At 40.6% G+C, this 57,671-nt stretch carries 50 protein-coding genes (2 of these 50 cut by a window edge); 42 read left to right on the top strand and 8 right to left on the bottom strand.

Annotated elements, in window-relative coordinates; genetic code table 11:
* The 5 genes from M2135_RS06695 to M2135_RS06675 all read left to right on the top strand — a co-directional run.
* Positions 1-71, top strand: the 3' portion of a protein-coding gene (locus tag M2135_RS06695) for a HAMP domain-containing sensor histidine kinase (protein WP_280747756.1). Its footprint begins 922 nt before the window's first position; the window shows 71 of its 993 coding nt (coding positions 923-993); the start codon falls outside the window, past its left edge; the stop codon is at positions 69-71.
* 103 nt (positions 72-174) lie between these two features.
* Positions 175-597, top strand: coding sequence for a VOC family protein (locus M2135_RS06690; protein WP_280747755.1), 423 nt, complete (start codon positions 175-177; stop codon positions 595-597).
* A 10-nt stretch (positions 598-607) separates the two neighbouring features.
* Complete coding sequence (locus tag M2135_RS06685; protein ID WP_280747754.1) at positions 608-1,537, top strand: YafY family protein; 930 nt, start codon at positions 608-610, stop codon at positions 1,535-1,537.
* 3 nt (positions 1,538-1,540) lie between these two features.
* Complete coding sequence (locus M2135_RS06680) at positions 1,541-2,014, top strand: GyrI-like domain-containing protein (RefSeq protein ID WP_280747753.1); 474 nt, start codon at positions 1,541-1,543, stop codon at positions 2,012-2,014.
* 214 nt (positions 2,015-2,228) lie between these two features.
* Positions 2,229-3,275, top strand: coding sequence for a methylated-DNA--[protein]-cysteine S-methyltransferase (locus M2135_RS06675; protein WP_280747752.1), 1,047 nt, complete (start codon positions 2,229-2,231; stop codon positions 3,273-3,275).
* A 599-nt stretch (positions 3,276-3,874) separates the two neighbouring features.
* On the opposite strand, the gene M2135_RS06670 is transcribed toward M2135_RS06675, so the two are convergent.
* The gene (locus M2135_RS06670; RefSeq protein WP_280747751.1) at positions 3,875-5,695 is read right to left on the bottom strand and encodes a MutS2/Smr-associated SH3 domain-containing protein; all 1,821 of its coding nucleotides are present in this window, start codon (positions 5,693-5,695) and stop codon (positions 3,875-3,877) included.
* A gap of 706 nt (positions 5,696-6,401) precedes the next feature.
* On the opposite strand from M2135_RS06670, the gene M2135_RS06665 reads away from it, so the two are divergent.
* The 26 genes from M2135_RS06665 (at position 6,402) to M2135_RS06540 (ending at position 33,917) form a co-directional block, all read left to right on the top strand.
* Positions 6,402-7,055: a flavodoxin family protein gene (locus M2135_RS06665; protein ID WP_280747750.1), complete on the top strand. Its 654-nt coding sequence runs from the start codon at positions 6,402-6,404 to the stop codon at positions 7,053-7,055.
* 17 nt (positions 7,056-7,072) lie between these two features.
* Positions 7,073-7,909, top strand: a complete 837-nt coding sequence (locus M2135_RS06660) for a formylglycine-generating enzyme family protein (RefSeq protein WP_280747749.1) — start codon at positions 7,073-7,075, stop codon at positions 7,907-7,909.
* A gap of 124 nt (positions 7,910-8,033) precedes the next feature.
* On the top strand, positions 8,034-9,266 hold the full coding sequence (locus M2135_RS06655; RefSeq protein ID WP_280747748.1) for a PQQ-binding-like beta-propeller repeat protein: 1,233 nt from the start codon (positions 8,034-8,036) through the stop codon (positions 9,264-9,266).
* Positions 9,267-9,996: 730 nt separating this feature from the next.
* Complete coding sequence (locus M2135_RS06650) at positions 9,997-10,527, top strand: dihydrofolate reductase family protein (protein WP_129733360.1); 531 nt, start codon at positions 9,997-9,999, stop codon at positions 10,525-10,527.
* 55 nt (positions 10,528-10,582) lie between these two features.
* Positions 10,583-11,071, top strand: a complete 489-nt coding sequence (locus tag M2135_RS06645) for an RNA polymerase sigma-70 factor (RefSeq protein WP_129733359.1) — start codon at positions 10,583-10,585, stop codon at positions 11,069-11,071.
* Positions 11,072-11,082: 11 nt separating this feature from the next.
* Positions 11,083-11,868: a FecR family protein gene (locus M2135_RS06640; RefSeq protein WP_129733358.1), complete on the top strand. Its 786-nt coding sequence runs from the start codon at positions 11,083-11,085 to the stop codon at positions 11,866-11,868.
* Positions 11,869-14,298: a carboxypeptidase-like regulatory domain-containing protein gene (locus tag M2135_RS06635; protein ID WP_129733357.1), complete on the top strand. Its 2,430-nt coding sequence runs from the start codon at positions 11,869-11,871 to the stop codon at positions 14,296-14,298.
* 92 nt (positions 14,299-14,390) lie between these two features.
* On the top strand, positions 14,391-14,741 hold the full coding sequence (locus M2135_RS06630; RefSeq protein ID WP_129733356.1) for a hypothetical protein: 351 nt from the start codon (positions 14,391-14,393) through the stop codon (positions 14,739-14,741).
* Between the two features lie 114 nt (positions 14,742-14,855).
* A complete protein-coding gene (locus M2135_RS06625) occupies positions 14,856-15,287 on the top strand; it encodes a DUF6769 family protein (RefSeq protein ID WP_129733355.1) in 432 nt (143 codons plus the stop codon).
* A 116-nt stretch (positions 15,288-15,403) separates the two neighbouring features.
* Positions 15,404-16,198, top strand: a complete 795-nt coding sequence (locus M2135_RS06620) for a phosphatase PAP2 family protein (protein WP_129733354.1) — start codon at positions 15,404-15,406, stop codon at positions 16,196-16,198.
* A 12-nt stretch (positions 16,199-16,210) separates the two neighbouring features.
* Positions 16,211-16,942, top strand: a complete 732-nt coding sequence (locus tag M2135_RS06615) for a glycosyltransferase family 2 protein (RefSeq protein ID WP_129733353.1) — start codon at positions 16,211-16,213, stop codon at positions 16,940-16,942.
* Between the two features lie 13 nt (positions 16,943-16,955).
* On the top strand, positions 16,956-17,603 hold the full coding sequence (locus M2135_RS06610; protein ID WP_129733352.1) for a lipid-A-disaccharide synthase N-terminal domain-containing protein: 648 nt from the start codon (positions 16,956-16,958) through the stop codon (positions 17,601-17,603).
* Positions 17,600-18,622: an NAD-dependent epimerase/dehydratase family protein gene (locus tag M2135_RS06605; protein WP_129733351.1), complete on the top strand. Its 1,023-nt coding sequence runs from the start codon at positions 17,600-17,602 to the stop codon at positions 18,620-18,622. Before M2135_RS06610 ends, M2135_RS06605 begins: the two co-directional genes overlap by 4 nt.
* A gap of 23 nt (positions 18,623-18,645) precedes the next feature.
* Positions 18,646-20,214 (top strand): glycosyltransferase family 39 protein, encoded by a 1,569-nt coding sequence (locus tag M2135_RS06600; RefSeq protein WP_129733350.1) that lies wholly within the window; start codon positions 18,646-18,648, stop codon positions 20,212-20,214.
* Between the two features lie 104 nt (positions 20,215-20,318).
* On the top strand, positions 20,319-20,930 hold the full coding sequence (locus tag M2135_RS06595) for a hypothetical protein (RefSeq protein WP_129733349.1): 612 nt from the start codon (positions 20,319-20,321) through the stop codon (positions 20,928-20,930).
* 101 nt (positions 20,931-21,031) lie between these two features.
* A complete protein-coding gene (locus tag M2135_RS06590) occupies positions 21,032-21,454 on the top strand; it encodes a transcriptional repressor (protein ID WP_129733348.1) in 423 nt (140 codons plus the stop codon).
* A 46-nt stretch (positions 21,455-21,500) separates the two neighbouring features.
* Positions 21,501-21,938, top strand: a complete 438-nt coding sequence (locus M2135_RS06585; protein WP_129733347.1) for a DUF6769 family protein — start codon at positions 21,501-21,503, stop codon at positions 21,936-21,938.
* A 165-nt stretch (positions 21,939-22,103) separates the two neighbouring features.
* Entirely contained in the window at positions 22,104-23,429 is a 1,326-nt protein-coding gene (locus M2135_RS06580; protein ID WP_129733346.1) for an efflux RND transporter periplasmic adaptor subunit, read from the top strand.
* A 20-nt stretch (positions 23,430-23,449) separates the two neighbouring features.
* Positions 23,450-26,593, top strand: coding sequence for an efflux RND transporter permease subunit (locus M2135_RS06575; protein ID WP_129733345.1), 3,144 nt, complete (start codon positions 23,450-23,452; stop codon positions 26,591-26,593).
* On the top strand, positions 26,590-27,768 hold the full coding sequence (locus M2135_RS06570) for a TolC family protein (protein ID WP_129733344.1): 1,179 nt from the start codon (positions 26,590-26,592) through the stop codon (positions 27,766-27,768). The genes M2135_RS06575 and M2135_RS06570 overlap by 4 nt, the downstream gene beginning before the upstream one ends.
* A gap of 11 nt (positions 27,769-27,779) precedes the next feature.
* On the top strand, positions 27,780-28,052 hold the full coding sequence (locus M2135_RS06565; RefSeq protein WP_129733343.1) for a hypothetical protein: 273 nt from the start codon (positions 27,780-27,782) through the stop codon (positions 28,050-28,052).
* Between the two features lie 63 nt (positions 28,053-28,115).
* Positions 28,116-30,008, top strand: coding sequence for a heavy metal translocating P-type ATPase (locus M2135_RS06560; RefSeq protein WP_229058570.1), 1,893 nt, complete (start codon positions 28,116-28,118; stop codon positions 30,006-30,008).
* A gap of 38 nt (positions 30,009-30,046) precedes the next feature.
* Positions 30,047-30,895: an RteC domain-containing protein gene (locus M2135_RS06555; protein ID WP_280747747.1), complete on the top strand. Its 849-nt coding sequence runs from the start codon at positions 30,047-30,049 to the stop codon at positions 30,893-30,895.
* A gap of 339 nt (positions 30,896-31,234) precedes the next feature.
* Positions 31,235-31,594 carry a helix-turn-helix domain-containing protein gene (locus M2135_RS06550; RefSeq protein ID WP_129733340.1) on the top strand — a complete coding sequence of 120 codons (360 nt, stop codon included), beginning with the start codon at positions 31,235-31,237 and terminating at the stop codon, positions 31,592-31,594.
* A complete protein-coding gene (locus M2135_RS06545) occupies positions 31,557-33,596 on the top strand; it encodes an AAA family ATPase (RefSeq protein WP_163176179.1) in 2,040 nt (679 codons plus the stop codon). The genes M2135_RS06550 and M2135_RS06545 overlap by 38 nt, the downstream gene beginning before the upstream one ends.
* Before the next feature lie 12 nt (positions 33,597-33,608).
* Positions 33,609-33,917, top strand: coding sequence for a helix-turn-helix domain-containing protein (locus M2135_RS06540; RefSeq protein ID WP_129733338.1), 309 nt, complete (start codon positions 33,609-33,611; stop codon positions 33,915-33,917).
* Between the two features lie 86 nt (positions 33,918-34,003).
* On the opposite strand, the gene M2135_RS06535 is transcribed toward M2135_RS06540, so the two are convergent.
* The 5 genes from M2135_RS06535 to mobC form a co-directional block, all read right to left on the bottom strand.
* Positions 34,004-39,721, bottom strand: coding sequence for an N-6 DNA methylase (locus tag M2135_RS06535; RefSeq protein WP_129733337.1), 5,718 nt, complete (start codon positions 39,719-39,721; stop codon positions 34,004-34,006).
* The gene (locus M2135_RS06530; RefSeq protein ID WP_129733336.1) at positions 39,708-40,154 is read right to left on the bottom strand and encodes a DUF1896 family protein; all 447 of its coding nucleotides are present in this window, start codon (positions 40,152-40,154) and stop codon (positions 39,708-39,710) included. Before M2135_RS06530 ends, M2135_RS06535 begins: the two co-directional genes overlap by 14 nt.
* Positions 40,155-40,640: 486 nt before the next feature.
* Positions 40,641-42,731, bottom strand: coding sequence for a type IA DNA topoisomerase (locus M2135_RS06525; RefSeq protein ID WP_129733334.1), 2,091 nt, complete (start codon positions 42,729-42,731; stop codon positions 40,641-40,643).
* A gap of 28 nt (positions 42,732-42,759) precedes the next feature.
* A complete protein-coding gene (locus M2135_RS06520) occupies positions 42,760-44,244 on the bottom strand; it encodes a DUF3945 domain-containing protein (RefSeq protein WP_129733333.1) in 1,485 nt (494 codons plus the stop codon).
* 182 nt (positions 44,245-44,426) lie between these two features.
* The gene (mobC, locus tag M2135_RS06515; RefSeq protein ID WP_185154804.1) at positions 44,427-46,436 is read right to left on the bottom strand and encodes a conjugal transfer protein MobC; all 2,010 of its coding nucleotides are present in this window, start codon (positions 46,434-46,436) and stop codon (positions 44,427-44,429) included.
* Between the two features lie 649 nt (positions 46,437-47,085).
* On the opposite strand from mobC, the gene M2135_RS06510 reads away from it, so the two are divergent.
* Entirely contained in the window at positions 47,086-47,781 is a 696-nt protein-coding gene (locus tag M2135_RS06510) for a cation diffusion facilitator family transporter (protein WP_129733331.1), read from the top strand.
* 136 nt (positions 47,782-47,917) lie between these two features.
* Here M2135_RS06510 and mobB read toward each other — a convergent pair whose 3' ends face one another.
* A complete protein-coding gene (mobB, locus tag M2135_RS06505) occupies positions 47,918-49,177 on the bottom strand; it encodes a conjugal transfer protein MobB (protein WP_129733330.1) in 1,260 nt (419 codons plus the stop codon).
* Entirely contained in the window at positions 49,162-49,599 is a 438-nt protein-coding gene (gene mobA / locus M2135_RS06500; RefSeq protein ID WP_129733329.1) for a conjugal transfer protein MobA, read from the bottom strand. Before mobA ends, mobB begins: the two co-directional genes overlap by 16 nt.
* A gap of 711 nt (positions 49,600-50,310) precedes the next feature.
* On the opposite strand from mobA, the gene M2135_RS06495 reads away from it, so the two are divergent.
* The 10 genes from M2135_RS06495 to traJ form a co-directional block, all read left to right on the top strand.
* Positions 50,311-51,063 carry a ParA family protein gene (locus tag M2135_RS06495; protein ID WP_129733328.1) on the top strand — a complete coding sequence of 251 codons (753 nt, stop codon included), beginning with the start codon at positions 50,311-50,313 and terminating at the stop codon, positions 51,061-51,063.
* A 6-nt stretch (positions 51,064-51,069) separates the two neighbouring features.
* Positions 51,070-51,531, top strand: a complete 462-nt coding sequence (locus M2135_RS06490; protein ID WP_129733327.1) for a DUF3408 domain-containing protein — start codon at positions 51,070-51,072, stop codon at positions 51,529-51,531.
* Positions 51,532-51,549: 18 nt separating this feature from the next.
* Positions 51,550-51,996, top strand: coding sequence for a DUF3408 domain-containing protein (locus M2135_RS06485; RefSeq protein ID WP_129733326.1), 447 nt, complete (start codon positions 51,550-51,552; stop codon positions 51,994-51,996).
* 2 nt (positions 51,997-51,998) lie between these two features.
* Positions 51,999-52,754, top strand: a complete 756-nt coding sequence (locus M2135_RS06480) for a hypothetical protein (RefSeq protein WP_129733325.1) — start codon at positions 51,999-52,001, stop codon at positions 52,752-52,754.
* Positions 52,755-52,917: 163 nt separating this feature from the next.
* Complete coding sequence (locus M2135_RS06475; RefSeq protein ID WP_018075063.1) at positions 52,918-53,220, top strand: DUF4134 domain-containing protein; 303 nt, start codon at positions 52,918-52,920, stop codon at positions 53,218-53,220.
* A gap of 23 nt (positions 53,221-53,243) precedes the next feature.
* The gene (locus tag M2135_RS06470) at positions 53,244-53,576 is read left to right on the top strand and encodes a DUF4133 domain-containing protein (protein WP_129733324.1); all 333 of its coding nucleotides are present in this window, start codon (positions 53,244-53,246) and stop codon (positions 53,574-53,576) included.
* A complete protein-coding gene (locus M2135_RS06465; RefSeq protein WP_163218418.1) occupies positions 53,569-56,073 on the top strand; it encodes a TraG family conjugative transposon ATPase in 2,505 nt (834 codons plus the stop codon). The genes M2135_RS06470 and M2135_RS06465 overlap by 8 nt, the downstream gene beginning before the upstream one ends.
* A 5-nt stretch (positions 56,074-56,078) precedes the next feature.
* Positions 56,079-56,381, top strand: a complete 303-nt coding sequence (locus tag M2135_RS06460) for a DUF3876 domain-containing protein (protein WP_129733322.1) — start codon at positions 56,079-56,081, stop codon at positions 56,379-56,381.
* 37 nt (positions 56,382-56,418) lie between these two features.
* Positions 56,419-57,039, top strand: a complete 621-nt coding sequence (locus M2135_RS06455; RefSeq protein WP_129733321.1) for a DUF4141 domain-containing protein — start codon at positions 56,419-56,421, stop codon at positions 57,037-57,039.
* A gap of 20 nt (positions 57,040-57,059) precedes the next feature.
* On the top strand, positions 57,060-57,671 hold the 5' portion of the coding sequence (gene traJ / locus M2135_RS06450; protein WP_129733320.1) for a conjugative transposon protein TraJ. The gene runs 375 nt beyond the window's last position; the window shows 612 of its 987 coding nt (coding positions 1-612); it begins with the start codon at positions 57,060-57,062; its stop codon lies beyond the right edge, outside the window.

Below are 57,671 nucleotides of genomic sequence, written 5' to 3'. Positions count from 1 at the left end.
TTCATGGCGGAGAACTTACTGTACACGTAGAACCGGGAAAACAAACCGTATTTCGCATGACATTTCCATAAAAACTAAACGATTGGAGCATTAAAAAAAACTTGCTGACATACTGTTGTCAAACAGGACGGGTACATTTGCGTCGTAATTAATTAATTAATAAATAACATTATTATGAATCTAACATCCTATCTTATTTTTAATGGAGAAGCGGAAAAAGCCGCCAACTTTTATGCCGATGTGTTAAACGGCAAAATAGAAAATTTATATCGTTACGACTCCATGCCCCCTACTCCGGAGATGCCGGTTCCCGAAGCGTGTAAACAGATGATCCTGCACTGTTGTATCACCTTCCCGGGAGGTTCTATAAGTGTAGCCGATACGTTGCCACATGACAAACGTGACTTCGGCAACCGGGGACATATGCTGACTCTTCATTGCGATTCGATTACCCAAGCAGAAGAGATGTATATCAAACTATCCGAAGGAGCGCAAAAGATAGATTGCAAACTCGGTGAAGCCTTTTTTGCCAAACGATATGGTGAAGTGGTTGACCGTTATGGCATACTTTGGGCAATTATGTTTGACGCAAAATAAATAAATCACTTTGAACCGGATCGATCGTATATCAGCATTACTGGTGCAACTGCAATCACGCCCATTGGTAAAATCTTCCGAAATGGCAGAACGTTTTGGGGTCAGCCTGCGTACAATTTACCGTGACATACACACCTTGTTGGAAGCCGGAGTGCCGATATGTGGTAATCCGGGAATCGGTTATTCGTTGGTTGAAGGGTACCGACTTCCTTCACTGATGTTTACCAAGGAGGAAGCGATCGCCTTCCTTACGGCCGAAAAGATGATCGAACAACTCACCGACACACAGAACAGCAACTACTTCCGTCAGGGAATGGATAAAATACGTGCTGCGTTGCGGACTGTAGACAAAGGTTATCTGCACAATATGGACGATACAATCGCAGTATATAAAAGTCGGAATGCAGGAGAGGGTTTGCCTAATTCGATGCATCTAATACTAAGCAGTATAAACGATAAATTAATACTGGAGGTCGACTACACCAATGCGGAAGGGGATAAAAGTCAAAGAGCGTTGGAAGCTGTCGGTATCAGTTATTCACACCCCCGCTGGTATCTTTCTGCCTGGTGCCATCTGCGGGAAGAGTACCGGATGTTCAGACTTGATCGTATCAGCAATATAAAAACAACAGGTCACAAACATACGAAAGAGCATCCCCCATTGGATGCACTTCTTGGGTACGATGATCCGCAATGTTTGACAGAAGTCGTTTTGCACACCAGTAAAGAAGTCTCCAGACATTTTGCCGACAGATGTTTTTTTATGGGGCTGACAGCAGAAAAAGAACTGACAAACGGTCGGATAGAACAAACCTATATGGCGTATTCACTCGATCTTCTGGCCAGGTGGGTATTGGCCAATGCCGATACAACAACGGTCGTAAAACCGGTTGAAGTAAAAGAGATTATAAAACAAATTATTCAAAAATTAGAATTATGACGTATGAAAATAAACAGTACAACAATTAAAAATCTCGAACCGATTAATACAATTGCAATTTCTCATATAGGAGACTATTCAGGTATTGGTGACGCTTTTGCAAAATTGGCCGCCTGGGCAGAAGTTAACAATCTTTGGGCAGCTATTCCTAAAATGGCCGGCGTTTACCACGATGATCCGATGAGCACTCCTGCGGAGCAATTACGTTCGAAAGCGTGTCTGGAAGATCTTTCAGGTGTTGAACCCGGTGAAGGTATGCAACACTACACGATAAGCGGAGGCAAATATTTTGTGATGCAGGTAGAAGTCGTCATGTCCGAATATGGCGAAGCCTGGCAAAAAGCCTATATCGCTTTCAACGAAAAAGGATATGAATGCGATTTGCGCGATCATTTCGAATTGTACATCAGCTGTGCCGGTGATACCCAGGATGCCGATACCCCCTGGATCGTAGAGTTGTGTATCCCGATAAAATAAGTTGATTCTATCGTATCAATCAATTATACATATATAAATAGCTGTGTCAGGTAAAATGATACAGCTATTTTATGTTTAAACTATAAAAATTAAATAACCGGCGAGTTTGTCAATTTTTCGGTTGCATGAGAATAAATAGAACTTTAACTTTGCTCAACGATTTATAAAAATTATACACCCAAAGATTCGAGCGACAATTTAAAACAACGTTAAAATGGAAACAGAAAGGGATATCTTTTACAAAGCATTCCTTGAAAGGGATTCTTCTTTCGAGGGCGTATTTGTTGTCGGAGTAAAAACGACAGGGATATTCTGTCGCCCTACCTGTCCGGCAAAGCCCAAATTAGAAAACTGCGAATTTTTCTCCTCTGCTGGTGAAGCAATGCAAAATGGCTACCGACCATGCAAAGTCTGTAAACCTTTGGAGAGAGTCGGAAATCCGCCCGATGGAATTAAGCTATTACTGAAACATCTGGAAGAAAACCCAACGGTTAAAATAAAAGATTCCGATTTACAGCAAATGGGGTTAGAGCCGAATCAAGTACGCCGGTGGTTTTTAAAAAATTACAAACAAACCTTTCACGCCTATCAACGAATGTTTCGGGCAAACAATGCCTTTCAACGTATTCAATCCGAACAAAACATAACCGATATCGCCTACGATTCGGGATACGACTCATTGAGTGGATTCGGTAATATGTTCAAAAACGTGATCGGAACTTCTCCACAGAATAGTAAAGACAAACACATTGTCAATGTTGCTTATATCGAAACCGATTTAGGATTGATGGTCGCGGCCGCAACAGATAAAGGCATTTGTATGTTCGAATTTGCAGACTATAAACTGATTGACCTTGAACTCCGACAATTAAGCGAACAATTCAAAGCCCCACTTGTACAAGGCGACAACCCACACTTCGACACACTCAAAAAGCAATTAGACGAGTATTTTAAAGGAGAACGCAAAACGTTCGACATCCCGTTAGATTTAGTTGGTACAGAGTTTCAAAAAAAGGTCTGGCTTGGTTTGTTGCAGATCCCATATGGCAGTACAACAACCTATGGAAAACAAGCCGAACTGTTAGGTAAACCCTCTTCTGTCAGAGCTGTTGCCAATGCCAACGGGAAAAACAAAATATCCATCATCTTACCCTGTCACAGAGTTATCGGAGCAGATGGTTCTCTTACAGGCTATGGCGGAGGTATGTGGAGAAAAAAGAGATTATTGGAATTTGAGAAGGGACAGATTGCGGCAAAATAAAAACACTCTTTTAAGATTATAAAAAAGCAAAAAAAATAGCCACCCGAAAGTAACTATTAATGAATTTCATTTCATATTTTCAACTGCCTCTATTAAATCAAGTTTTATATTATCCCAATCCTTTTCTAAAAGGCATATAGGGTCAGCGGCAAAAGTTAGTTAATTGCTCTGAAGATGTTGAAGCACCCGTGATAGTTCCTTTGAACTATGGAACCATTCTACTACAAAAACACGAAGTAAAGAGTATCAGGTCTTAGTACACAAAAAGAAAAAAGAGGGTGTATCATAAGGTACACCCTCTTTAACCTATTTTTGCCGCCTCTTATCGTAGGCTTTAAGCGGAACGGACGGATTACGAACCTAACCGCATATTGTAATTCATTATTAGCACTTTATCGTCAAATCATACCATATAGGTAATGATTTAGCAACGCTTGTAAAAGAACGATTTTTGTCGTCAAAATGGGCAGATATGTCCGCATATGACTTGGGTTCAAAGTTACAACTTCTTTTTAAACAAACAGCCATTTTAAATGGCAATTATTTGTATTTAAGGGAATTAAACCCGAAATTATGGAAAATACCATAAGTTTAACTCACTAATGAGGAAGAAATACAACTCTTTTCTTTACAAGTTCTAATCGCTCAAGCGATACGGTGCTTTTTATTTGCCCAAAAGCAACTGTAACTTGTTTACCCTGCATTTCTAAAACGTCGCCAACAGCAGTTTGCCCAGTCAATCTGACACTATCGCCTTTCTCGATTGGCATATCTTTCAAAGATAGTTCTTCAACTACAATCTCTGCTTTTGCTTTTGGCGATTGAGGCGTTTGATTTACAACGGCAGTATGAACATTGCTTTGAATCTCTTTCCGCTTATCTTCCCAAAAGATTTTATCACGGGCGATTGATTGCAGGAAGTTATCCATGTTGATAAAATCCTCGCCCAACTTGGCAGACGATTCAACAATGATATCTTTCGGAAGTCCGATACGTGTAGCTACTTCAACGGCAAATGAGCTGCCCGGACTGCCGATTGACAATCGGTATAGCGGTTGCATTTTTTCAGCGTCATATAGCATGGCTCCGTTAATAATCCCATCGGTTTCGTAAGCATAATGCTTCAGGTTCTGGAAGTGCGTTGTGATTACTCCAAAACTACGCTTTTTATTAAACCTATCGAGCAATGTTTCTGCAATAGCGCCCCCGATTTGCGGTTCTGTTCCGCTACCGAACTCGTCAATCAGAATTAGCGTTTTGCTGTTGTTGTGTTCTACAAAAAACTTCATGTTCGTTAAGTGCGAAGTATAGGTGCTTAAACTGTTTTCTATACTTTGTCCATCGCCAATGTCAATGAAAATATGCTCGAATATACCTGTCCTTGAACTTTCATGAACAGGAATAAGTAATCCACACTGCAACATATATTGTAATAGAGCAACCGTTTTCAAACAAAGCGATTTACCTCCGGCATTTGCTCCTGAAACGATAAGCAAGCGATTTTCCTGATTAAGAACAATGTCTAACGGATGTGCTTGTTTGCGTTCCTGAAATAGTTGAATATTCAACAAAGGATGTATGGCTTGCGACCATTCAATCTGTTGCTTGTCTTCAAAAACAGGTTTAATGCCGTTGATGCGAACTCCAAATGATGCTTTTGCACGAATGAAATCTATTTCGCCCATAAAGTCATACGAGCGGAAAAGGTCTGAAAGATGGGGACGAACAAGGTCGGCAAAATCAATAAGAATCTTTACGACTTCACGGCGTTCATCGGCTTCCAGTTCTCGAAGTCGGTTGTTTGCTTCTGCAACAGCTTCGGGTTCGATGAATACGGTTTTCCCACTTCCTGAACCGTCATGTACACGTCCTTTAATTTTTCGTTTGTTAGCTGCATCCACAGGAATAACCATGTGTCCGTCACGCATACTGATATTGGCATCTCTACCGATAAGTCCTGCTTTTTGGGCATCACGAATTGCATTCTGCATATTGCGTGTAACGGCTTTTGTCGCTTCTGCTTTGTCTCTGCGAATATCTGAAAGGCGGCGTGAAGCATTGTCTTTCACTTGGCAAGACGATTTGTCTAATATCGAATTTGCTTTTTCGATAATAGTAGGGAACAGTTTAATTTTATCTGCCATTGTTGTAAGGGCAGGATATTTTGTTTTCCCTGTATCTGTTTTCGCTTGATGCAGAAACGATACGATACGACTGATTGTTTGAAGTGAGTTTGCAAGATTTGAAATTTCTTCTTCGGCAAACCATGTAGTAATATCTTTCTCCACCTTTTGTAGAGCATCACGCAGATCTAAAAAGAAATCGGCAGGGAAATCTTCTTTATTACGTATGATTTGTGCAAACTCGCCGGTTTGTTCAAGCCATTTTGTAATGGTGGCAAAGTCTGTTGCAAAACTCATATTTGCCACTTTTTCTTCTCCGAGTGGGCATGAGCATTTTTCTATTATGTATTGGCGAACTGAATCTATTCCGATTCTCTGTTCAAAATTATCCGGGTAAATCATAATCTCAAATATTATTACGATATCAGCTACCAATCATCAGTAAACTGACAGACCAATATACGGTTGATAAAAAAGTAAATTAAAAAACTGAGATTTCCCATATCCGACAACGTGTACTGATTGCTGATAGACAAAGAAACTGCCTATTCAGTACCGTAGGCTCCTCAAGGGTTAGAGGGGCGAACTCGCAATATGGTATTTATACGGATGCACAACACATAAATCGTTGGACTTAAAAATTATTTCAGGTGCAAAGATACAAACTTTCTTCTATTCAAAAAATATCTCGATAAGAGATTAGAAAGTAATACCTGAAATAGCATTTGATTTATAGTTCTTTGCATAATTTTTTCCTATACTATTATTACCATATATTAATAGAAGATAAGAACGCTTTTATCTCTTTCACTTTTTGTAGCTAAACAACAAAGGAAGTTCGTATGGAAATCGCTTTTCGTCCAATTTATCTCAAAATTCGTTTTCACACTGCTATCTTTCGTGATATTCAGAAAAGAAGATAGGGGATGGTTATTTGCTTTATTTTTGCGTTATTCTATTCAATTTAGGTACTATCAAAATGGGCACACCAGTAAGTAAAAAAATGAATCGCCGTAAAGCGTTAAGTCATATCAGTGCTTTTGCCTTAGGCAGTATTGTGGGCGTTAGCAGTATGAAAGTAATTGGAAATACAAATCAATTTAATCAAGAAAAAAATATGGGAAAGAAAATATTAGTGCTTGCTTCAAGTGCGAGGAAAGGGGGCAATTCGGATGTGCTGAGCGGCGAATTTATGCGTGGTGCGGAAGCAGCCGGACATACGACTGAAAAAATCTACCTGGCAGATAATAATATAAAAGGCTGTATCGGTTGTGGCGCTTGTCGGAATAATGGAGGAAATTGTATTCAGCGCGACGATATGACGCATATCTATGAAAAGGTGTTGAATGCCGATGTGATTGTCTTTGCCTCACCGGTCTATTACTACACTTTCAACGCACAGATGAAAACGGCAATGGATCGTCTATATGCGATTATCCAAACTTGGAAAGACCGAACAGCCTATATGATCGCCACCGGTGCCGGTCCCGATAGAGCATTAATATCTTCGATGATTGACTGCTTTCGTCACTACATCGGATGTTACACCAATATTCGGGAGGGCGGTATTGTCTACGGTGGGGGTGTATCCAATATCGGGGATGTAGCGAATACCTCAGCCATGTTAGAGGCTTATGAGATGGGAAGTAAGGTGTGACTTAATAAAAACACAATATGGGAAAGAGATTTATAGTTATTTTTTTGTTGATTTTATGGGTTAATAAACTCTCTGCTATTGAGTCGATTGAAATGACAACAGATGATTTCTATGTTAATAGCATCGGAATGGAATTTGTAGCGATTCCCGCAGGAAGTTTTCTTATGGGTGCTTCGGAGCATGATGCAGAGGCTTTGGATAATGAAAAACCACAGCATAGGGTGGAAATTAGCCAGCCCTTTTCTGTGAGCAAACACGAAGTGACGCAAGCGCAATGGGAAGAGGTTATGGGCAGTAATCCTTTCAGCATGTTTCCGGATAACCAGACATACAATAAGCCGGGGATGAAGGAACGAATAACACACCCTTCTCATCCTGCTACAGTCTCTTGGGAGGATGCGCAAGAGTTTATCCATAAACTAAATGAAAAAGAGGGACACAATCGGTATAGACTCCCGACAGAAGCCGAATGGGAATATATGGCGCGTGCAGGAACTACTACTGCCTATTCTTTTGGTGATAATGCCAACGATTTGGGACAATATGCCTGGTATGGCGAAGATTTTGCTACCGGCGGTACACATCCGGTAGGGCAGAAGAAACCGAATTCATGGGGATTGTATGATATTCATGGGAACGCATGGGAATGGGTGTCGGACTGGTATAATGACAATTATTATAAACAAAGTCCCTCTATTGATCCGCAAGGCCCTGCTGAAGGAACGCAAAAAGTAGTCCGTAGCGGTAGCTTTCATGAAACCTCGGGTAGTTGGCGAACCTCTTTCCGCAAATCCTATGCGCCAAATTACCGCGGAATCAGTGTTGGTTTTCGCCTTGTCATGATAGCAGAATGACATTGTCTTTATTATTCGCATTCCTTCCCCCCTTTTGCGAAGAATTCATTCTAATTTTAACATAGTTATATCTCAATTTTTAATAAAATATATGAAGCAAACAGAGAAAATGAAAAGATGCGGCATGGTACTATTGTTCGCATGCCTATTGATTGGAAATGTAGTAGCTCAGACTCCCTATGGTTGGAGAGGGCCTACGCGTGATGGAATTTATCCAGAGAACGGATTGTTGAAAAGCTGGTCTGCATCAGGGCCGGAGCAACTGTGGGAGACACTGGATGTTGGGAAGGGCTATTCCAGTCCGGTGATTGTAGGCGACCGCCTATATATTACTGGTATGAATGAAGCTGAGAATGGTGAGATTTTTTCCGCCTATACGTTGGATGGGAAGAAAATCTATTCGGTGGAGTATGGGAAACCTTGGACTGATTCCTATCCGGAGACACGCACTACGCCTGCCATTGATGGCGACAAGGCCTATGTAATTAGTGGTTCGGGCGAGATCGTCTGTCTGAATATCGCTGACGGTAGCATTGTTTGGAAGGTGGACGGCGGAACGACTTTTGGACGGAAAACTGGCAATTGGGGCACATCCGAATGTCCGCTGGTATTCGATAACAAGGTGATCTATACCCCGTCGGGCGATCAAACAACAATGGTTGCCTTGAATACACAGAACGGCCAGGTGGTATGGAAAACCGATCCATTGGGTGATACCGGAGCTTATGTTTCCCCACTACTCATCAGACATAATGGGAAACAGCAAATCGTGGGCTCTACCGCTTCCAATGTGTTTGGCGTGAATCCCGAAAGCGGAAAGATTGAATGGCAATTCAGCGAATGGGGAGGAAATGGTCCTTGGGCAAATATCGCTCCGAACACCCCGCTTTATAAAGATGGGAAAATCTTCTTCAGCCACGGCTATGATATTGGTGGCTATATGATACAATTGAACAATGACCTAACCAGTGCCAGCCTGTTATGGAAAACCGATGCGCTGGATACACATCACGGTGGGTATGTGTTAATGGATGGCGTGATTTACGGCTCCAACTGGTTGAACAACAATTCAGGCAACTGGGTAGGTATAGACTGGGACAGTGGTGCAACCAAGTTTGAAAATCCTTGGGACGCCAACGGAAAAGGTTCTATTGTGGCTGCCGACGGCATGATGATTGCATATGATGAACGCCGGGGTATGGTAGGGTTGATAAAACCGAGTGTCGAAAAGTTTGATGTGATTAGTCAATTCCGCATCACCAAAGGCGAAGGACCGCACTGGGCACATCCGGTGGTGGTGAACGGCACTCTCTTTATCCGTCACGGAAACGCATTGATGGCATATAAGGTCAAATAAGGAATAATTTGGTACGGGAATTTGTCTGACTTTGGTTTATCGTGTCCAAATCGGCTCCTGTTTTAGCAGGTTACCACAAAAGAAAAACCCTACAATATTAATTATTGTAGGGTTTAACCTATTTTGTCGCCTCTCGTCGTAGGCTTTAAGCGGAACGGACGGGACTCGAACCCGCGACCGCAAAACGCATATATTCAGTGATTAAAAATCTTTTTTTGTTTATGTGGTACGAATTGGAGCAATATCCTTTTCTGCCTTATTTTCTTGGCAGTTCTGGCTGCTATTGACGCCAATTTGTCTGCATAAAACTTGGGTTCAAAGTTACTACAATTTTTGAAATCACCAAAGGTTTTGAAAAATAATCTTTTAGACGTAGTGCAAGGTGCAAGTTTATCTATATATAGATACTTGCACCTTGCACCAACAATCTCAACTGGAAAGACTTTAATACCTTAAACTAATTTGGTATCTTTGCACCAGATAAATAGAATTTTAGCGGATTAATTCCGTTTATATATAACATAACGTTCGCTGAACGTCTCGATACGAAAACTGGTAATTTTCAACTGAAAGGGACAGATAGCGCAATGTTCATGCTATACGAGAGTATGGCGTGGGCTTGCCTGTTTCTTTCAAAGGTATACCAGTACCTCGTATCGGAGCAGTGTGAGTTCCACGCTTCTTTTTTGAGATACAGCGAGCAATGGTATAAACAATTAAATTCAGTAGCATGAAAAAAATTATCCTTTACATCGCTGCATCACTTGACCAACGGATTGCAGAGCCAGGCGGCGGATTGGAATGGCTTACCGGATGCCCAAATCGTGAAAAGACAGATTACGGTTGCAAAAATCTATCAGCTTCGGTTGATACGGTTATTATGGGCGGTCGTACTTACCGTGAAATTATGAACATGGATGTAATTTGGCCATATTCGGAACAGATGGCTTATGTTGTATCCCACCATGAATGGGATACAAAGGAGAATGTACGTTTTATCACGGAGAATATTATTGAAACGATTTCTGAACTTCGCAATCAGGAAGGTAAAGATATTTGGTTAGTTGGAGGCGGAGAATTAATTTCAATGTTGCTCGCCGCAGATTTGATTGACGAAATGCAAATTTGCTACTTCCCCATAATTTTGGGCAAAGGCATATCTTTATTTCCTGAACAAAACAAGGAATCTAAGTGGGAAATAATAAAGACAAAAGTATATGATTCGGGTGTGTTGAAAGTTGATTACCAAAAATCTTTATAATTTCATGTAGGGTATTTATATCTTCATGCGGTATAATAGTAAAATGTCCAACTGGATGATAAGCAAAGCAGAGTTCAAACAATTATTCGATAAGTATTTTGATACGATTCGAAGTTTTATCTTCTATCGCTGTGGCGATAGGGATGCAGCATCGGATATGGCACAGGATGTCTTTATGAAGATTTGGGAGAAACGGGAACAACTGGATAACCTTAATTTAAAACCATTGCTTTATAAGATAGCAAACGATATGGTTATAAGCAATTATCGAAAAAGTTCTACCCGTTTAGATTATGAGGTGAGTATGAGTATTCAGATTGATAGTCCCTTGTCGCCCGAAGATGAATTAAACTTTGAAGAATTGGCATCTACTTATGCTAAAGCATTAGAAAAGATGCCGGAATTACAAAGGGTTGTTTTCCTGATGAGCCGGAATGATGAACTAAAGTATAGTGAAATAGCCCAATGTTTGGATATAAGCGTAAAAGCTGTCGAAAAACGGATGAGCGCTGCTTTGCAATTTCTTAGGACAGAACTATTATAATTAAAGAAGATATGAAAACGGATGATATTAAAATAACCCCTAAATGGAGTAAAAGCAAAGAAGATATTTGGGATAGTGTCTTTGAAGGATTGGAAGAAACTCCCAAAGTTATTGAAATGGCTCCCCGAAAAAGATCATTGTGGTTTTATGCGGCTGCATCTATTGCTGCAATAGCTATAATTCTACCCTCCATAGCATTTTTCTATACAAAAAATGAAGTTGCTGAAAGAGGTACACATCTGGCGGTGGTTTTACCCGACGGCTCTAAAGTAGATTTGAATGCCGAAAGTAAAATCGGCTATAAACCTCTCTGGTGGTTTATTTCCCGTGATGTAGAACTGAAAGGCGAAGCATATTTTGAAGTTGAAAAAGGAAGCACATTTGATGTACGTTCCGGGCAATACACTGTAAGTGTACTGGGAACAAGTTTTAATGTGTTTTCCCGTGCCGAAAATTTTAAGGTAACCTGTCTTACCGGAAAGGTGAATGTTTCGGATAAATCGGAATCAGTAATACTTACCCCGAATATGCAGGCATTATTAAGTAATGGCAAACTTACCACTAATGATGTCGAAGATGCGAAAGAATCTATTAATTGGAAACATGGTAAATTTGTTTTTGTTAGCGTACCTTTGCAAGATGTAATTCAGGAGATTGAAAGACAGTATGATATTGAAGTATTGCCTAATTCAAATCTGAATTATTCATATTCAGGTAATTTTACGAAAGCTAAAGATCCGAATGATGTGCTTAAAATAGTAGGTAAACCGTTCGGAATAGAATTTAAGATAAAGTAATTGAAGAAATTTATAGTTATACTTATAATAACCCTTACAGGCACAATTGCAGCTTTTTCACAAGAGCTGCATTTGGTCGTTAATGACAAGCCCCTTAACGATGTTCTGCGGGGATTACCCGTAGAAATTTCTTTTGATGATAATGCCCTTTCCCAATATAAGGTAACGGTCAATCGAAAATTTAATAATCCTCAAAGCGCACTTGATTTTTTGCTGAAAGATAAACCGTTTCGCCACGAAAATATAAACGGAGTTTATGTTATCGCTTCCTATACTGAAAAGATAGAGCAACCGCCTGTTGTTGAAGTTAAGCGGTACTATACGTTTTCAGGGACAATAAGGGATGCAGATAGCGAAGAAGGTTTACCTTACGCTTATATCACTACTCCCGAAAAGACCGTTTCAACTGATGAAGCAGGTTATTTTTCTTTCAAAACCGAGAAAAAAGGAAATCAGCGTGTACAAGTGCAGTATTTGGGCTATCAGGCACAAGATACTATTCTTTCTCCCGGACTAAACGAAATCCGGCTACAATCTGCTGTTTTTACTATGGATGAAGTAATCGTCAGTCCTGCTCCCGCCACAATGCTTATCCAATCCGGCAATAGTCCCGGCGAAATCCGCATCAATCATCAAATTTCAAAATATATTCCCGGAAGCAATGATAATTCCGTATTTAACCTTATGCGGATGATGCCCGGAGTAAGAGCATCGGGCGAGCCATCGGAAGACCTGATTGTGTGGGGCAGTAATATGGGTGAAAGCAAGATAACATACGACGGATATACGCTATTCGGTATAAAGAACTATAACGACCATATAGGTTCGGTCAATCCCTATATGGTAAAAGACATACGCATCTTGAAAGGCGGGTACGGCTCCAATCAGGGCGGACGTATCGGTGCCATTACGGAGATAACAGGTATAGACGGTAATTTTAATGCTCCGTCTGTAAAAGCAACTGTCAGCAATTATACAATGAACCTTTTTGCTTCGGTACCCTTGACAAAGAAATTGAATATCTCTGCTGCTTACAGGCAGACTTTCTATAACCTGTATAACAATGAGAATGTGGATTTATCCAATAGTGAAAATAATCCACAAACGATTTATTCAAGCATATATATAAAGCCTGATTACCATTTCAATGATGCCAATTTAAAGCTATCAGGAAAAGCATTTAAGGATGATTCCTATTACATCAGCCTGTATGGAGCTAATGACCGCTTTAAATACTCGGTAAATCAACCAAACGAGTATGATGTCAATGCTTCTGAAAAGAACAGGCAATATGGTGGGGCGGCTTCTTATAAACGGGTATGGGAAAACGGCTCAACTACAAAAGTTGTGGCTACATTCTCACGGCTTACCTCTTTGTTGGATAATCTCACAATACTGGGAGATAAAAAGCCGACAACAGACGATGTTAGTCATCTGGATAATGAGGTACAGGAGTTTTCGGTAAGACTTAACCATGACTTTAATATCGGAAGCCGTAACAAAGTACAAGTTGGCGGGGAGTGGCAACAATACAGGGTAAGTCTGAACGAGCTATGCGGAGAACTGGATAAGCCGACAGTCTATATTACAGATAATATATTATTGGATAATTTGACTTTAAGTGCAGGTGTACGGGTGGATATGCCATTGAATAAAAAAGTCTATGTACAGCCCCGTTTATCCGGCACATATAAAATATCGGAAGAACTAACTGCAACTGCTTCGTGGGGACTATACAATCAGTTTCTTACCCGTACCGCATACCAATATGATGAATCGGGATTTCAAACCGTATGGACTATGGCAGACAGTACCTTTACAAAGGCAATGCACACTACCGCAGGTATTGCATACAGTAAAAACGGCTTCTTGGTCAGTATGGAAGGATATTATAAGACTACAAAAAACAGTCAGTATTTTTTGGATAATACAGTCTATAAAATAGATAATACGATTTTAGGAGCAGACTTGTTTGCCAAAAAGCTAATCAGAAATCATACTTTATATGGCTCGTATTCCATCAACCGCCTTAGTAAACCGCAAAACGAACTTTCGCATGAAATAAAAGTCGGAGGTATCGGGGCATTCGATCCTTTCTATTTTTCGTTGAGTTATGTTTATGGTACAGGCTTTTCTTATATTTCCACTGGAGGGCACGGACATGGACAAGGCAATGAGGAAGGACAGCATGGCTCCGAACACGAACATACGGATTATTCCGATGAGCCATACAGCCGCTTTGATATAGGTGCTACATACAGGGCACAAATAAAGAAAGTAAGGCTGCAAGCAGGCGTATCGCTATTGAATGTGTTTGGTACTAAGAATATAAAATACAACTATCAGATTTCCGGTCAAAATACTGCAACAAATATCTTCACAAAAGCAACTCCATTTACTCCAACGGTATTTCTTGAAATTATTTTTTGATTTATGGTAGGGTAAACCCTGCTTTATGCGGTTACTATTACGAAAGCGCTTCAGAAAAAAACAAAGTACAAATTCGTAAATTAGTAGATCAAATGAAAAAGTTATTTTATTCGTTGGCAGTAGTTTTATTTGCAGTAACATTCGTTGCTTGCAGTAATGACGACCATGAAGATTTTGGGACATCAGCAAAACAAGATATTGAAGCCAGAGCTGCGGCTTTAGGATTTGATGATGTTGCAGCTTACCAAGCAAGTGTAGCAGAGCAATGTTCAGCGGGAAATCATGAAAATTGTGATATTTATAACGATGGCACTCACGAAGCCTGCGCATATTCCGACCATTCAGGGAAAAACCATGACGGCACCCATCACAATGGAACCGATCATGGAACACATGACAAAGATGGTCATTCACACGGTTCGCATGATGGTAAACACCATTAATAACCTTTATGTACGATGGGATTCAATAAAGGGGAAACAATTTCTTTATTGAATCCCTTTTTTAAAACACATTGCCTATAATAAAATTATCTAACCACAGTTAAGATATTAAGTTTGAAAAATAAATGTTCCATATCCGCTATTGTACTCTCAACCATACTATTTTTGGTTTTTGCAGTTATTCCACATCATCATCATGGTGGGAAAGCCTGCATTGTTATCGAGTTGTGTGAGTTGGATAATGCAATAAACGATGAACATACACATCACAGCGATACGGATAGTGAGCAAAATCACGATGAAACCTGTATTGCTAAATCAAAATTCATCATTCCTACATCTGTTGATGAAACAAAACTAAAAGTATCAGATAATCAAAATGATACTGTTTTATTTCCTATCTTTTTCCTTGTTGGAAATTTATTTAATTATAGTTTAGATAGTTCATTTATCGAATCTGATTACGGTGAGTATATACTAAGCTATAAATCCGCAGCAGCAAATCAATTTCATGGTTTGCGGGCACCTCCTTTCACCTTTTCATAACAGAAAGACTAAATTATAGTCTTTATCCTTTGTGCTTGTAATCTATCTTCCGGTAGATACTAAGCCACCGCTATATCTAATTTTCCGAACAATCCCAAAAAAATAATATAAATAAGATGTTTTTAAAATTGACAAAAGCATTGTGTACCATTGTGTTATTACTTTCGGTTTCACTCCCAAATGCTTATACCCAAACAAATAATAACACGCTTTCTGAAAGCGATAGTATTCAGGTAAATGACTATAAATTCTCATATAAACAATTAATAATACCTGCATCCCTGATGTTGTACGGAACAATAGAAGCAACATTAGCGCCCAAAAATCGCCTATTAAACTATGCCATAGGGCATGAAGTAATAACACACAAACCTGAAAAGTTTCAGATTGATGATATAACGCAATATGTACCTGCGGCGAGTGTATATGCTTTAAACTTAGTCGGGATAAAAGGCAAACACAATTTCAAAGACAGGACGATTATTTTAGGAATGGCAAGCCTGTTCACGGCGGCTTCAGTGAATGGTTTAAAATATACGGCACGAGTTGAAAGACCAGATAAATCCGCAAAAAATTCTTTTCCGTCAGGGCATACGGCAATCGCTTTTATGGGTGCTGAATTTCTTTGGCAAGAATATAAAGATGTTTCAATCTGGTATGGAATAGCGGGATATACTATCGCTGCGGGAACCGGAGCATTCCGCATATACAATAATAAGCACTGGGTAGGCGACGTCGCATTCGGTGCCGGGCTTGGCATATTAAGTACAAAACTTGCCTATTGGCTCTATCCTACTGTTGAAAAGAAAATATTTAAAGGTGGTCAGGAGAAAAAGAACAAACGAAATCTTGCTTTTTACCCCTATTACACAGGTCAGCAGGGTGGTTTATCGCTTTCAATGCAATTTTAAAATATAAATGATATGAACTCTACAAAAGATTATGATTTAACCATAATAGTTCCTGTTTATAATGAAGAAGAAAATATAAACAAACTTGAAAAGGAACTATCTGAATATGTATGTTCTTCATCAGTAAAAACCTGCATACTATTCGTTGATGATGGATCGAAAGACCAAAGCAAAACATTGATACAGGAAGTGTGTCAGCGAAACCGTCATCTTTTTTATATAAGTTTTGCTCGAAATTGCGGATTAAGCGCAGCTATAAAAGCAGGGATAGATATAGCCCAGTCGTCATTTGTCGGATATATAGATGCTGATTTACAAACAGCGCCTAAAGATTTTGAACTTTTATTGCCATATAGAAATGAATATGAAATGGTAATGGGTATCCGTACAGGACGCAAAGATAGTTTAGGAAAAAAACTATCGTCGAAAATAGCCAATAGTTTTCGCCGCATGATGACTAATGACGGCATAGAAGATACGGGGTGTCCACTAAAAATTATTCATACCGAATACGCTAAACGCATTCCGATGTTTACGGGGATGCACCGTTTCCTACCTGCTCTCCTTCAGTTACAACATGGCAGGGTAAAGCAGGTTCCTGTTAGGCATTTTGAACGTACCGCAGGTCAATCAAAATTTCATTTATGGAACAGGTTGGTTAGTCCTTTTATGGATTGCTTTGCTTTCCGATGGATGAAGAAACGGTACATAAACTATACTATTGAAAAAGAAGGTATTAATTAAGCCATAGCAAAAAGTGAATAACGACATTTGGTATTTTGTTTTAGGTTTTTTAGCACAGGGGTTATTTTCTGCCAGAATGCTTATTCAGTGGATTTTATCGGAAAAGGCTAAAAAAGTTGTATCTCCGACTATCTATTGGCAGTTAAGTTTATTAGCTTCTATATTATTTTCTATATATGGGTGGCTAAGGGGAGATTTTGTAATAATTCTCGGACAACTATTCTCCTATTATATCTATATATGGAATTTGAATAGTAAAAACAACTGGAAAAAAATCCATTTAGCTATAAGAACAGTAATTCTCTTAATACCTGCTGCCGCACTTTGCTATGTGCTATATAACAATGAAGTAAGCATTGACAGGTTATTTTCAAATATATCGTTATGGTTACTTCTATTTGGTTCCGCAGGTCAGATAATTTTCACTTTCCGCTTTGTTTATCAATGGTGGCATTCAAGATTGAGAGGTGAATCTGTCCTTCCCTTAAACTTTTGGCTGTTGAGTATAATAGGTTCTCTGATAACTATTGCATACGCAATATTCAGAGAAGATCCGGTATTGCTTATTGGTCAAAGTTTTGGTTTTATCACATATTCCAGAAATGTGTGGTTGATTATAAAAAACTGTAATGAGGATGAATCTAAAAAAGAGATTAAATGAAAATATTAGTTACAGGCAGTGCAGGATTTATCGGATTTCACTTGGTAAAAGCATTGGTTGAAAATAAAGAGAATTTCGTTGTGGGAATAGATAATATAAATGACTATTACGATGTAAACCTAAAATATGGCAGGTTGTCTGAATGTGGAATAGGAAAAGAGGATATAACAGAAAATGAAGTAGTCCATAGTTCATTTTATTGCAATTATGATTTTGGAAAGATTGATCTTACGGACTTTATACAATTAGGTGTTCTTTTTAAGAAGTATCAATTTGATTATGTTATCAATCTGGCAGCACAAGCGGGGGTTCGGTATTCTTTAGAAAATCCCCATGCTTATATCAACTCTAACATTCTTGGCTTTGTAAATATCTTAGAGTGTTGCAGGCATAATAATATCAAGCATCTTATATATGCTTCCAGTTCTTCGGTTTATGGATTGAACAATAAAATTCCTTTTAAGGAATCTGCCACAGTTGATAATCCTGCCAGTTTTTATGCTGCAACAAAAAAAAGTAATGAACTGATGGCTCATTCTTATAGTCATTTGTTCAATTTGCCCTCCACAGGAATAAGACTTTTTACTGTATATGGAGCATGGGGAAGACCTGATATGGCTCCGATGATTTTCGCAAGATCTATTCGGGAGGGCAGAACAATCAAGGTTTTTAATAATGGGGATATGCTTAGAGATTTCACCTATATAGATGATGTTATAAAAAGCATCGTCTTACTCTTGGATAAAACTCCGGATAAAAATTCAGATTCCGCTTTCTATCAGATTTTTAATATCGGCAATTCAAAGCCAGTTAATTTACTCCAGTTTATAGAAGCGATTGAATATGAAATGCAAAAAGACGCTCATTTGGAAATGTACCCTTTTCAATCCGGTGATGTAAAGGAAACCTATGCTGATATAAGCAAATTGACCAGATACATTCATTATAAGCCCAAAACAGTATTACCGGAAGGAATAAAATCATTTATTGAGTGGTTTAACTCAATGGAAAATCAATAGGTGTTAATCCTTAATTATTAACTATGACATTAAAACGATTATTTACGATTGACCACATCTACTATATTCTTGTTTTTGCATTAATGTTCCCATTAATCCTACTCCGGGATTATACGCCTGCAAACGAACTTAGATATTTGAATATAGTTGATGATGCCTTAAAAACAGGGAATTTTTTCTCATTTTATAATCATGGTGAAATATATGCCGATAAACCGCCTTTATATTTCTGGATTATAATGCTCGGAAAAAAGATATTCGGAAGTCATCAAATATGGTTCTTGTCGCTATTCTCATTACTACCCGCTTTTGTCATTCAGTTTACGATGGACAGGTGGACACGAGCTGAACTTCCAAACGAATATCAATCCAGTGCAAAACTATTATTGTTCACAAGCGCTCTATTTATGGGTGGAGCCATTATTCTAAGAATGGATATGTTAATGTCTATGTTTATAACATTGGCATTATATGTTTTTTATAGAATGTATTCAGGCAGAGAGAGAAAATATGATAAGTATTTGCTTCCTCTTTGTATTTTCCTCGCAATATTCAGTAAAGGGCCAATCGGAATAATTATTCCGGTAGTCTCTATACTGACATTTCTAACTATAAAAGGGAAAATTAAGGATAGTGGAAAATATTTAGGGTTTAGAACTTGGGGAATACTCTTATTGCTTTGTTCTGTTTGGTTCAGCTTAGTGTGGGTTGAAGCGGGAAATAGTTATTTGAACGATTTACTCTTTAATCAGACATTCAACCGTGCTGTTAGCTCATTCCATCATAAGGAGCCGTTCTATTATTATTTTCAGGTATTTTGGTATTCCTTCGCTCCTTGGTCAATTTTATTCTTTGCCCTTATCCTGTTAGGGATTAAAAATAAGCTGATAAAAACAGATATAGATAAATTGTTTTTGACTGTTGTTTTAACGTCATTTCTTGTCTTATCTATTGTAAGTGCAAAGATTGAAATTTATATGTTGCCTGTATTTCCTTTTGTGGCTTATCTGTCAGTTATTATATTGATGAGATTAAAGAATAAGAAATGGATTGTATATTTTATGATAGCGTTATCTCTCATAGCAATAATGGCTTTGCCGTTGTTTTTATTGAGTAAAAATGATATTACATTTTCTTGGTTGAATGAAATTCACACTTCCATAATATGGGGATTAATTTCACTTGCTCTATTTGGATTCCTTTCTTTATATTTTCTGATTTTCCGAAAGAATATAATTCGTTCGATTAACAGCATATCAATAGGGATTTTAACCGTGATATTTATTGTATCCTTTGAAATGCCTTTTCTGAACAGCTATGTCGGTTATGAAAATATGTGTAAGAGTGGGATTGAGTTATCAGAAAATTCAAAACAATACATTGTTTATGGAATCCGCCGTCCAGAGAATATGAAAGTATATTTAGGAGAGAGTGTTATCATAGCTGAAAAGGATGATATTATGTCCGATATTTATGGCGGTTCAATACTTTTTATTTCTGATAGAGCATTGAGAAAAGATTTTTCATTACGGGAGTATATTGAGAAAAAGCCCTCTACAAAAATAGGAGATAATCTTGTGGTAAAATTATGAGAAGTGTCTTTCTCCGTTCAAGTTAAAAATTATTTTATTTTTTGGTAGGGTATAATTACTCTTATGCGGTATATTAACATATAACATTTTAACAATAAAGGAATATGAAAAGAGTATTTTATTCATTAGCGGTTCTCGCATCGGTTATCACATTCGTTTCTTGTAGCCAGGATGATGATAGCAACTTTGGAGATATAGATCAAAGTTTGGAGCTTCGTGCATCTACACTCGGTTTTTCAAATGGCGATATCTACAAAAGCAGCGTGCTGAATCAGTGTGCTGCCGGAAATCACGAAAACTGCGATATACTTGCAGACGGAACACATCAGGTTTGTACAAATTCCCAACATTCAGGAATTAAACATGACGGTACCCATCACAATGGCACAGGCACAGGACATGGAGGAAATAACCATGATTCCAATACCTGCATGGATGTAAGCCACAATCATAACAACACACAAAACCACGATGTGAATACTTGTACTGATGCAAACCATAATCACAATAACGGACAAAACCATGATGTGAATACTTGTACAGATACAAGCCATAATCACAATGGAGAACAAAACCATGATGTGAACACTTGCACTGATGCAAGTCATAATCACAATGGGGAACAAAATCATGATGTGAATACCTGTACTGATAAGAGCCACAATCACAATGGAAGTGCCGATGGCTCTCATAATAAGGGCAACCATCATAATTAAGATATTATATGCAAAAAGGATGTGCAGTGATTTTAAAATCAGCATCATTTGACACATCCTTTTTGTTATAGAATAAATAACATAAATAATCTTTGAAATACGTGGACGATTTTATCATAAAATTATTAGAAGGAAAAGGCATAAAGCCCACATCTACACGGATTTTAGTATGGGATACAATGCTAAAGTTCACCGAAGCATTCAGTTTAGGGGACTTAGAGAAAAAATTATTGAGCATTGATAAATCGACTATTTCTCGTATAATTCACCTCTTTAATGATAATGGGCTGATTCATAAATTTGACGACGGATCAGGTTCGGTTAAATATTCGGTTTGTCAGGAGGATTGCGGTTGTAGTGAAGGTGATTATCATTTACACTTTTACTGTAACTACTGTAAAAAGGCATTTTGTTTGGAAAACGTGCCTGTTCCTCAAATAGAACTACCGGGAAATATGGAATTGGAGAGCGTTAATTTCGTAATTAAAGGCTATTGCGGAAAATGTGATAAGATTGCAACTTAGTTGCATGACTTTTTATTTTATCTTTGCACAGGTAAAAAAAGATTTAGTGAAACGAATTATTTCCATATCGTTTGTTGCATTGTCAAGTTTAGTATTACTGATACTTGCAATAGTACCACATCATCATCATGAGGGATTGGTGTGTATTGTTATGGAGATATGCGAACAGGATAATCAGGTAAACGATGAACATACAGACCATCGTGAGTTACCTAATGACAGTGACCATGAACAATCTTGTATTGCTGAATCTAAATATACTTCACCCAAAACGACAAATGAAACTAAGTGCAAGGTTTCTTCTTGTCAAAACCATGATCTTACACATTTATTCCCGATATTCTTTTTAGCTGCGGATTTCTTAATCTACGATTCGGGAGAATCAACCTCCGACTTTGAGTACGGAGAATTTATTTCATTCTATAAATCCGCAGAAGCAAACCAATTTCACGGTTTACGCGCCCCTCCTTCCATAATTTCCTGATGTTTTGACTTACAGGCTGTAAGTCATGCTGCTTTGTGCATTTGGATATGTTCAAGGCATAGGGTATTGGTATATACATATCAACCCATAAAAATCAATATTTCTCACGAGAAGCAAAGCAAATATCAGGATATGCTTTACTTCCCCCAATAATTAAAAAATAAAATGAAAACGTACATAATAGGATTATTCGTTGTTATCGCAATATTATTAACCGGATGCAATTCCGGTCAGGGAAAAAACAATCAAAAATCAAGTGATAAACATGAGCATGTTGATGGTGATGGACATGACCATTCTAATGAGAAAGAGCATGAACACTCCGAAGGTGATGGACATGACCATTCAAACGATAAAGAACATAAACATACTGACGGCGATGGGCATGACCACGCTAACGAGAAAGATCATAAGCACTCCGAGGGCGACGGACATGACCACGGAGCAGAAGCAATGGAAGACAGCCATTCGGATGAAATACTTTTCACCAAACAGCAAGCGCAACTTGTTGGATTGAAGACAGAAACCGTTGCTCTTGGTAGTTTCTACAATTCCATTAAAACCAGTGGACAGATACAAGCCTCGCAGGGTGATGAAGCTGTTATTGCAGCTACTTCCAACGGTATTGTATCTTTCACCAATCCGTCCATAACAGACGGTACAGCCGTACAAGCCGGACAATCCATTGTAACTATTTCAGCAAAGAAACTGTTGGAAGGCGATCCGTCCGTAAAAGCGCGGATTGAATACGAAACTGCACAGAAAGAGTTCCAACGTGCCGAATCATTGGTAAAAGACCAGATTATTTCCGCTAAGGACTTTGAACAGGCTCGTTTGCGTTATGAAACAGCGAAAACAGTATATCAGGCACAGGCAGGCAATATGACAGCCACCGGGGTAAGCGTTACAGCTCCCATTGCCGGATATATTAAGAACAGGCTTGTTGCACAGGGGGAATACGTTTCAGTAGGTCAGCCCATTGCAACTGTATCGCAGAATAGGCGTTTGCAGCTACGAGCCGAAGTATCAGAGAACAATTTCAAGATACTTAAAAGCATCAGTAGTGCTAACTTTAAGCCTGCCTATGACAATCAGGTATATAAACTTTCGGAACTTAACGGCCGGCTTTTATCTTTCGGTAAAGCATCCACTGACCAATCTTTCTATATTCCTGTTACATTCGAGTTTGATAACGTGGGCGATATTATTCCCGGAGCATATACCGAAGTATATCTGCTTTCGACCTTACAGGATAATGTAATATCCGTTCCCGTTTCTGCTATTACCGAAGAACAGGGACTTAACTTCGTGTATCTGCAAATAGGCGACGAAGAATATAAGAAACAGGAAGTAACCCTCGGACAGAATAACGGCGAAAGAGTGCAGATCCTTTCAGGTCTTCAACGCGGAGCCAAAGTAGTTACCAAAGGAGTATATCAGGTGAAACTGGCAGCAACTTCTTCAGTAATGCCCGAAGGACATAGTCACTAACCATTAAAACACGAATCAGTATGTTGAACAAGATAATAAAATTCTCGCTGAACAACCGTGTCGTTGTTTTAGTGGCATCCCTGCTGCTTATGCTGGCAGGAACCTATACAGCCGTCAATATGGAAGTCGATGTATTTCCCGACCTCAATGCACCCACCGTTGTGGTGATGACAGAGGCACGAGGTATGGCTCCCGAAGAAGTCGAACGGCTCGTTACTTTCCCTGTCGAAACCGCCCTGAACGGTGCTACTGATGTACGCCGTGTGCGTTCATCCTCTACCACAGGCTTTTCTATCGTATGGGTAGAATTTAACTGGGGAACGGACATCTACCGTGCCCGTCAGATTGTATCCGAAAAGTTAGCCGTTGTCAATGACCAGTTGCCGTCTAACGTTGGTAATCCGACGTTGGGGCCGCAATCGTCCATACTGGGTGAGCTTATGATTATCGGAGTAACCGCCGATTCAACCTCATTACAGGATTTGCGGACATTATCTGACTGGACTATCCGCCCCCGTTTATTATCAACAGGTGGAGTGGCACAGGTAACCGTTCTCGGTGGTGAAATCAAGGAATACCAGATATTGCTCGATCCCGGAAAGATGAAACATTACAACATCGGACTCAATGAAGTAATCGACGTCGTTACCGAAATGAACCAGAACGCCGCAGGTGGTGTATTGTATGAATACGGAAACGAATTTATCATCCGTGGCGTGCTTTCAACAAATAAAATACCATCATTGGGAAAAGCTGTTATCAAAACAGTAAACAATGTTCCTATCCTGATAGAAAACATTGCTGAAGTAAAAATAGGAGATAAAGCACCTAAACTGGGTATGGCATCCAACGACGGCAAAGCTGCCGTATTGATAACTGTTACCAAGCAACCGGCTACAAGTACGCTCGAATTGACAGACAAACTTGACGCTTCGCTTGCCGATTTACAGAAACAGCTTCCGGCAGATGTGAAGATAACAACCGACATCTTTCGTCAGGCACGTTTTATAGACAACTCCATCAATAACGTACAGAAATCATTGTACGAAGGGGGTATCTTCGTGGTTATCGTTTTCGTTATCTTCCTGATGAACGCACGTACAACCATTATATCACTTGTAACGATACCGTTGTCATTAGTCTTTGCAATACTCTCCTTAAAATTCATGGGGCTTACTATTAATACCATGAGCCTCGGAGGTATGGCTATTGCTATTGGCTCGCTTGTGGATGATGCCATTGTCGATGTAGAAAATGTGTTCAAGCGATTGCGGGAGAACAGGCAGAAACCAAAGGAACTGCAAAAAACCGTACTCAACGTCGTGTTCGATGCTTCCAAAGAAGTGCGTATGCCAATTCTATACTCCACATTTATCATCATCGCCAGCTTCGTTCCCTTGTTCTTCCTTTCTGGAATGGAAGGTCGTATGCTTGCACCGTTAGGAGTAGCCTTTATTATGGCATTGATAGCTTCTACCGTAGTAGCCTTAACCCTTACTCCAGTATTGTGTAGCTACCTGTTGGGTAAACCACGAAAAGATGATAAACCGGAACGTGAACCGTATATAGTAAGGAAACTGAAAATCGTTTACGAGGTAGCCCTTAAATGGACACTCAAATACAAGAAATGGGTACTTGGCGGAACAGGTGTTGTTTTAGTGATTGCCGTTATCATTTTCTTCTCATTAGGTCGTAGCTTCCTGCCGCCATTCAATGAGGGTTCATTTACCGTAAGCATCAGTAGTATGCCCGGTATATCGCTTGAAGAATCCGACAAGATGGGGCGTATAGCAGAAGATATCTTGCTTTCCATACCCGAAGTTCAAACCGTAGGACGGAAAACAGGACGTGCCGAACTCGATGAACACGCACTCGGTGTAAACGTATCGGAAATCGAAGCACCGTTCATCCTCGATAAACGTTCCAAAGATGAAGTGCTTGCCGAAATACGCGAAAAGATAAAAGTGTTGCCGGGAGTGAATATAGAAATAGGCGCACCCATTTCGCACCGTATCGACGCTATGTTATCCGGTACACGTGCCAACATCGCTATCAAGTTGTTCGGAACAGACCTCAATAAAATGTTCTCCATCGGTAACCAAATAAAAGCAAACATTCAGGACATTGAAGGTATTGCCGATCTGAACGTAGAACAACAAGTGGAACGTCCGCAGTTGAAGATAGAACCCAAAAGGGAAGTAATGGCGAAATACGGCATAACCTTACCCGACTTTGCGAAGATTGTAAACGTCATGCTCGCAGGTGAAGTCGTTTCACAGGTGTACGAAGAAAACCGCTCGTTCGACCTTACCCTAAAAGTAAACGACGATAGCCGTGAAACAGCCGAAAGGATAAAGAACCTTATTGTTGATGCCAACGGACGTAAAATTCCATTGAGTAATATAGCCGAAATAACATCGTCCACAGGCCCCAACACCATCAATAGGGAAAACGTTGCCCGTAAGATTGTAATATCGGCTAACGTTGCCGGACGTGACCTGCGCGGAGTAGTAAATGACATTCAGGACATCGTAAACGAAAAGATAGAACTGCCCGAAGGTTATCATATTGAGTACGGCGGACAGTTTGAGAGCGAACAGGCAGCATCACGCACCCTGCTTATTACCTCAATCTTCTCCATTCTTGCTATTTTCATGCTTCTGTTTGCGCAGTTTAAGAGCATAAACCAGTCCGTTGTTATCCTGCTTAACCTGCCGCTTGCCCTTATCGGCGGAGTGTTTGCCATTTTCTTTACTAACGGCGTTCTGAGCATACCGGCTATTATCGGGTTTATCTCCCTGTTCGGTATCGCTACACGTAACGGTATGTTGCTTATCTCACGATACAACGACCTTGTGGCAGAGGGGTATAGCAAACTTGATGCGGTAATGACCGGCTCGTTAGACCGTCTAAACCCCATCTTGATGACCGCATTAACCTCCGGTCTTGCACTGATACCGCTTGCATTGGGTGGTGATTTGCCGGGTAACGAAATACAAAGTCCGATGGCAAAGGTTATCCTGGGCGGATTGCTCACATCGACTTTGCTCAACGGCTTTATTATTCCTATCATGTACTTAATTACAAACAGGAAAGTAGTTGAAACCGAAATTCTGGACAACGAGGAACCTGAAGTAAACAACACTAAATTAGAATTAGAATGAGAACAATCATAATAACCATGTTGGTACTCTTCGCAGGCATAACGCTCAATGCGCAGAATAATATCAACCCTGTATTGTCTTCGATAGAAGAGAACAATACAACCCTGAAAGCCCTCCGCGAACAAGTTGAAGCGGATAAGCTGCAAAACAAAACGGGCATCTTCCTTGATGATCCGGAAGTGGGCTTCAATTATCTCTGGGGTAACCCTTCAAATATAGGTAATCGTACCGATTTTAGCGTATCGCAGACATTCGACATTCCCACCATTACGGGAATGAAAAGTCGGTTAGCAAACGGTAGAAACAACCTTGTGGAATGGCAGTACAAAGCCGACCGTATGAATATATTGCTCGAAGCAAAACAATACTGCATTGAACTGATATATTACAATTCCCTGCTTAAAGAACTTTATTTGCGTCTGGAACATGCAGAAACCATTGCCAAAGGTTATAAAGACCGTATGGACAGGGGCGACGTAAGTATCTTGGAGTACAACAAAGTAAACCTGAACCTTTCTACCATACAAGGAGAAATATCGCGCATGGAAGTAGAACGTGATGCACTCCTTGCCCAGTTGAAAAGGCTGAACGGCGGTATCGACGTAGTCTTTAATGATGCAGACTACGGCAGCCGTGAGCTTCCGTTGAACTTTAACGACTGGTATGTACAAGCCGAAGATAAAAACCCGGTGTTGGCATACGTGCGTAACGAAATCGAAGTAAGCCAGAAACAGGTATCACTAAGCAAAGCGATGAACCTGCCTAAGTTTACCGCCGGATACATGAGTGAAAAAGTAGTCGGACAACGGTATCAGGGTGTGTCGCTTGGTATATCCATACCGCTATGGTCGAATAAAAATCAGGTGAAACAGGCAAAGGCATCTGTTGCTGCTGCCCAAAGCCGCGAAGCCGATACCAAGCAACAGTTTTTCAGCCAACTGCAAATACAGTATTCCAAAGCAATGGGACTGAAAACTACTGCCGACAAATATCGTAAATCGCTGGCAAACGTAAATAATACCATCCTGTTGAAAAAAGCACTTGATGCGGGTGAAATATCCTTGCTTGATTACATGGTTGAAATGGGATTGTACTACGACAACGTAAACCAGACGCTTGCAGCCGAAAGGGATTATCAACTGGCATTTGCCGAACTTGCAGCCGTAGAACTCTAAAAAATGATGTCATGAAAAGACAGCAAAAGAAAAAAAAGAGTAAGGTCATTGCAAAGAAAAAAATGATTAGTTCAAGAGCAAAAAAATGGATTGTAGCGTTAAGTATAACCATTGGGATTACATTAGGTTTTTTGTTATGGTATTATGTAACCAGATGTCCCCATCATCATTGTTTCTTTCATAGATGGCCGTTAAAGGAAGTCTTATTCTTTGGGACTTTGTTTACACTATTACCATTTGTGTTTTTGAATGAGGAATTGTATAAAAAGAAGTATAAACGATAAATTAAAATAATTATGGGAAATTGCAATGATGGGGCTTGTGTTATAGACAAGACCAAACAGGAAATGGATACCTCACAGAAAAGAGGTTACATCCGGGCGGCTATCTCCTTTGTGATGCTGATTGCAGGCATCATCTTTTCCGCTGTCGGGCTTTCGTTCTTTGCCGATAAGTGGGTACAACTCGCATGGTATATCATCGCTTATATTCCGGTAGGCTTACCGGTGATAAAAGAAGCATGGGAAGCCATTCGCCAGAAAGACGTATTCAGCGAGTTTACATTGATGAGTATAGCTACCATCGGGGCGTTCTTTATCGGAGAATACCCCGAAGGCGTTGCAGTAATGCTGTTCTATGCCGTAGGCGAACTCTTTCAGGATGCAGCGGTAAACCGTGCAAAAAGGAGCATTAGTGCATTACTTGATGTCCGACCAGAAACAGCGACAGTTATTAAGATGGATAAAACTGAAATAATGTCGCCGGAGAATGTAAATGTAGGTGATATTGTGGAAGTCAAGGTAGGCGAAAGAGTGCCTCTTGACGGAATTTTACTGAATGAATCGGCATCTTTTAATACTTCGGCATTAACTGGAGAGAGTGTTCCCAGAACGATACGGAAAAATGAGGACGTATTTGCAGGTATGATACTTACCGACAATGTTTCAAGAATTGAAGTAACGAAACCATTTGGTATGAGTGCTTTGGCTCGTATTCTTGACCTTGTTCAGAACGCCACAGAAAAAAAGGCACCCGCAGAACAGTTCATACGCAAATTTGCCCGCATCTATACTCCGATAGTGGTGGCACTGGCTGCGCTTATAGTGTTATTACCACTGGCATACTCTGCTATTAATCCGGCATTCAATTTTGTGTTGTACGACTGGGTTTATCGTGGATTGGTATTCCTCGTTATTTCCTGCCCGTGTGCTTTGGTTATCAGCATACCGTTGGGCTACTTTGGTGGTATCGGGGCGGCAAGCCGTAAAGGAATACTATTTAAAGGAAGCAACTATTTGGAAGCCATTACCAAAGTAAATACGGTGGTGATGGATAAAACCGGAACACTGACACAGGGAGTTTTCAAGGTACAAAAGATTGTTCCGGCAGATTTTCTGCTCGAAACAGACCTTGTGAATTTAGTGGCTTCGGTTGAAACGCAAAGTACGCATCCCATAGCGAAAGCTATTGTGGAATATGCAAAAGAGCAGAATATCGAAGTAATTAAGCCGGAGATTGTGAATGAAATCGCAGGGCACGGCTTACAGGCTTCTATCAATGGTAAAATAGTTCTTGTGGGTAATCCTAAATTATTGATAAAAAACAATGTAGAGTTCCCGCCGGAAATAGCGACTATACCCGAAACGATTGTTGTTTGCGCTATCAATGGCATCTATTCCGGATATATTCTGGTAGCCGATGCTCCGAAAGAGGATGCAGCTACAGCCGTGAACGCTTTGCGTGAGTTAGGAATTAAGAATATTGTAATGCTGTCAGGAGATAAACAGGCCATCGTTTCGCAGCTTGCCACAGAGTTGAACGTTACGCAAGCGCATGGCGATCTGCTGCCCGAAGGAAAGGTTGAGTATGTAGAGCAGTTGAAGTCCGATCCGGGTAATAACATTGCTTTTGTAGGCGATGGGATAAACGATGCGCCTGTTCTTGCCATGAGCGACGTAGGCATTGCAATGGGTGGACTGGGTAGCGACGTTGCCATAGAAACGGCAGACGTTATTATTCAGACAGACCAACCGAGCCGGATAGCAACGGCTATAACAATAGGCAAAGCTACACGCCGAATTGTTATACAGAATATAAGTCTGGCTTTTGGTGTAAAGCTCATTGTGTTGATTTTGGGTGCAGGAGGTGTTGCAACCTTATGGGAAGCGGTATTTGCTGATGTTGGGGTATCGTTATTGGCGATATTGAACGCTATTAGGATTTTGAAAATGAAATTTTAATTATGCCCTGTTGGGGTTTGTACCTAAAATATAGCCTTATGAATAAACACGTCAATACTATAATCGAAAAAGTGAATGATCAGCTTGAAGCTATTGAACTGGAAGAAGAAGCCTCTTTAAGAAAAGCTAAAAAAGCAGTTTTGTTGCTAAAAGGAATTATGCAACAGCTAAAGATGAAACTGAACGATTATAAGTTCAAAAGTGATGATGAAAAAATATGTTTTTTTAAAGAGTACAAACCCCAACTTTTCAGCAAATTAATCTATTACTCGGAGATTTATAAGATAGAAACTAATCGACCGACTGGAAGTGATACGGCACAGAAAAATTATATAATAAGGGAATTAGACAGGATAAAAGATTATTTTGATAAAAACTTAGATTTCTACCAGTATTACAGGACAGAGAAGACTCATCTTGACCGTTATTATTTTCTTCGGGTAGAGCCGAATATTGAACTTAATGTAGATTGCTTCTACTTTGAAAGGGATAATAATTTTTCTACCAGTTTTGATTACAAAGTTTCTAAAATATTAGCCAATGAGATGCTCCGTATTTATCTCAATGCTGAATTAAATAAACTGGAAAAACATCCTGAAAACGAAATGGATAACTCTAAATTTCCCCGTATAAAACATACTTGGACAGGAACTAAAACAGAACTTGTCGAACTGATTTATGCTATATATGCAAAAGGAAGCATAAATTATGGAAACATTGATATTAAAGAGTTGATAGATTATTTCTGTAATGTTTTCAATACCGATGCCGGAGAGTTTTACCGCATCTATTTGAATATCAGAAACCGGAAAGAAAGCCGGACTTTATATCTTGATTCATTGCGAGATAGCCTTAACAAAAAAATGGATGATGACGATAACAGGTAAAATGTCAGGTGGTCAATAAAAAAACAGCAGAAGTAATTATAAAAATCAATTCATTATCAATAAGTTATGAGAAAATCAATATAAAGATGATATAAAGTTTATCTTAACGGATTTTCCCTCTTTTAGCCCTGAAAAACTATCATTTTCAGGGCTTTTTTACGTCTTTTTCTTCCAAAAATACCCAATGTAAAGATTCTCACTTTACATTCCTAAAAAAACAAAACTAAAACATTCTGATTATTAGATATTTAGAATGAAATTTCAAAAATAGTTATAGCAACTTGTCATTCTACGTTTTTGCAACTTCCGAACTTTGCATCAATTCAATAAGTAGCAATTATGGATGTCATTACAATAGAATCACAGGCATACAAAGAATTAGTTTCCAAAATTAATGCCATAGCGAAATTCGTGATAGATCATCAGGATGATGATACTACCAACCCGGACGAAATGTGGGTGGACAGTTACGAAGTTTGCACCTTTCTCAAAATCAGCGAACGAACACTTCAACGTTTGCGAAGTAACCGGATGATTTCTTATTCCATTATCTCCGGCAAATCATATTATACCATTGCTGAAATAAAACGGATGCTTACTGAGAAAAGAATCCGCAGCACCGATGAATGTATGAATGACCTTATAAATAATCATAAACTCCATGCTCAACAAAGACGAATTATTAAGACGGACGAATAACGGTTTGGACGTATTCAAACACTATATCCCAGTCCAATGGAAAACAGGACGTAATTTCCTTAATCCTTTGTATGAAGACCGTAAAGCATCGTGCAATGTATATTTTGACCGTCGTAATGGCGTTTATAAAATTAAGGATTTCGGCAATGACGATTACAGTGGCGATTGCTTTTTCTTCGTTGGAAGATTGAACGGTTTGGATTGTAGCAATGGAGCTGATTTTGTCGAAATATTAAAGACAATAAACAGGGATATGGCATTAGGACTGGGTGATTCCGATTACTCTCATACTCCGCAGCCAATCACATCGAACAAACAACAGCCTACGCCTGAACTACCCAAAAACAAACCGTATAATATCATTCAACAAAAATTCACTCAAAAAGAACTGGATTTTTGGAAGCAATCAGGTATTACGCCCGAAATATTGAAATACTACAAAACAGTTTCCCTGAAAGAATTTAGAAGCGAAAATAAAGACAATAAACCATTCTACTATACTTCATCAGAAAATGAGCCTATTTTCGGATATATGAGTAAACGGTATGTGAAGATTTACCGTCCGTTTTCGGAAGTCCGTTTTTTATATGGTGGTAATATCGGGGAGAATTACTGTTTCGGACTGGAGCAATTACCCGCCAAAGGAGATACGCTGTTTATCACCGGCGGAGAAAAAGACGTGATGACACTTGCCGCTCATGGATTCCACGCTATCTGCTTTAATAGTGAAACCTCTATAATCCCGACAGGGATCATCTACAAACTGACATTCCGGTTTAAACATATTGTACTGCTCTATGATGCAGATAAAACAGGAACAGATAGTGCGGTGAAGCATGAAAAGGCATTGTCCGAATATGGTGTTAAACGTCTTGTACTCCCACTTTCGGGAGAAAAAAAGGACAAAGATATTACCGACTATTTCAGTAAGGGTAATAGCCGGAAAGAGTTCCGACAATTATTTCTCGATTTTCTTGATAACCTATATAATGAAACAATGACCATGCTGAAATCATGCGAAATTGATTTTAACAATCCTCCGGCAAAAGCAGAAGAAGTTATATCTGCCGGCGACGTACCACTGGGCACACAGGGTAACATACTTTGTATTACTGGCGGTGAAGGCACAGGAAAAAGCAACTATGTTGCTGCCCTGATTGCAGGTTCGATAAGAAACGACAATCGTCCCATTGATACGTTAGGCGTTGATGTACGGGATAATTCCGACCATAAAGCGGTTTTGCTCTATGATACGGAACAATCGGAAGTACAGCTTTTCAAAAATGTATCAAATCTTTTAAAGCGTGCTAAACTGGAAGAAAAACCGGAAGAACTACGGGCTTTTTCTCTTACGGGAATGTCCCGAAAAGAACGGTTACAAGCTATTGTTCAGAGTATGGATAAGTACCATTACGAATATGAGGGCATTCGCTTAGTTGTCATTGACGGGATAGCAGATTTAGTGTCATCGGCAAATGACGAAGTTGAAAGCATCAGGATTATGGATGAACTATACAGGTTGGCAGGAATATACCGTACCTGTATTATATGTGTGCTTCATTATGTACCCAATGGCTTGAAATTGCGTGGGCATCTTGGTTCGGAATTACAACGCAAAGCTGCTGCAATCCTTAGTATAGAACTTGACAGCGATCCGTCAATATCAGTGGTGAAGGCGCTCAAAGTAAGGGACGGCAGTCCTCTCGACGTTCCTTTAATGCAGTTTTCGTGGGATAAAGAATTAGGTATGCACATATATATCGGAGAAAAACCACGAGAGGAAAAAGAAAAAAGGAAAGAGAAAGAACTGGCGACAGTTGCCCGTGAGATATTCGATTCACAAAGGCATCTGACCTATATAGACCTATGCGACCGCATACAGCAGATAATGGATGTAAAGGAACGTACCGCCAAAAGCTATATTAAATATATGCGAGAGAAAGATATAATTATAAAAGATCCGTCCAATCAAAACTACTTTATGATAGGGCATATCATCTAAAAACGAAATACTATGTATATAGATAGAGAAAATTTTGAAGCATGGATGGAGCGTATCATGGATCGCTTCGACAAAATAGATAAAATACTTGATAAAATGAGTAAACGTAGGAATATGTTAGATGGAGAAATTTTGCTTGATAATCAGGATTTGTGCATGTTGCTTAATGTAAGTAAACGCACCCTGCAACGCTATCGTAGTACCGGAGAACTGCCTTTTCAGACAGTTTATCATAAGACATACTACAAAGAAAGTGATGTTCATATTTTCATCAGGGAAAACTTTAACAAGAAAAGGGGCAACAATAAGAAAAACCCGTGAGGGCATTACTATTTCCATATTTATAGTTTTTATGAATTTATATTCAAAAGCCCGTACCGTCGTGATGACAGGCACGGGCTTTATTTTTACAGTTTGAAATTTTTAGAAGAATCCTTTTTATCCACTTTCGGCGGACTACCACCCACCGATGCAATAACAAGCCTATCGCCCATTATTTCTTTAACTCCCTGCAAAGTATTTGGCAATGGTGCATCCCGAACAGTCGATGTTTCGGTCTTGCCTTGCGACTGGTTCTGATTGGTAGTAGAAACAGTCTTATCAGGTACAGTTTCCGCTTGTCCTTCAGTTTCACTGATTGGAGTAAGTGAGAGCTGAATTTCCCTATCCAACTTTATTAACTCGTCTTTCAGGGTTTTCAGTTCCGGTTCCTTACGCCAAGTACCTTCGACTACTTCTTTCAGTACAGGTATATCCTTTTGCAACTTCTCATTATCCGCTTGATACTTCTCCAAAAGTTTAGGCATGGTATCGAGTGCATTCAGGAAATTTTGTGCTGCGGTCTTCGGATCAGTAGCCATTACCCCGTGATTATAATTGTAGAGAATATTGCCCTCTCCCTTAATAAAGAAACGATTTTGTATAACATCGAAGCCATCTTTATTAGTGGTTTCAGATTTTACCATTAAATCAAAACCGTAAAGTGTACCAATTTTCTCATGCGCTCCATGTGTGCGGGCTTTGTCGGCTATTTCATTTAGCTTCAGCCCGACTTCTTTTGGGTTACTGCCCTGTAATCCGTCTAACTGAACAGGATTCAGGCGGGTAATACCGTCCGGCTGATGCTGAACACGGGTGTTAAACGCTTCAATATCTTTGGATATACGGCTAATAAACCCGTTGTTTTGCTCTACATTGGATATAATATCCTCCAATTTGTAACGTGATGATGACTTGCCACGCATGAATGCCTGTCGTTCGGATTCCAAAGAAGCGATTTTCTTTTCCAATCGTGCTTTCTCCAGTAATTCGGTATTGCCGGAAAGAATTGCCACATATTCAGAGAAGTTCATACCGCCTTTTTCGTCCATACTTCCCTCGTCGATAGTACGGCTACCCAGTGAATTATTTTTCAACTGGCGAATGAAAAGCTGCTTGTTGTGAAGTAAACCGAACTTGTACGCATCTAACGATTTTTCCACAGCATAGATAAGTACATCTACTTTATTATCCGCATATAGCTTCGCAATTTCATTGCCCTTGCGAATGCCCCGACCGTCCCGCTGTTCCAAGTCTGACGGTCGCCAAGGCGCATCTAAATGGTGGATTGCAACGCATCGTTTCTGGGCGTTTACTCCGGTTCCCAACATTTCGGTAGAGCCGAACAATACACGGATTTTACCCTCGTTCATATCCTTAATCATGGTTTTACGAGCCTTATCCGTTTTGGCTTCCTGAATAAAGCGTATTTCGTGAGCCGGGATTCCATAGTCATCCACCAGTTTACGCTTTATCTCGGAGCATGGGTTCCATTCTCCGGGTTTGTAAGTGCCTAAATCGGAGAAAACGAACTGGGTTGCTTTGTGGTCTTTGAATTTTGTGTAGTAGTCTGATACCATTTTAGCCACATGGGAAGCCTTGTTGTCCACATGGTCGCCATATTTAACTGGATCAATCAGTCGCATATCGAGGGACATCTTTCGCGCGTAATCGGTAGCGATAAGCATTTTTGCTTTTTCTTCGCTTTCCGATAATGGCGCACGTCCTAATATTTCACCTTTACCTGTTTTGGCGAACTCTACCAACTTTTGTATAAACTCCTGTTGGTCGGGTGTTGGTGGAATATTATGCAGAATTTCATTCTTTACAGGGCGGTCGATACCAATATCCTCCGCAGAACGATAGTCTGTTATTTCGGCATAAAAAGCTGCCAATTCGGGTACTTTGATAAAATACCGAAAGCGTTCTTTTTGCACAATTTCATTCGTTACCGAAAATTCGTAGTCTATCGACTTTTTGGCGAAGATTGCCGCCCACGCATCGAATGTATTAATACCCTGTCGTTCCAGTTCGTTCGGCCGGAGATACTTGAAAAGCAAGTATAACTCTGTCAAACTGTTGGAAATGGTTGTGCCTGAAAGAAAAGTGGCTCCCAAATCTTTTCCCGTCCTGTCCTGAATGGTACGCAGGGCAAAAAGCATATTCAAGGCACGTTGTGAGCCTTCGGCATTACCCAGACCTGCAACCCTGTCGTGTCGGGTTGTAAAGGTCAGGTTCTTGAATCGGTGGCTCTCATCAACATACAAGTGGTCGATACCCATAAGACGGAAATCTACGGTGTCATCCTTGCGGTTCTCAATCTGGTAGGTTATATTTTCCAATTTGGCTTCAAGGTTTAATTGTCTTTTAACTAAACCTTTTTCCATAGCACGGGAAATCTCCTTTCCTTGTGCCCGTAACACTTCCAGATTTTCTTCTACGCTATCGAGTTCCGCCTGTAATATCCGTTGCTGAATTTCGGGTGACTGGGGTATCATACCAAACTGTTCGTGTGTTAAAATGATTGCATCCCAGTTGTTATTCTTCATTTCGTTGAAAATCTTCGCCCGTTTAGCAGGGGTGAAATCTTCTTTACCCGGATACAACACTTTTGCATTGGGGTAAGCCGTACAGAAAGTTTGGGCTATTTCATGAACATTGGCTTTGAGCGCCATAATGAGCGGTTTATTTACCAATCCCAAACGTTTTTTCTCGTAGGCGCTTACACACATTATCAGGGTTTTACCGCCCCCGACTTCGTGGTCGATAATACCCCCGCCATTGAGTTTATCCATCCAAATTGCATCCTTTTGGCTATTGTATAGGTCGGGAATACCCAAGCCTTTCAGATCCAGTCCCGGAAACTCTTGGTGGCTTCCGTCATACTCCGGACGGACGAAACAATTAAATGTACGGTTGTATTTATCTGCCAGTCGGTCTTTGAACTCCGGTGATTGTTCGTTAAGCCATTCAACGAAACCGTTCCGTATCTCGTCAATCTTGGAATTGGCGAGTTGAATAGATTCGGAATCACGTACCTTGACCTCTTTTATTTCCCCGTCAATCAACTTATTGACTTTCTTTGTTATATCAGGAGAGGTATTATGCAAGGCGTGTTTCATCAGGGCGATACCGTCGAAAGTCCGGCTTGTTGCCTTAACAGCGTACTGATCCCATATCTTGATATTTTTGCTGTCGGCTTTGAGCGTGTATTCATCACGGCTTTGAGCATAATGCACCGATACATTCGTATCAAACAAATGTGAAGCGTATTTGCTGTAAATGCCCGACGGTATCCACCGTTCTCCGAAATTAAAATCCAAATCTTCGAATGCTATCGGACGGGGTATTGCTTCTTTCAGAGCCTTTAATGATTCTTTTGCCGCTTCATTGTCGGGGTGGTTTTCTATATACCGCTCTACGTGTTCCGCTTTGGAGATAACATTACCACTTATGAACTTGTCTTTAATTTCATAAGAGCCTATCATTGGATTGAAAAATACCTGCCCTTTGAGTTCCTCCAGTATTTCATCCGAAGTCCCCCCTGTAAGCCCTGCCATATATTCAAGGTTTACCGTTGCATGTTTATTGAGCGAAGCGGTCAGGGCTTCCCGTGCATTATCGGCATGGGTAATCTCATTGGGATTAAAGGCAACCGGTTGTTGAAATATATCTGCTTTGACGGCTTTACCGTCGATATACCGTTCCAGAGAAAGAATTTCCGTTCCTCCGGCATCCATTTTTATAAGACTAAGATTTTTCGCATCGTTTATATTTCCGAAACGGCGGGTAAAATCATCATACAGTCGGTTAAGCATTTCCCTTAATGCAGGATTGGCTTCCAACCTTGTTGCTTCGTTGCTGTACAGGTGGTGATAAGTGTCCCGTATTTCAATATAAAGGGATGCTTTCGCCTGCTGTGTTCCGGTGAGCTGAAGCGGATGGAACATCGGCTGAAATCCATTCAAATCACGCAAATAACCGATACGATTATTTTCGTCGGTAACAAGTGAGCCATCACGGTAATGGGACGGTATATCTTCCAATAGGAAAGGAACAGGTTTCATGCGTTCCTGCTGTTCCCGTTCGGCTTCCTCTTTCAGCCGTTCCAACTGTTCTTCCCGACGGGCATCGAATACGGGATAGGCCTCGGCGCTTTCCTGTTGTAGCTTTTCCCGTTGCTGCGCTGCATTATGCGCCATTTCTTCCCGCCAGTCCATAAACGGCAGTTCCTTTGACTTGCTTGCCTGTAATTTGAATTTTCTACCTCTCTTTTTGGGTTTGTTTACCTGACTGCGTTCCTCTTGGGTAAAGCCGAAAAGGTCATAGAGCGTTATTAATGGTTCCTGCGTTACGGACTGGGGTTTCGCCTCCGTAGTCGGCGCTTTTTTAATGGCAGGATCATCCATATCGAAAAGAGTACCTCTAAAAGTATTTGGAGCAGCCGGTTGTCTTTCTTCTGTTTCATTCTGCTTTTTTTCTTTAATTCCAAAATCTTCGGGTTGTGGCGGACGTTCGGCATACAGTTTTCTGTCCATTTCAGAAGCGTAATCACTTAATTCCTGAATATCCTGTTCGGTTATCTGATTGCTGTTATCCAATTTTGCAGATTGAGATTGTTGTGTTACCGACTGTGCCGGGTTTTCCTGTGCATAGTTTTGGTAACGCTGCAAATCCAAATGTTTTGAAAAATCATCTTTCAGCATTTGCCGCAAATCTGTGGCTATTCCCTCAATACCGCCTTCATGGGTAAAAACAATAGCAGGTTTGCCGTATGGATCGGTGTCGATTTTGGAACGGGTTTGTACTACTCTGTTGAAATCACGGAACAGGTTATTAATAGATATGCCGTTAGATAATTTGCGGGATTCGATAAAATCCTGCTGTCGTTGGCTTGGAACTATATTTTTATTATTCCGTTGTAATACAATCAGGTCGCTGCCGACATCAGTTCCGGCATGGTCGGAAAAGAGGTTGTTCGGCAAACGGATAGCTGAAACAACATCGCAAGAGTTCATCAGGTATTCCCGTATCGGTTTGTTTTGTTCCGAATTGAGTACGCCCTGACTGGTAATAAAGGCGATTAACCCGCCTTCTCTGGCCGACATGACACTTTTTACAAAAAAGTAGTTGTGTATCGCCTGTGTCGATTGTTTGACGGCGGGTATTTCATGGTTGGACAGTAGCGGATCGAATACCGAAACATCTCCAAAAGGGATATTAGATGCAATCACATCAAAATGCTGTGAATAGCGTCCTTCCATTTTTTCGTAACCTTCAATCCGTACCTTATCATCAGGATAAAGGTGCGATAGAATTTTACCTGTTAGCAGGTCTTTTTCAAAACTGGTTACGTTAGCTTCAGGTGCAATATCTTTGAAAGAAGAAATAAACGCACCTGTTCCGGCACTGGGTTCTAAAAAGCGTGTCGGAGTTATACCGCTATCCTTTAGTGCATCCGCTAACACATCAATAACAGGCTTCGGCGTATAAAATGCCGTAAGGATAGAACTTTTCAGGGAACTGACATAGCGTTTGTAAACTTCCGGTGTGGGAGAACTTTCACGGAGTACCTCGTGGAGTTCTTGCACCAACGGGAAAAGCTCGACTTCGGATTTAGACCACCGCTCAATATCTTCGGGTTTGTCGGCAGGGTTAAGGATTGCCTTAATCCCTCCAAAGCCTGAATATTTTGCGAGTATTTCCCGTTCTTCGGGTGTTGCCTTTTTTTGTTCCTTGTCGAGCCTTAACGCTAACTTTATTGCGTCAATATTCTGACGCAAATGAGTTCGCTTATTGTAACTCATTTTCGAGCAGTATCAGGATCGTGCCGACAAGCTCTGTATAAAGCGACTGGTACTCTGTCGTTTCGGCATAATCATCACTAAGGTTGTATTTAGCAAATACCGCCTGACATTCGGGCATTAGTTCTTTTGCCTTTGCCTGGGCACCACCCGGAGAAACTTCGTCGAAAAACTCGTTCCAAAGTATTTCAACTACTATATTATAAGGTGAAAAGTGTAAGCCTTTGAATAAGGCTTCGTTTGCAATTTCGGCAGCTTGAATATGGTCTAAACCGCTTTTTACGGCTTCGCTGTACGCTTCGGCTGCCATATCCCCACGTCCGGCAATAAATGAAAGGTCATTTGCTTTGTCGGGGTGGGAATCACGTAAATAAGAAAGTAGATTGAGCCGGAAGTATGACATTTCCGCAGGCTCTAAATTTGAATTGTATTTCATAACTATGAATTTTTTAGTGGAAAACTATTGATACGGATAAGCAAAAGGCACCGGGGTATCCCTCCCCAGTGCCACCACTAAAAAATTCAATAGGATAGATTTAATAATTTCTCATTAAAACCTGTGCCATATGAACTTCTTAGTGGCAAAGATAGCTGTTTTATTCCAATTTATACAAGTCAGAACAGTACAGGACTGAGCGATTTACATTGTGAATAACATTGATGACCTTAATTTCCTTACCGATACACGTAGTTAGCGAATTAATATTATCAAGCATATTTAATTCGCAGTCATCAAGCGATTTCGCCCATTCTATAAAGAACTCTTCCAATGAAATAAATTCTCCGATTCTTGGAATAGTAGGATATGGAAAATCATGACTTTTACAATAATCAATAAAAGAATATAGCATTTTAGTCGGCTTATCCAGATTTGCATTTCTCGTCAATGCCTGTCCTAAATTTAATAACAAACTTATTTTCATTACTTTTTCCTCTTTTTGGAATTATCAAATTGGAATATCGTTTTATACTCTGCATCAAAAGCTACGGCAGCATCAAAAGGCTTATTTTCTTTACTCTTAAAGCCTTTGATAGTACCTGTCTTGCCTTTGGTAAGCAGGTCTTTCAGTTGTCCGTCCGTCAGGTCTTTTCCTGATTTATTCCGGAATACTGTCAGTCCGCAAGCCTCATTGTTACATTTTGCAACCTTTTGGAATATTACTACCTGACCGTTTTTACATTTCGGACATGGACAGCTCTCTCTTGTATTGCCGCCTTCGATTTTCTTCTCCAGTAATTCGGTGGTAATCTGTGCGGCATATACTTCGATACTTCTATGAAAGGTATCGGCATCCATTTCTCCCGTTGCTATTTTATTCAATGCGCTTTCCCATGCTCCGGTCATAGCTACGTCCGCTATTTTTTTATCACGGATAGCCAGATAGACTACCAATCCTTTATTGGTAGGAACAAGGGATTTTTTTTCACGCTGAATATATTCACGGGAGAAAAGCGTTTCGATAATAGCGGCACGGGTGGCAGGTGTTCCGATACCCGATTCTTTGAGCGCTTCCCGTTCCGTTTCGTCGGTAAGGTCTTTACCACAGGTTTCCATAGAAGATAATAAACTACTTTCCGTATGTAATGGGCGGGGCTTGGTTTGTTTCTCCAGTAAGTCCGTTCCGTTAATGGGAAGTACATCCCCATCGGACAGGGATGGAAGTGCCGGAGCATCGTCTTCGCCTTTTTCTTCATCAGGTGCGTTCAATACGGCACGCCAACCGGGAATAAGGATAATGCTACCTTTGACTGAAAAAGCAATGCCCGAAGCATCCAAAGAAACGCTTGTGTTTTCTTTGGTGCATTTGCCGGAAAAGGCTTCCAACATTCGGGCAGCAATCATATCGTATATGATACGTTGGTCGGCTGAAATATCTTTCGGCATATTTTCGGTGATAATCAGAGCATGGTGGTCTGTTACTTTCTTATCATTTACAGAACGCCTGTTCAGGCTTGCCCCTGACATTATTTTTGCATAGTTGCCGAATGGAGCGTAACCGGATAACTGACCTATAAGGGCGGGTATCTCGGCAAAAACATCATCGGAAATATAACGGCTGCCCGTTCTTGGATAGGAAATAAGTTTCGCTTCGTAAAGCGACTGGGCTACCGACAGGGTTTTATCTGCTGAAAAACTATGGCGGCTGTTCGCTTCTTTCTGCAAAGTAGTCAAATCGTAGAGCAATGGCGGTTCCTGATTGGCTTCTTTCTTTTCTACGCTTATCACGTTTACGGATTCGGCGGATCGGACACGGTTTAAGATGTCGTCTGCCTCCTGCTTTGTGTTGTACCGTTCTGTGGAAATAGCGGCGAACTGGGTTGCATCTTTTGCCGTATGCAATTTTACCTGAAAATAGGTTTGCGGTTTGAAATCTTTGTTTTCCAGATAACGGCTGCATATCATGGCGAGTGTAGGTGTTTGCACCCGTCCCAATGACCATACGCCGTGCCCGGCTGATATTGACAGGGCTTGTGAAGCGTTTATCCCGACAACCCAATCGGCTTGGCTCCGGGCTTTTGCCGAACGATACAGGTTGTCGTACTCTTTTCCCGGACGTAGGTTCTCCAATCCTTTGCGGATAGCCTGATCCGTGAGAGAGCTTATCCAAAGACGGTCGAAAGGGCGGGAACACTCCAGATAATTATATATATATCTGAAAATTAACTCCCCTTCACGTCCTGCATCGGTCGCAACCACTATACGCTCACATTTATTAAATAACTCTTTGATAACTTTAAGTTGTTTCATTGTGCCCGGATCAGGTTTGTATTCTTTACCGTCCTTTACCTGACGAGGCAATAACTTAAATTCGGCAGGAAGTATCGGTAGGTTTTCAGCCTGAAATCCTGTAATACCATAGTCCTGCGGCATTGCCAGTCCTATGAGGTGGCCAAATGCCCACGTTACACAATATCCGTTCCCTTCTAAATAACCGTCCTTGCGGTTATCCGCACCAACGATAGCCGCTATATCACGGGCTACGCTTGGCTTTTCTGCAATTATTACTTTCATTTACTATTGGATTTTTTAGTGGTTGGTATTACATTTTATGTCCTGTGGACTTTTTCACAGGTTTCCTAATCTGCTTCTGCTCTTGCTGCTTTTCGGTCGGGTTTTGCTGACCTTGTTTCAGGGGTTCATTTGAATGTTTGGTTGCTTCATTGGTTTTACCCTGTGAATTGACTGCTACCTGTGTCTTATTGCCTTCGGCAACTTTCACATCCGCACCTTGCTTTTTGGCTCTGTCCGGGTTCCACTTAAAGAAATCCAGTTTGCCTTTTTCCTGATTGACCTTTACATAGGCATTGAAAGGCTCGCCCTTTCCGTCTTTCATCATACCCTGAACATAGACGGCTTTTCCTTCCCGGAGAGAACTTTGTTGTTTATCGTCCAAATCAACGCCTAAAAGTTTTTTAGGAATACGGACTTGGTTCTGCTGTTCTCCGTTCTGGCTTTGTTCCTGTCTATTGTTCTGCTGATACTTATTGCGGTCTAATCCGTCATAATTGAAATCGTAACCGCCTTTGGCTGCATTAAACTGAACATAAGCATCGAATTTTTTAGGATTATCGGTACCTATTGTCTTTTTGGAGGTCATACCCTCTACGAGTACCTTTTTCCCTTCTTTTAATGCCTGTTGTTGTTCAGGAGATAACTCAACACCTTTCAGGTTTTGAGATACTGTGAGCTTATCAAGGGGTACGGCTTCCAAACGGTTAGTCTGCTTGTCGATAGAAATAAGCGACGGTACTTTTTCGCCCGGTCTTGGCTCCAGTTCTACCACCCTACCACTGTTACCCGTTGCTAACAGGTTTTCTTTTACGTCATTGGGGAGCATAATGCCCTGAAACGGTTTTTCCAAATCAACCTGCTGTTGGTATGGATGCGGGGTAAATTTCAGGCTGCCATCCGGCTGTTCCTCCAGTGAAAGACGGGCTTTCATGGGATATTCTACTCCCTCTATTTTGGGGTTGATATCTACAAGGTGCGGAGATTTATACCCGTAACTCATGGCTTTGAGTTCGCCCTCCAGATTTTCGGGCTTGATACCGTATTTCTGATATTCACTTTCAGGGATACGGCTTGTGTCGAATTGCTTAAATTCGGTCTTCTGTTCGGTTGCTGGTGTTGCTTCCATTTTTTCTTCTTTTTTTTCGGTTTGAACTTGCTTTTCACTCTCTTTGGTGGATTGTTCCTGCTGATTCATATAATCTTTCGGATTGATACGATACTTCTCCAAATCTTCATCACTTAGTTTTAATACTTTATCAAGCATATCGACGGTAACCGCATAGAATCCTGTATGCGACGGGTTTTTAGCTTGATTAAAGAAGTTTTTGAAAAAGTTTTCAAGGGGATCGGCGTGTTTGTCAATTTTGATAAAATCGGTTTGCTTCGCCTTCATGGGATCAATGGCATCAATTTTACCTTTTTTGTCGATGCCTTTCACGACTTTGAGTTTGTTGCCTTCTCCTTCATCTCGCATCAGGAGAACTTTGTCTTTCGGATTTAATTTTTCATCCATAATAAAAACTGTTTTTGTTCTGCATCACTATTAATGCAGAATAAAAGTAGCGGTAATCAAGAGGTTAGCTGTTGATTTTTCGGCAGGTGGTCGCTTGTGGCTTCGATTTGGCAGTGAGTGGCGTTATAGGAAAAACAAAGAGCCGGAAATCCGGCTCTCCTACATTATATATATATGTATATTTATTCTTGTTGCTGTAATAAATGAGCCAATGAAGGATCATCCTTAATGCGTTGTAGTTCTTCTGCAACAATTTGTTTGGTTTCCTCTTTGATACGGTTATAGTTGAGCTGTATCTGCTCTTTCATCTTATCTACTCCGTTTTCGTCTTTAAAGTCGGTAATAATAGGAATAGATTGATAAGCCTTAGTTTCGGCAGCTACCTTTGCATTATCTACAACTATTTCACAATGGAAAATTTTCTGCTCGATACGTTCATCAAAGTTGTCGGCAATCGCTCCGACAAACATCCCTTGTGTCAAGTTACTGATTTTGGACGGTGGTATCAAGCTATCCATCTGGGTACTTATAGAGGTCGATTTATCATTGCGGTTAATAGTCATAGACTGGCGTTTCTGTAAGACTTTACCAAATCTATCGGATAATGTTTTTGCAGTTTCTCCCACAACCTGACCGCTAAAAACATTTCCTACGGTGTTCATCACAACTTTTGCTTCCTTATCCCCGTAGTCCCTTATTAGCTGCGAAAAATCCTGAAAGCCCAAAAGCACAGCAACCTTATTACTACGGGCTGTTGCGATCAAATTGTCAAGACCTTTGAAATAAATTGTCGGTAATTCGTCGATTACGACCGAACTCTTTAATTGCCCTTTTTTGTTTATCAATTTAACTATTCTGGAATTGTAAAGTCCCAAAGCTGCGCCGTATATATTTTGCCTATCGGGGTTATTGCCTACGACTAATACCTTCGGATCATCAGGGTTGTTTATATCAAGCGTGAACTCATCACCGCTCATTACCCAGTATAATTGCGGGCTAATCATTCTTGAAAGCGGTATTTTAGCACTTGCTATCTGTCCCTGCAACTGTTCCATTGCGCCCCCAAGCCACGCGTCCATAAAGGGACTTAGGTAGTTTTCCAGTTCGGGATAACTTGTCAAAATAGGGAAAATATCTTCATACCTTTTATTCAGGAACTCTATCGCATGAGGGAATGTGCAATATTTTCCGTCTTTATAAATTCGGAGATACCATATAATAGCAGCAAACAGAATTATCGGAGATTCCACAAAGAAGTCGCCTTGTTTTTGCACCCATGTTTTATTAAGGTTAAGCATAATTGTATAACTCGATTCGTAAGCATCGCTAATATCTTCCATGAAAGAAGGGTTGATTGGATTACATCGGTGTGAACGGCTCGGATCGTCGAAGTTTATCACGTAAAACGTGGGGACTTTTTTGTAGCCTAATTGATTGTTCAGTAAATGATTATAAGCGATTGTAGAAAGGTCAGGAAACTTAAAATCATACACGTACATTGAAAATCCTTTCTCAATTTGTTGCTTAATGTATTGATTAACAACAGCGTATGACTTCCCACTGCCCGGAGTTCCTAACACAATACTTGCACGAAAAGGATTTACAACGTTTATCCAACCCCGCCATTCTTTTTTCTTATACCAGAATTTCGTAGGCAGGTTCACGGAATATTCACTCTGTAATAGCCGTGTTTCCTGCATAAAACTCTCGTTCTCCGTGTTGAATACGTCGTCGAACATATTGTTTTTGAGTAAACGGCTCATCCATAATCCACCGACCAAAAGGAACAGATAACCTGCTGCCATTGTCAGGATGTAAAAACCTGTTGTAGCCGATGCAGGTAATGGCAATTCAAGTATCCACCAATTCATAAAGAACAGGATAAAACCTATTGTCAGAAAAACATAGATTTTCGGCCAAGTGATTTTTTCCTCTTTAACTCCCTTAGTTCCCAGACACGAAAGGGCAAGGAAAACAACGGCAAATAATTTGGTATAAAGAATACTACCGAATAGTCCGGCAGTCCGGTCAAAGTTCAGTAGTATCTTATCAACTACCGAAATATTGATTCCCCATTCACGCAAAGCGTAATAGCAAAACCAATAAATGTTTATCACTACAAAAATAATACTGATTGCCCTCATGAACTCCATCACTTTGGCAAGTCCTCTTAAATCATCTTCTTGTTGCATAATCTTTAAAAATTAAAAGTTTGAGAAGCGAAATTAGAGAGGTTGTTCTTGTAAATGATTGATTTTCTGTCATGTGGTCGCTTGTGGCTTCGATTTGGCAGCGAGTGGCGCTAAAATGGAATAAGAGGTACCTTATAAGTAAATACCTTAAAATAGTGATTTACTATTTTAAGGAATATTGCTAAATTTGAGGCGTGAAATTTTTGACCATCATAGTCGTTACTTTACTGTCCCTGCAAATAGGATTCACTAATACTGTTTTGCAGGAAATATATCGCTTGCCTTTTTTAATCCAACATTATTGCGAACACACTGAAGAAACATCCATTGACTTAAAAGATTTTTTTAAACTGCATTATTCCGAAAATGAGCATAAAACGAAAAAAAAGGCAAATCACAATCACGCATCTTTGCCTTTTCATAACTCACTTAATACAGTACATATTAATCCTTTTATATTTGCGGAACATTCTTTCGACAATCCTGAAAAACCATTTGCCATAAAATCCGATATTAAAATACCGGATCACACATATTATATTCCTCAAAATCTTATTAACTCAATCTGGCATCCACCCAAGAATAATATTTTATAAATAACTTCTTAGCTAAATAATAAGACGATTATCCAAATAAAATATTAATCATCATGGGAGATAAACATAATCATGCGGAGAATAATCATCCGCATACTAAAAATCATACACATACCAACGAACAGAAAACCAAATGGGTTGTTTTGCTGACAGCCGCAACAATGGTAGTAGAAATTAGCTTCGGGTACTGGACTAACTCAATGGCATTATTAGCTGACGGCTGGCACATGGCTTCCCATGTACTTGCTTTAGGTCTGACATGGGTTGCTTACTATGCAGCCCGTAAGTATTCACAAACAGAAAATCACTCATTCAATAAAGGGAAACTATTGGCTTTATCCGGCTATACGAGTGCCGTAGCATTGCTGATTGTAGCTGTATTGATGGCAGTTGAATCCGTACAAAGGTTAATGAATCCAGTAGATATATTTTTCAAGGAAGCTATTATCGTTGCCATTGTTGGATTGATTGTAAATGCTCTAAGTGCAGTATTCCTGCATCACGATCATGAGCATCGTGACCATAATATCCACTCGGCATACCTACATGTATTGGCTGACGGATTAACAAGTATAACCGCTATTATTGCCCTAACTATCGGAATGTTTTGGCAGATATATTGGTTAGATTGTTTGAGTGGTATAATAAGCTCGGTAGTAATAACAAAATGGGCTATTGATCTGATGAAAGGTTCGGGTAAAGATTTAATTGACTATAAAAAAAAGCAACACACGGCAGATCCAGAATAAATATAGTTAATTACAGACAATAACTTTGTTGATTCAACATCCTAATGGGCAAGTTATTAATTATAAAAGACGAAATCAATAACCTGATTCCGTCTTTTATCGTATAGGTGAAATGACAAACAAAACCTATATTTTATTACATCTGCCTGCCATACCTGCGCTTCTTTTTTTTCTTACGACGTGGTAATGGCATTTCTTCTTTAGGATGGTTCTCCGGCTCCGGATTAAGAATTGAGAAAAGCCCACCGGTTACACTATCCGAAGTGTAACTGTTATCATGGTGCGTGCCTGGCTGAATATTATTGTAAACATCAGAAAGGCGTGTGTCTTTGACTGGCTCTTGTGCTTGTTCCTGTTTTCCACCGTACAGGTCATTGAAAACATTAGCGGAATACTCTTTACCCAATCGGGAACCGTTCAGTATGGTGCGGGTAGTATGGTCTATGAATGTAGCGCCATATATCCGTCCTTCATCATTCCGCCTAAACAGAACATCAATACCCTGCTGCCTTAGCTTCGCTCGGAACTCGCTCTCACTTTGGCTGCCCTGCTTGGCTTCCGATACCGCTTTTAATGTATGTGTCTTCAGGTTTTTAGTTTTGATGCGTTCGGCAGATTTCTCCATACGCTTTTCCAGTCCATCGTAACCGACTGACTTCCCGAATATGGAAGACTTTAGCGGATTGCCGACCTTGTTGCCCTCACTATCCAAAGCGGAATAAAGCAATCCCCGATAAGGCTTTCCTTTTGCCTCGCCTTTCAGTTCCTCAACATTTATATTATATAAGGAAAGGACGGCTTTATATTCTCCCATGCTTTGAAAGTGATACATAGAAGCCAGCGGTTTGATAACGGATGCAATCTGCTTTTTAAGGTTTCCCTTTGAAAAATCGACAGGGGTTAGTTCCCATTGTTCACCCTGCTTTTGTCCTTCTGCCGGATGCAAGTTATATTCCCGTTCCAAATCTTCTGTTATAGCCTTACTTCGTTCATGTTCTTTTCCATCATAAACCTTTTTTCCGTCGCTTTTTACCCGAAGCGATACAATGTGCATATGCTCCCGCTCAATGTCCTCATGCTTGAATATCAGATAAGGTTGATCGCCATACCCCAATCGTTTCATGTATTCCCTTCCGATATCTACCAGTTGGTCATCTGTCAAAACATCATCCTCATGTGGATTCAGGGATACATGGAAAACGTGTTGTTCGGTACGGAAGTGCGACGGGATAAACTGCATGAAGTCCTCAATACAATCAATAACGTTGAAGTGTCCATCGGCAGGTTCAAACACAAGATTCGCACCTAATATCTTTCCCAGACCTTTATCAACCTTTTCCTGATTGTACGTCAATGCACCGTACAGGTTACTACCGATGTTTATTTTTGCAACCATTGTTCCTTAAATTCTTCCGATAATTCCAGAATTTTTTTCCCCGTTTCTGCCAGTTCTACCGTTGCCTTTTCCAATTTATAGAGCAAAGCAAGTGCTTTCTTTTCTGAAAAATTGGTATGCAATTCCTTTACAACCTGATTGTAATTCGTCCCAACGGAACGGAATTGTGCGTAAAAAGATGTGAGTTTAGTAACGTATTCCATAGCGGAACGGTCGATTTTTACCACTCGAAACTCGTCCCCGAAAACACGGGCAGCGATAAAACGAGCCTTCGATTGTAGCCCTGATTGCTCAAACATGGTGAGGAACCGGGCATGTTCTACTGCGGTGAAGTTTACCGAATAACGGTAATTCGCCGGATCATTCTTGGGGTTTCTACCCCCTTTTCCCCTTTTGGGGAGATTCTTTGCTTTTTCATTCATACGTCGGATTTTTTAGTGGTATAATCCGTCGTTAGGCACCCTTGCCGCCTTAACAATCATCGCCCGAATGATTCATTATAAGCAACCGACTTCGGAGGTTGCGCCCCCCCGGAGGGGCAAGCGTTTTTTGCAGCAGAACTTGTTTCGTGCAGCAAAAAACACAGCTTGCTATTTGCCATGACGCAAATAAAATCTGTCCTGAACAGGGACAGATATGAATGCGAGTAAACGAGCGAAAATGGCGGTCGGATATCTCCCGACATTTCATGCAGCAAAGTTATAGGCTAAAGTAACGTGCTGTATTCCAAGCAGCGAAGCCACTCGCTGCCAAATCGACGCCACTCACTGCCACCTCGTGAAAAAGTGATGATTCTGCTAATAAATAGGTTTTTATTTGCAGAGAAAATGACTGTATGAACAGACAGCCGGATAGCTAAATGAATAGCTGTACGGATATAAAAACATACAGTCGGCTATATGGAGATACAGCCGGATTAATAGCTAAACAAATGGCTGAACAAACAAATGACTGGCTAAACGGCTAAACGTTCCAACGGCTAAACAGACGGACAGACAAACAGCCAAATGGCTAAACGGTCAAACGGACGGACAGATGAACGGATAACTAATCAAACGTATGGCTGAACAGACAGACGGTTGTTCAACCGGACAGAGATACAAACGATGTATAATAATTAAAAATTTCAGACAATGGAAAAGAAAACTTTGAACGTGGCTTTCAGTACCCAAAAGGGGGGAGCCGGAAAAACAACTCTTACGGTGTTGGTTGCTTCTTACTTGCACTATGTGAAAGGCTATAACGTAGCCGTGATTGATTGCGACTTTCCACAACACTCGATTGCGGAAATGCGTGAGCGTGATATAAAAATGTCGATGGATGATGACCATTACAAGCTCATGGCTTACGAACAGTTTTCTGCATTGGGTAAAAAGGCTTATGAAGTTATCGAAAGCAGCCCAGAAAATGCTATGGAAGATGCACAGGAAGTTATTGAAGTATTGCAGCCTGACTTCGTATTTTTCGACCTGCCCGGAACAATCAACAATCCGGCAGTTGTACACACGCTTTCACTCATGGATTACATTATTGCTCCGATCAGTGCTGACAGGTTGGTACTGGAAAGCACCCTGCAATATGTGATTACGGTCAATGATGCCCTGATTACGCCCGGCAAAGCAAAAATCAAAGGGCTGTACCTGCTTTGGAATCTCGTTGATGGTCGGGAGAAAACCGAACTCTACGAAGTGTATGAAGATGTGATTGATAAACTGGGTTTCCCGCTTTTCAAAACATTCCTGCCCGACAGTAAGCGGTTCCGCCGGGAGCAGTCGGTAAACCACAAAGCCCTGTTCCGCTCTACACTGTTCCCTGCGGACAAAGCATTGGTAAGAGGCAGTAACCTCGATGCCCTGATAGATGAAATGTTGGAAACTTTAAAATAACCGATTATGGCGAAAAAGAAAGAAGAAGTAAACCTGAATGAGATTGATGCCAGTTTTGTCATATCCTCATTCAAGAATAAGGAACGCCGGAATAATCCGAGTTCCATACCCAGAGCATTAGTTCCTGAACACGAAAAGAAACAGGAACAGGAAGCGGAAAGCGTGGAACCTGAAAAAACGGAAGTTATTCAGGAAGAATCCCCCCGTGAGGAAACCAAACGGAAACGCAGTAAATCTCCTGATTACGAAAGCCTGTTTATTCAGGAAGTCGGCATTACGGCACGTACCGGAAAATCTGTTTACATACGCAAAGACCACCATGAAAAGATTATGAAGATCGTTCAGGTCATCGGTAAAAATCAGGTGTCTTTATTCAGCTATATAGATAATGTACTGTCCCAACATTTTGCTGCTTATCAGGATGAGATAACGGAATTGTACAATAAAAACAACGAAGGAATTTTCTAACAATAAAACAATCAAATTATGATAGTCAGTCCATTTTTAATAGATAGCGGAGATAAGGCAATAATAGGAATTGTCCTCTGGGGATTGGTGATACTGGCGGCAATTATTCTGCCGAAAGCTATTCGCTATAAGAAACGTATGCGGAAAGAATACGAAGAAAAAACGGCTCCTGAAATAGAAATGATAGTCGTTCCGGGTGATAAAACGAAACCCGAATCTTCCGGCTATAAGAAACAGTTTCTTGTCAATGCAGGTATCCCGACAAGAAACGGAAAATTAGTAAGTATCCGTAAGGAATACCATAACCGGATTTCAAAGATTGTAGGGGTTATAGGAAAAAATGAAGTAACCATATTCAGTTACATAGACAATGTCCTGAAGCATCATTTTGAAACCTTTCAGGATGAGATTTCAGAACAGTATAAGAAGAATAACAATGATGATTACCTAAACCCTAAAAAGTAAGGATGGAAAAGATATTTATAACCGTAGTTATCCTGTATGCCCTTTTTGTCGGAATTTATTTCTTGTGGGCAAGAGCAGGAAAAAGACGAAAAAAGAACATTATCGGTCAGGGTAGCTCCATTCATGAAGCAGGTCGTTTGAAGGAAAATATTGTCGGGAAAAGCACATTTGATTTAAGCGCATCGACGCCACTCGCTGCCAAATCGGAGCCACTCACTGCCACCTCGCTAAAATCTGAAAATCAGGCTGAAAATCCCGATATATTTGCTTCGCCTAACGAGGTAAAGCCATCAGCGGAAGTGCCGCCGGAGGAATTGGAAGAAGCGTTTTCCGACACTCCACCGGATGAAGAAAACGAGCCTATGGATATAGATTATCCGCTCGAATATGAAATGACGGACGAAAACGAAGATGCGCCGGAAGACGAAGAAGAAACGGAAGAAGTGGAAGGAACGGCACAAGCCGTACTCGCTTCAGGTATTCAGTTCGATGATCTGGGTAATGCAGTCCGCACTGTAAACCGGACGAATGAAGCAACGCCGGAGCAAAAACGAAAAGCGGGCGATACTTTACTGGAGATACGGCAGACTGATATGTTTGAACAGGTGGTTTCTGGTAAGCCCGATGCAAAGCGAATCGTTACCGACCTTATGGCTGAAAGCCTTTCGGCTTTTTATGAGCGGAAAGACAAGGAAGCCGGAACTGCCGGAAACGGCAAAAAGGCTCCCGACAATTTTAATATCAGAGATTTCGCATAGTGCGAAAAGTATTAATAATAATGTAAAACAAAGAAAGATGAAAGAAAGAGATTACGGATAGCTTTCGCGCTATCAACCACTAAAAAATTCAATAGTAACAAGATTTATCAACCCGGTATCGGGACTATCCACCCCGATACCATTTTTTAAACAATTTCTCATTATGACAAAGAAAAAATTTCTAATGTCGGCAGCTTTTATTCTGGCTGCTGTTTCAAGTGCATTCGCACAAGGTAACGGAATTGGCGGCATTACCGAGGCCACGAACATGGTAACGAGCTATTTCGATCCGGGGACAAAATTGATATACGCCATAGGTGCGGTCGTCGGTTTGATTGGGGGTGTAAAGGTGTACGGAAAATTCAGTTCCGGCGATCCCGATACATCGAAAACGGCCGCGTCGTGGTTCGGTGCCTGTATATTTCTTATAGTTGCCGCTACCATCCTGCGCTCCTTCTTCCTTTAATCAGCTTCATACAGATAAGAGTTATGGAGTTTAATATTAACAAAGGGATAGGCAAAAGCGTGGAGTTCAAAGGTTTAAAATCACAATACCTTTTCATATTTGCCGCAGGCTTGCTTGCCGTATTCATTGTCTTTGTCATTATGTATATGGCAGGCGTGGATCAGTGGGTGTGTATCGGCTTCGGTGTAATCGCTGCATCGGTATTGGTATGGATGACCTTTAACCTGAATACAAAATACGGGGAACATGGCTTAATGAAAGTCATGGCTGTAAAACAGCATCCCCGCTATTTGATAAACAGGAAAACTCCGCACCGCCTGTTCAAACGGAAAAGAAAGGAGGTAGGATATGCGTAATATAATGAAGGCATCTACCATTGAAAACAAGTTCCCGTTACTGGCTGTCGAACATGACTGCATCATTTCAAAGGATGCGGATATTACGGTCGCTTATTATGTGGAGCTGCCGGAATTGTTTACAGTAACCAATACGGAATATGAAGCGATACACTCGTCCTGGACGAAAGCAGTAAAAGTCCTTCCTGAATACAGTGTGGTGCATAAACAAGATTGGTTTGTGCGTGAAACCTACAAACCACAGACTGATAAGGATGATATGAGTTTCTTATCCCGCAGTTTTGAAAAGCACTTCAACGAACGTCCTTTCCTGAATCACTCATGTTTCCTGTTCCTGACTAAAACAACGAAAGAGCGAATGAGAATGCAAAGCAACTTCTCATCGCTTTGTCGTGGGAACATTATTCCTAAAGAAGTCAATAAGGATACGAGTGTGAAGTTTCTGGAAGCTGTCGGGCAATTTGAACGGATAATGAATGATAGCGGATTTATTACGCTTACCCGTATCAGTTCGGATGAGATTACAGGAACGGATGAAAAGGCAGGGCTTATTGAAAAGTATTTCGCCTTGTCGCTCGATGATACCACCTGCTTGCAGGATATGGAACTGGGTGCCGACGGACTTCGGGTAGGTAGTAAACATATTTGCCTGCATACGCTTTCGGATGCAGAAGATCTGCCCGGACGTATTGGAACGGATATGCGGTATGAAAAACTATCGACCGATAGAAGTGATTGCCGTTTGTCGTTCGCTTCTCCGGTAGGATTACTTCTCTCATGCGACCATATCTACAACCAGTATTTATTTATTGAGGATAGTGCGGAGAATCTTCGGAAGTTTGAAAAGAGTGCAAGGAATATGCAGTCGCTTTCAAAGTACAGTCGTGGAAATCAAATAAATAAGGAGTGGATCGACCAGTATCTAAACGAAGCGCATAGCTTCGGGCTGACTTCCATCAGGGCGCATTTCAACGTGATAGCGTGGAGTGATGATGTGGAAGAACTAAAACATATCCGCAATGACGTAGGTAGCCAGTTGGCTCTTATGGAATGTAAGCCCAGACACAATACTGTGGATGCCGCTACTTTGTACTGGGCAGGAATGCCGGGTAATAGTGGGGATTTTCCTGCGGAAGAAGCGTTCTATACATTTATCGAACCTGCCTTGTGCTTTTTCACGGAAGAAACAAACTACCGGAGTTCACCCAGTCCGTTCGGTATCAAAATGGCGGACAGGGTTTCAGGTAAGCCACTCCATGTGGATATTTCCGACTTGCCCATGAAAAAAGGAATTATTACAAATAGGAATAAATTCATTCTTGGGCCGTCGGGAAGTGGCAAATCTTTCTTTACAAATCACATGGTGCGCCAATACTACGAACAGGGTACGCATATCGTTTTGGTGGACACAGGAAACTCTTATCAGGGATTATGCAACCTAATCAACAAGCGCACAGGTGGTCAGGATGGAGTATATTTTACTTACACGGAACAAAATCCGATTGCTTTCAATCCTTTTTACACGGATGATAATGTTTTCGATATTGAAAAGCGTGAGAGTATAAAAACGCTGATCCTTACCCTGTGGAAAAGGGATAATGAGCCGCCTTCACGGGCGGAAGAAGTTGCCCTCTCCAATGCAGTCAGCCAGTATATAGAAAAGTTGAAAACCGATAAAAAACTGATACCGTCTTTCAACACATTCTATGAGTTTGTCCGTGATGACTACAAAAAGGTACTGGAAGAAAAGAAAGTACGTGAAAAGGACTTCGATATAGCGAATTTCCTGAATGTACTGGAGCCGTACTATCGCGGGGGTGAATACGACTTCCTGTTGAACTCGGATAAGCAACTGGATTTATTATCTAAACGCTTCATTGTCTTTGAGATAGATGCGATAAAAGACCATAAAATCCTATTTCCCGTCGTAACGATCATAATCATGGAAGTGTTCATCAACAAAATGCGCCGTTTGCAGGGCATCCGTAAGATGATATTGATTGAAGAAGCATGGAAGGCAATCGCTAAAGAGGGTATGGCAGAGTACATTAAGTATCTTTTTAAGACTGTGAGGAAATTCTTCGGAGAGGCGATTGTCGTTACACAGGAGGTCGATGATATTATCGCTTCTCCTATTGTGAAAGAGAGTATTATCAACAATAGCGACTGTAAAATTTTGCTCGACCAAAGAAAATACATGAACAAATTTGACAGTATTCAGGCGTTGTTGGGATTGACCGAAAAGGAAAAATCGCAGGTACTCTCTATCAATATGTCCAATGTACCCAGTCGTAAATACAAGGAAGTCTGGTTTGGGTTAGGAGGTGTACAAAGTGCCGTATATGCCACAGAAGTAAGTCTGGAAGAATATTACACCTATACAACCGAAGAATCGGAGAAAATGGAAGTGATGCAACTGGCTGAAAAACTGGATGGAAATATGGAACTGGCGATTAAGCAGATTGCTGAAAGCAAGCGACAGGAGTACGGAGGATAGATGCCATGAAAAGAAAAAACAGTAAGCCGTTTGCGGCACCGCAACTTCATACCCATTTCCCGATGAGAGAGATATGCGGGACATGGGAAAGCCTTTGCGGTTCCCCCGGACTTAAAATATTCCATGACGGTAGTCGGTTCCGGTTGAAGTTTATTTACAAACAAAACACGGCGTTTACCGTCCCTTTGTGCCAGAGCTGGGGGATTACCTTTTTCTATTTCTACGGTATGATTCGCATTGCCTACGATGATGAGCGGGATATGCTTCTGCTTACTACCGAAGGCGAATACAAAAGGGTGTACGATTAAGGTACACAAAATCAATAATCATTAAAAAATAAAAAGTATGAAACGAATATTTATGTGCCTGATAGTGGCACTTTCTATGTTCTCATTTCAGGCGAAAGCGCAGTGGGTTGTAACCGATCCGACCAATCTTGTGCAAAATATCACAAGTGCGATACAAGGTACATCCACGGCAGGTAATATGATAAAAAACCTGCAAGAAAGTATCAAAATCTACAATCAGGGAAAGGAATACTACGACGCTTTGAAGTCTGTCCACAATCTGATTAAAGATGCCCGTAAGGTACAAAAGACGATTTCAATGGTCAGCGAAATTACGGACATCTACGTGAACGGATTTAATAAAATGGTGGGTGATCCCAATTTTACCCCGAATGAACTGGCGGCAATCTCAACAGGCTATGCCAAACTACTGGAGGAAGGGGGAGCGTTGGTAACGGATTTGAAAAACGTAGTTACCGGAAGCAACGGGCTTTCCCTGTCCGATAAAGAACGGATGGATGCGATAGATGACATTTATACTAAGATGTTGGACTATCGTAACCTGACTAAGTATTATACCCAAAAGAGTATATCGGTTTCGTATATCCGTGCCAAAGAAAAAGGCGATACGGACAGGGTATTATCTCTTTACGGTAGTCCTGCCGAAAGATATTGGTAATCAAACAAATGTAGTCAGTTATGAATTTTGACAACTTACATCAGATTCTTGCGAATCTGTACCAAGACATGATACCTCTTTGCAGCAACATGATTGGGGTTGCAAAGGGGTTGGCAGGATTGGGCGCACTCTTTTATGTAGCATACAGGGTATGGCAGGCGTTAAGCCGTGCGGAGCCTATTGATGTGTTTCCGCTTCTCCGTCCTTTTGCGATAGGGCTTTGTATAATGTTTTTCCCTACACTGGTTTTGGGAACTATCAATGCGGTTATGAGTCCCATTGTTACAGGTACTCATAGCATTTTGGAATCGCAGACAATGGATATGAAAGCCTATCAGCAACAGAAAGATAATCTGGAGTACGAAGCCCGTGTCCGTGAGGGTAAAGCGTGGCTTGTCGATGATAAAGTGTACGATCAAAAAATGAAAGACCTCGGTATTACCGATACGCCTGAAATTATCAGTATGTGGGGAGAACGCCTTTGGTATGATATCAAGGCATGGTTCCGGCAGGTAATCAGGGATTTCTTTGAACTGCTGTTCAATGCTTCCGCATTGGTCATTGATACGATACGCACATTTTTCCTTGTCGTGTTAGCCATACTGGGGCCTATTGCGTTTGCCTTTTCCATT

Source organism: Parabacteroides sp. PF5-9 (assembly GCF_029893105.1).
Taxonomy (GTDB): Bacteria; Bacteroidota; Bacteroidia; order Bacteroidales; family Tannerellaceae; genus JARXWG01.
This window is presented reverse-complemented; position numbering and strand designations above follow the sequence as displayed.

Coding starts and splice junctions, on each gene's coding strand:
- M2135_RS06690 (WP_280747755.1), top strand. CDS start 175: ATGAATCTAACATCCTATCTTATTTTTAATGGAGAAGCGGAAAAAGCC.
- M2135_RS06680 (WP_280747753.1), top strand. CDS start 1,541: ATGAAAATAAACAGTACAACAATTAAAAATCTCGAACCGATTAATACA.
- M2135_RS06675 (WP_280747752.1), top strand. CDS start 2,229: ATGGAAACAGAAAGGGATATCTTTTACAAAGCATTCCTTGAAAGGGAT.
- M2135_RS06670 (WP_280747751.1), bottom strand. CDS start 5,695: ATGAGTTTTGCAACAGACTTTGCCACCATTACAAAATGGCTTGAACAA.
- M2135_RS06665 (WP_280747750.1), top strand. CDS start 6,402: ATGAATCGCCGTAAAGCGTTAAGTCATATCAGTGCTTTTGCCTTAGGC.
- M2135_RS06660 (WP_280747749.1), top strand. CDS start 7,073: ATGGGAAAGAGATTTATAGTTATTTTTTTGTTGATTTTATGGGTTAAT.
- M2135_RS06655 (WP_280747748.1), top strand. CDS start 8,034: ATGGTACTATTGTTCGCATGCCTATTGATTGGAAATGTAGTAGCTCAG.
- M2135_RS06650 (WP_129733360.1), top strand. CDS start 9,997: ATGAAAAAAATTATCCTTTACATCGCTGCATCACTTGACCAACGGATT.
- M2135_RS06645 (WP_129733359.1), top strand. CDS start 10,583: ATGATAAGCAAAGCAGAGTTCAAACAATTATTCGATAAGTATTTTGAT.
- M2135_RS06640 (WP_129733358.1), top strand. CDS start 11,083: ATGAAAACGGATGATATTAAAATAACCCCTAAATGGAGTAAAAGCAAA.
- M2135_RS06630 (WP_129733356.1), top strand. CDS start 14,391: ATGAAAAAGTTATTTTATTCGTTGGCAGTAGTTTTATTTGCAGTAACA.
- M2135_RS06620 (WP_129733354.1), top strand. CDS start 15,404: ATGTTTTTAAAATTGACAAAAGCATTGTGTACCATTGTGTTATTACTT.
- M2135_RS06615 (WP_129733353.1), top strand. CDS start 16,211: ATGAACTCTACAAAAGATTATGATTTAACCATAATAGTTCCTGTTTAT.
- M2135_RS06605 (WP_129733351.1), top strand. CDS start 17,600: ATGAAAATATTAGTTACAGGCAGTGCAGGATTTATCGGATTTCACTTG.
- M2135_RS06600 (WP_129733350.1), top strand. CDS start 18,646: ATGACATTAAAACGATTATTTACGATTGACCACATCTACTATATTCTT.
- M2135_RS06595 (WP_129733349.1), top strand. CDS start 20,319: ATGAAAAGAGTATTTTATTCATTAGCGGTTCTCGCATCGGTTATCACA.
- M2135_RS06580 (WP_129733346.1), top strand. CDS start 22,104: ATGAAAACGTACATAATAGGATTATTCGTTGTTATCGCAATATTATTA.
- M2135_RS06575 (WP_129733345.1), top strand. CDS start 23,450: ATGTTGAACAAGATAATAAAATTCTCGCTGAACAACCGTGTCGTTGTT.
- M2135_RS06570 (WP_129733344.1), top strand. CDS start 26,590: ATGAGAACAATCATAATAACCATGTTGGTACTCTTCGCAGGCATAACG.
- M2135_RS06565 (WP_129733343.1), top strand. CDS start 27,780: ATGAAAAGACAGCAAAAGAAAAAAAAGAGTAAGGTCATTGCAAAGAAA.
- M2135_RS06560 (WP_229058570.1), top strand. CDS start 28,116: ATGGATACCTCACAGAAAAGAGGTTACATCCGGGCGGCTATCTCCTTT.
- M2135_RS06555 (WP_280747747.1), top strand. CDS start 30,047: ATGAATAAACACGTCAATACTATAATCGAAAAAGTGAATGATCAGCTT.
- M2135_RS06550 (WP_129733340.1), top strand. CDS start 31,235: ATGGATGTCATTACAATAGAATCACAGGCATACAAAGAATTAGTTTCC.
- M2135_RS06545 (WP_163176179.1), top strand. CDS start 31,557: ATGCTCAACAAAGACGAATTATTAAGACGGACGAATAACGGTTTGGAC.
- M2135_RS06540 (WP_129733338.1), top strand. CDS start 33,609: ATGTATATAGATAGAGAAAATTTTGAAGCATGGATGGAGCGTATCATG.
- M2135_RS06535 (WP_129733337.1), bottom strand. CDS start 39,721: ATGAGTTACAATAAGCGAACTCATTTGCGTCAGAATATTGACGCAATA.
- M2135_RS06530 (WP_129733336.1), bottom strand. CDS start 40,154: ATGAAATACAATTCAAATTTAGAGCCTGCGGAAATGTCATACTTCCGG.
- M2135_RS06525 (WP_129733334.1), bottom strand. CDS start 42,731: ATGAAAGTAATAATTGCAGAAAAGCCAAGCGTAGCCCGTGATATAGCG.
- M2135_RS06520 (WP_129733333.1), bottom strand. CDS start 44,244: ATGGATGAAAAATTAAATCCGAAAGACAAAGTTCTCCTGATGCGAGAT.
- mobC (WP_185154804.1), bottom strand. CDS start 46,436: ATGCAACAAGAAGATGATTTAAGAGGACTTGCCAAAGTGATGGAGTTC.
- M2135_RS06510 (WP_129733331.1), top strand. CDS start 47,086: ATGGGAGATAAACATAATCATGCGGAGAATAATCATCCGCATACTAAA.
- mobB (WP_129733330.1), bottom strand. CDS start 49,177: ATGGTTGCAAAAATAAACATCGGTAGTAACCTGTACGGTGCATTGACG.
- mobA (WP_129733329.1), bottom strand. CDS start 49,599: ATGAATGAAAAAGCAAAGAATCTCCCCAAAAGGGGAAAAGGGGGTAGA.
- M2135_RS06495 (WP_129733328.1), top strand. CDS start 50,311: ATGGAAAAGAAAACTTTGAACGTGGCTTTCAGTACCCAAAAGGGGGGA.
- M2135_RS06490 (WP_129733327.1), top strand. CDS start 51,070: ATGGCGAAAAAGAAAGAAGAAGTAAACCTGAATGAGATTGATGCCAGT.
- M2135_RS06485 (WP_129733326.1), top strand. CDS start 51,550: ATGATAGTCAGTCCATTTTTAATAGATAGCGGAGATAAGGCAATAATA.
- M2135_RS06480 (WP_129733325.1), top strand. CDS start 51,999: ATGGAAAAGATATTTATAACCGTAGTTATCCTGTATGCCCTTTTTGTC.
- M2135_RS06475 (WP_018075063.1), top strand. CDS start 52,918: ATGACAAAGAAAAAATTTCTAATGTCGGCAGCTTTTATTCTGGCTGCT.
- M2135_RS06470 (WP_129733324.1), top strand. CDS start 53,244: ATGGAGTTTAATATTAACAAAGGGATAGGCAAAAGCGTGGAGTTCAAA.
- M2135_RS06465 (WP_163218418.1), top strand. CDS start 53,569: ATGCGTAATATAATGAAGGCATCTACCATTGAAAACAAGTTCCCGTTA.
- M2135_RS06460 (WP_129733322.1), top strand. CDS start 56,079: ATGAAAAGAAAAAACAGTAAGCCGTTTGCGGCACCGCAACTTCATACC.
- M2135_RS06455 (WP_129733321.1), top strand. CDS start 56,419: ATGAAACGAATATTTATGTGCCTGATAGTGGCACTTTCTATGTTCTCA.